Source organism: Laspinema sp. D2d (genome assembly GCF_025370755.1).
GTDB lineage: Bacteria > Cyanobacteriota > Cyanobacteriia > Cyanobacteriales > Laspinemataceae > Laspinema.
Map to the genome: position 1 here is coordinate 172,814 of NZ_JAMXFC010000007.1, position 48,326 is coordinate 221,139.

Below are 48,326 nucleotides of genomic sequence, written 5' to 3' on the forward strand. Positions count from 1 at the left end.
AATCACTCCAAAGGAGGCGATCGCACCCCGTCCACCCGACTGTTGACCCAGAGACTTTAAAATTTATCACCCCATGACATCGGCAAATACTAACCCCTCGACTGCTTCTGTGCCCGTGATCACAGACCCTGATGTACTCTTACAAGCGATGCTGACCAGTTTTAACCAAAGACTGGAAACCGTGGGCGAATTGATTATGCCCGGAGTTCCAGCAATGGCAGAGTATTACCGTCATCGAATTGGGTCCCTATTCGATAGTTTGGCGATCCCGTTCAAAGAAGCGGAACGAAATCAACTCTATCAAATCCTGGACAAAAAATTAGAAGAGGGATTTGCTTTATCCCCCCATGCGCGCCTTCGACTGAAGTACCATCCGGCAGAACCCCCAAAAACCGGATTAACCTTTGAATTTTCCGTCTCTGTCTTATCGGATATTGAGGAATATCAGGAGTGGATGAACCAGAACGAACAACCCTGGTTTGGCATGACTCCCGATGCGAAAGTTCTGGATATTGCCCAGGTCATAGAAGACCCCAAAACTGCCTCAATCTTGGATATCGGGGCCGCAACCGGACGGAATACGCTGGCCCTAGCGCAACGGGGTCATTCCGTGGATGCTTTGGAATTAATCCCTCCCTATTGCGATCGCCTCCAACAGATTGCCGAACAAACTGGATTACCGATCACGGTAACTCCCGGAGAGATATTTGACCCCCTCGTCCGAATGCCCTTGGGACAATATCAACTGGCGATCGCCACCGAAACCCTTCCCCTGTTTTGCTTTGATCGCGATCGCCTCCGTCTGTTTCTCGTCAAAATGTGCGATGTCCTCCAAACCGGCGGTTTGGTACTCTTTAGCCTCTTTCTCGCCGCCGAAGACTATGAACCGGATCTAGTCACCCGCCAGATGTCGCAAGTCCATTGGTCCTGCCTGTTCACGCGATCGGACCTCGCCCAGGCAATGGCCGGATTGCCCCTAGAACTGATCTCCGATGAGTCCTGGGTCAACTATGAACAAACCCATCGCCCTCAAGAAACATGGCCTCCCCATGAATCCTTTGTCAACTGGGCAACCGGACGGGAATTATTACTCACCCCCCCAGACCAAACCGCGATGGAATTGCGCTGGATACTCTGCAAACGCTTGTAACTCCCTATCCCATCCTCATATTCCGACCTCATAATAGTTTTTTCCCACTCAGATCCAGTGCGATTGATACTGTGCAAACCCTTGTAAATCCCCTTGCCATCATGTATTCCGAACCCGTAATAGATTCTCCCACCCCTAAAAACCAGCCCTTGACCGACCCCCCCACCCTGCAACCGGGACCCCTTGCCCAACTCCAGCATCGATTTCAAGGGCGGGGTCAAATCATCATGCCTTGTATCCCTGCCCTCTTGGAACATTACCTCAACTCCATTGCCCAACTCTTGAACGCCCTCGGGCAAACCCTGGATTATGACGGGGTAACTCACCTCTCCCAAAGTCTATGGCGAAAACTGCAAGAGGGATTTGAAACTTCCCCTCATGCCAAAATCATCCTCACCTACGAACCCCAACCCCATGACAGTTCGCAGTTAAAATTCCAAGTCTCTTTGTTGACTCCTTCCCTAGGGGAAGAATATCAAAAGTGGGTCAACACCAAAGAACCGCCGCTATTTGGGGCCTATCCTGATGCTAAGGTGACTGCCATTGCTGCCCAATTTGACAATCCCGCCCATGCCGCGATCGTAGATATTGGGGCCGGGACGGGTCGTAATAGCATTCCCCTCGCCCAACGGGGTCATCCTGTGGATGCCGTAGAACTCGCCCCCATCTTCATCCAGGACCTACAGGCAGCCGCCGATCGCCAAAACTTACCCCTGCGAGTCATCCCCGGGAACATCCTCGATCGCCCCCTCAAACTGCCTCCCGCCTATTACCAACTGGCGATCGTCTCCGAAGTCATCTCCCATTTTCGCGACCCCTCCGAACTGCGCCTCTTACTCGCCAAACTCAGTGACGCCGTACTTCCCGGCGGATTCATCTTATTCAACCTCTTCCTCCCCCTTCCAGACTACCAACCCGATCGCCTCGTCGTAGAACTCTCCCAATCCTCCTGGTGCACGCTGTTTACCCGGGCCGAACTTGCCACCGCAATGGAGAATCTCCCCCTAAAACTGGTATCCGACGAATCCGCCTTTGAATACGAACGGGACCACCTTCCCGCCTCCGCATGGCCCCCCACCAGTTGGTATCCCACCTGGTCCCAAGGCCGAAATATGTTCCATCTCCCCAACGCCTTCCCCCCCATCGAATTACGCTGGATTCTCTGCCGCCGTTTGTAACCCCTCCACCCCTCTAACCCAGATGTTCCCTAGCGAAATCCCCTCTTTTGCCGTTCCCTGCGAACCCATCCCCCACCCTGTACCCCAGATACAGCAGAAACACTTCAAACAACTGCAAAGCCAGTTTCAAGCCAGAGGCGAAATCCTGTTTCCCTGTGTTCCCGAGTTGTTACAACTGTATCTGGATCAGATCACCGCCTTGTTTAGCAGTCTCAACAGTGTCATCGAACCCACCACCCTCGCCAAACTGCCCAAAGAACTAGAAAATCAGTTAATCTCTGGATTTGCCACCTCTCCCCATTCCAAATTAATTCTCACTTACGAACCGAGTCCCCGGGGAGTGACCCTACAACTCAAGCCCTTTATTTCCTCCGTTGCCGATCAGTACCACGATTGGGTAAAACTGCGCGAACCCCCCTTATTTGGCACCCATCCCGATGCCAAAGTCATGGCAATCGCTGCCCAATTTGCCGATCGCACCAATTCCCCCCTCTTAGATATCGGGGCGGGAACGGGTAGAAATACCTTTCCCTTGGCCCAACAGGGTTATCCCGTCGATGCAGTGGAGTTAACCCCTGCTTTTGTCGAACAAATCCAAAAAGCCGCACAAGCACAGAAACTGCCCGTCCGAGGGATTTTGGGGGATATCCTCGATCGCCAACTCAAGCTACAACCCGCTTATTATCAAGGGGTGATACTCTGTGAAGTAATTGCCTCCCATTTTGGGTCCGTCGATCGCCTCCGCCTATTGTTCGCCCGAATTTGTGATACCTTACGTCCGGGGGGTTTATTATTATTTAGTCTGTTCTTAGCCGTAGATGACTATGAACCCGACAACCTCACCCGAGAACTCTCCCAAGTCACTTGGTCCTGTATTTTTACTCGATCCGAACTCGCCGCAGCGATGGAGAGATTGCCTCTAACCCTCTTATCCGATGAGTCCGTTGTAGAATACGAACGGGAACATCTCCCAACCGCTGCATGGCCCCCAACGGGATGGTTTATCAAATGGTGTCAGGGTGAAAATTTATTTCCCTTACAGAACCTAGGGAAACCCCCGATGGAGTTGCGGTGGATTCTCTGTCAACGGCGGTAATTGCCCTAAAATGCCCATAAACTGGGGGTCGGAAAGTATTTAAAAACCAAATTATCTCACAATGTATCTAACTTAGGGTTAGGCGAGAAACTCGGTTTTTGCATTGTTTCAGGGAATTAGAAGCCGGGTTTCTGGGTTTACCTGTATCACTTCACTCAAATTTAGGCCAGAAACCCGGTTTTTGAATAGTTTCCGGGGAGATTAACTCGCAACTAATCCGACTTTTAAAGCTTTGACGATCGCCTGAGTGCGACTGCTGACGCCCAGCTTTTCAAAAATAGCTGTTAAGTGAGCTTTAACTGTTGCAACCGTAACGTAAAGGTGACGGGCGATTTCTTCATTGGAAGCCCCTTGGACCAACCATTCTAACACTTCCCGTTCGCGATCGGTTAACCGGATAGTTTTACACCCTTGCAAAGAATGACCGGAGTAAAAATGAAAGATGCGGAAAAAGCTCGTTGCCACCTCGGGGGCTAAATAAACTTCATCCTTCAAGACTGTAGTTATGGCATCCCAGAGTTGTTTGGCTACATACTCTTTAAACACATACCCCCTTGCCCCCGCTTGCATCGCCCTAAATACCGCTTCATCTTCATGATGGGCTGATAAGACAATCGCCTTCCCTTGAAAAGACTGTTCCCGCAATCGTAGCAATGCTTCAATCCCATCCGTTTGAGCTAATTCTAAATCCATTAGAATTAAAGCCGGATGTTGTTGGGACGTCACCTTTAAGGCTTGATCTACAGAAGCTGCCTCCCCAACCACATCCATCCTAAACAAACCGTTATTATTATAAAAACTGAGCAGTGTTTTTAATCCCTGACGAAAGATGGGATCGTCATCAACCAGTAGAATTGAGACTAACTGAGGTGTTGTCATGGTTTTACATCTGCCTCTTAAAAACGATAGAATAAATGTTGACAAATCTAGGAAGTTAAAAAGTGATAAGCTTAAATTCCAATTCATTGAAAGAAGCCGCAATCAAAGGAGAAATTCTTCCACAACAAAGCCTATTTTTGAGGAAAATACCTGATCTAAAACTCTCACAATTTCCATCGAATTAAAATTCTTAATCCGATTGAGGATGACGGGGCAAGGTAAAAGAAAAGAGCGCCCCACCTTCCGGATGATTTTGCGCCCAAATGCTGCCCTGATGGTCAAGAATAATTTTTTTAGCGATGGGTAACCCCAATCCAGTTCCCCCAGGTCGGCGGGTATAAAACGGGGTAAATGCCTCTTGGAGGTCTTCTCGGGAAAGACCGGGACCGCGATCGCTTAGGGAGACCAGCACTTCATTATAAAAAACTCGCCACTCACAAATAATCCGGCTACCGAGGGGACTAAAGGCGATCGCATTATGCAAAAGATTCTCGAAAACTTGTTTAATTTGCCACCGATCTAGGGGTAGCATCACCGAAGTTTCAGAAGCCTCAACCTTGATCTCTTTTTCCTGCAATCGCGGTTGCATCAATTTGAGAGTTTCTTCGACAATCTGGCGTAAATCATGGTGTTGTTCCGGCAATTTCTGGGCGGGTTTTGCGCAATTGAGTAACTGGGTTAAGTTAGCACTCAATTCACTCACCGATTCCCGAATCACTGCTGCTTGTTCTTGAAAAGGTCCCGTTGGTAATCCCCGAAAAAGGGTTTCCGCATAAAGGTTAATTAAGGCTAGAGAATTCCGCAGTTGATGTTCTGCCTTATGGAGAGATTGCCGCAGTAATTGAAGTTCAGAAGATTGGTGGTGGGATGCAGCTGCACCCTGGAGATAATGGTGGAGCATTTGCATCTGTTGTTCGACAAATTCCACCTGCAAAGGAGACAGAGATTCAGCAGTCCATAACAGGAGATAGGAACAGGGTTGAGCTAGGTCAGAAGCGGGATGATTCTGAGAAGAGGTTATCCGATCAGCCGATCCAGAGCGATCGCCCGGGGAAACAATTCCGGTGGGGACGCGTTCTGAGAACCCCCCCACATCCGAATCTATCTCCTGCCGACACTTGCTGGAACCGGCATCAGCCAAGGAAGGGAGGGGGTAAACATAATAGGCATTGAGTTGACAGAGGTGAGCAACCGGCAACTCATGGGGTAACCAAACCTCAGACTTTAGGTAAGATAACTCACCCTCATTAAATTCAGGGCGATCGGCCCTCGCTTCACCCACCCAACGTCGAGGGTGTCCCGCCTCAAAATCCGGGTAAACAATCCAAGCACCGACCAAAGGCAGATAGCCGATCATCTGCTGAATCTGTTTGCGGCAGACTGACTCAATAGTTAGGGATTGCGATCGCCAAGGAGTGGGGTGAGTCAAGGGTCTGGTCTCTCCTAAGGAGAATTCCGCGATCGCGGAGTTAGAAAGCACTTCAGCGCGAGAGAAAAACATTCCAAGACGCAACGGTTCCATACCTACTCTTCTTTGTAGTCGGGTCTGTTTAGGGATAGTCTCAATCCCCGATAGGAGGATAATCAAACCTACCTTAACCTCAGATTCCGAGAAATCCTAAAATTCCACACAAATTTTAAAATTTCGACCAAAGTCTAATAACCAGAGTCCATCAACCTCATTAATCTATAAGCTGTAGCTGCCTAATCACCCAGGTTTATGATTCCTGCTGTTGCCCAGACCTTAGCAGAAATCCTGGCAGGCGGGACCTCAGCGATCAGTATGGAGCAAATTGATTTCAATTCTCCCAATCCCGAGCTGAATCATCACGCTCCGAGGCTCAACCTCTACTGCTACGACGTTCGGGAAAACCCCCAAATGCAAATCTCCCATAGACAGACCGACCCCTCAACCATTTGGTTTGATGTCTCGTTTCTGATCACAGCGTGGGATAAAACAGCCCTAGGGGAGCAGCATCTCTTGTCAGAAGCCCTGACAGTTCTCCTCCCGTACCATTGTTTACCGTCCGAACGTTTAGCTCCAGCCTTGCAAGGCAAGGGAACTGTACCGATGAGGATTTCTGCGGATGGGCTGAGTGAAATTGCAGCAATGTGGATCGCATTAGGAGTCCCCCTACGGCCCGGGTTGTATCTAACGGTAACCGTTCCGTTCACCAGCCAAACCGAACCCGCTATGAAGGAAATTGCTTTTACCTCGTCTCAATAAAAAGGCGTTAGCAAACTAACCGTGTTGTTGCGGAGGCTCGCACCAACCTAAAGCACTCATGTTTGCTAACCATTGTAGATCTAACTATCTATTAATTGGAGAACAACCACTCATGCCCTTGGATTATTTTGCTCCTGGCGTCTATGTTGAAGAAGTAGACCGAGGTAGTCGCCCGATCGAAGGCGTCAGTCTCAGCGTTCCTGGCTTTATCGGCTTTACTGAAGATGTCCGTGGTGATGCGGAAGTCTTTCAACCCATGATGGTCACCACCTGGGATCAATACCTAGAGTATTTTGGGAAACCGGGCTCTGATGGGTTTACCGACTTCGATGCGTACCTCCCCTTTGCCGTTTATGGATGGTTCTTAAATGGCGGGGGTCGCTGTTGGGTGAGCAGTATTGGGACCAAACTCCCCGGTTCCGAAGCGCCACCGCCGGAAAAAACCGCCACAAAATTGCTCACTTCCTCCGGTCGTCCCGCCTTATTGTTCAACCTCAAAGGAGCAGCAGGAGAAACCGAAGATGGCGAAGCGCCAGCACTTCCGGCAGCCACTGGACGGGTAACGGTCAAAGTCGAAAGCAGTACCCCGAAGCCGCCAGAAGATGAAGATGCCGAGCCACCCATTGATGATGGTCAATTCTTCAAAGTTACCGTCAAACGGGGGGATACGGTAGTTGAGACCTACGATAACCTGACCATGAAAGAAGACGTAGAGGCCGAGTTAGGCAGCTATGTCGTCACCGCCTTGCAGGAATCCGAGGCGATCGATATCAGTATCCCCGAAGGTCTAGGAGCCATCTCACCTCTCTCCAAGCGGCCCCTCAATGGGACCTACGAAGTTGCCCCGCCGCCCCCCTTCATTCAAGACCCCGATCGCCTGCCGCGAGAACTCCAAGGCAAGCGCGACGATCGCACCGGCGTCCAAGGGATCTTTGAAATTGACGACGTAGCCATGATCGCCTGTCCCGACCTGATGCGCGTCTATCAAGAAGGACTCATGGACATCGACCAGGTACATGGTGTCATGGAAATGATGGTGAGTATGTGTGAAAACTCTGCTCCCAGTCCCCCCTTCCGCATGGTCGTCCTTGATCCCCCCCCGATTAAACCGGGAAAAAATGAGAACCGCGCCGTTGCTCCCGAACAGCAAAAGCCCCAAGATGTAGCCAAATGGTTACGCGAAGGATTTAACCGCCGGTCCATGTTTGCCGCCCTTTACTATCCCTGGATCAAAGTCGCGAACCCCCGCAACGGCGGTCGTCCCATCGCCATTCCCCCCTGTGGGCACATGATGGGCGTCTGGTGTCGCACCGATGAAACCCGAGGTCTGTTCAAAGCCCCCGCCAACGATACACCCCGGGGCGTCATTGGTCTGGCTTACGAAACCAACTTCCGGGAACAAGAACTGTTAAACCCCTTGGGGATCAACTGTATCCGGAACTTCTCCAACTACAATCGTGGCATTAAAATCTGGGGCGCACGCACCCTAGCCGAACCTGATAATATCCAATGGCGGTATATTCCCGTGCGTCGGATGATGAGCTATATCGAGAAATCCATTGAAATTGGCACTCAGTGGGTCGTGTTTGAACCCAACGATTCCACCCTCTGGGGACGAGTCACCCGCACCGTTTCCAGCTTCCTAGAAGGGCTCTGGCGTCAGGGTGCATTGGTGGGCGGTACCGCCGGAGAATCTTTCTTTGTCAAGTGCGATGGCGAACTCAACACCGCCGACACCATGATGATGGGTCGTTTGTACATCGAAGTGGGAGTCGCCCCAGTGCGACCAGCGGAATTCGTGATCTTCCGCATCAGCCAATGGGCACCGGGCCAATAATTTCCAGTCCCCTGATGGTGAGTCAGTCATTATTAGTCATGATCTGTGTTGCTCGGAGTTAATCCCCAGCAACCTTATGGCTGATAATGACTGAAACCCAACTGTTTTCACTCAGTTTTAAGGTTCAAGGAGTAAACCCATGACAGATCTGTTTGTAATTTCTTCAAATAGGTTTTCTTTTACATACGGGGGAAAAGAATTCCCTCTCCTCAAAATTAGTGGCATTGATGTCCAAGCTAAAACCGCCGGACACAAATCCCCGATCGCCTCGGGAAAAAATGCCCAAATGTTCCGGCAAACTGTTTCAACTGGATACTATAATAACCAAAATATTACCATTGAAGCAGTCCTTCAAGATGGCAACAAAGACCTTTATGATATTTTCAAAAAAGGCTTACCAGCCACTTATGGAGGCGATGGAAAATGGAGCAGTAATTTTACCGATGCGGCAATTACTATCTTTGACCCAGACGCGAAAGAAGTCTTAACCTATAACCTCAAAAGCTGTCAAATGGTCAGCTATGAAGTCAGTGAATTTAATGTCAGTGGCGACCAATTTCTGACCGAAAAATTTGAACTGAATGTAGAAAGTGTCGAACGGAAGCAGGGTTAGGGGGATAAATTTTGGCCGCCTCAAGCCAGCGTTTTTTGGAAAAATAGTGCCTTGTTTTGGGAAAGTAATTAGGGAAAGAACAAAGGAGTAGTACAATGCCAGTCGATAAGGAACCACTTTCTCAGGCTAGATATGAATTTGCCGCCGATGGGTTGGGCAAAGATTTATTGGTGGAATCAGTTTCGGGAGTGAAAATGAGCATTCCTGTAACCAATGCTGATGGTGCATTTGGGGTAAAATCCGGCAGTAAAGTGAATCGTCAAGCTGCACCCTCTGCTGTAGAATCCAGCGATGTCACTGTCACCTTCGTTACCTCTAGTAAAGACCCTAAAGCGGTTTCCAAGTGGTTTTATGATTCCCACTCAACGCCAGACTTAGGCGGTGCGACGGGAACCAAAGGCAAAACCGATCAGGCAACCTTGACGGTGTTCAAGCAAGATGGATCACCCTCCGCAACCTGGACCTTTAAAGGGGTGATGCCGATGACTTATAAAATGTCGGAGTTAGATGCGGCGGGAAATCAGTCCCTTAAAGAAACCATCACATTTTGTTATGAATATGTGGAACGCACGAAATAAGCGCGTTTCCTAAAAGAGGGATGGACAGTCAACCGAGAGGGATTGCCCCTCCCTCGGGGAGTCTGACCTCTGTTTGCTGGTTCCATCAGCGATCGCCACCTGAAATGCACCCCTCCCATCAGCTAACCGCGATGCAACTCGTTTGCCGGAGATCGAACCGTGCTTGAAGTGCCTCAATTAATTGCTACCTCGCGATTTTACCTAGAACTGCACCTGAAAGATAGTGTCGAAACGATCGATGCTTACTTTATGGAATGTAAGGGGTTTAAAACCAGTCAGGAAATCATTGAAATCTGCGAAGTTACCCCCCAAATGTGGGGTAAAGACGGTAAATCCCGAGGGCGGATAATCCAGACTAAAATTCCGGGGAATATCACCTATACCAACTTAACTCTCCTTCGAGGTCTAACGGTTTCCATGACCGTTTGGAATTGGTTGGAGGCGATACAACAAGGATCTTGGGCCGCAGAACGGCGAGATGGGTCTTTAACTCTGTATGATCAAGGCGCACAGGCTCAAGTTAGATTTGAGTTTAAACGGGCATGGCCGGTGAGCTATTCTATTTCTGATGTCAGTGTCAGTAGCGGTGAGTTGGAAATAGAAGAACTAGAAGTGGTCGTAGAAGAGTTAAAACGGGTTAAGGTGGTGTAAAAGTAGGGCTAATTCAGCATGATTCAGACCGAGTTTGAATTTACATTACCCAAAGGGTATCTCGATAGTGAAGGCAACTTGCACCGTCAAGGGGTAATGCGTTTATCCCGGGCGATCGATGAAATTGCTCCCCTGCGAGACCCTCGGGTTAAATCGAATCCGGCATACGCTACGGTGATTATTTTATCGCGGGTGATTACCCGCTTGGGTGCTTTAGAACAAGTCACTCCCTTGGCGATCGAAAATTTATTTGCCGTAGACTTAAATTATCTTCAAACCTTTTATCGTCAAATTAACGAACTGGAAACTCAGGGGGATTTAGACACAGAACCCCTATCACCTCCAGCCCTCCCGGGACCCTCCTACTCATGAATCAGGTGATGCCATGAATCGGGAAACGATACCTCACAGCCAGTTTACATTTACCCTTCCTGTGGGAGTGGTGGATGGGGAGGGGAGTCTGCATCGAGAAGGGGTAATGCGCAGGGTGACGGGTCAGGATGAAATCTGGGTGAGCAAAGACCCTCAGACTCAAGAAAATCCCGCTTATCGAATCATTTCCCTGCTCTCTCGGGTGATTACCCATGTAGGCGGCTTTTCATCCGTGACGCCAGAGTTACTAGAACAACTGTTTTTAAGGGATTTTCTTTATTTACGAGAGTTTTATACCCAAATTAATCGGTCTGGCGTGGAGGGAATGACGTTGGGGGAGTTCAAAGCTACCCCTTGGAGCAATTGTACCAAGAGGTAGCGACGATCGCCTTTCACTTTCACTGGTCCTTAGATGAAATCCTATCTCTGGAACATGGGGAACGACGGCGTTGGATTGCCCTAATCGCTCAATTGAAGCAGATGCCCTAACCAGAGATGGAACCGTGGGGGAAATAACTTGTCAAGGGAGGACAGGAAGCAGCGTAAAACCGGATCAAACTAAGGGGGAACAAGAATCTAAAAATGACAGCGGTGCGATCGCGAATCCTTAAAGCGCGCCCCTACCCAGGCAGGGTTGAAAATAAGTCCCGGAACATCCGGCTACTTTTCAATTGATACTCAACTGCTTGCTTCAAATCACATCCGGTTTTTAAAATTCGGAAGTATGATAGCGGTAGAGCATAATTTGACCTTAACTGTCAATTTTTCCAGATTCTTTTCCACTTTTAGTATCTTGTTTTGAGTTGCTCATCGTTCAATTGTTGATGCGGAGGTTTTACTATCATGCGATCGCCGAAATTGATTCACTTAATGGGTATCCTGGCTATGGTCCTCTCTCCGGCTTGGGTCACCCTTTCCGGACTCTCCTCCGTCCGCGCCCAATCTCAGCCCGGAGAACTCCTTGCCCTGAATTTCCCTTCTGCACCCCGTAACCTGGGCGGTCCCCGCAGTACCGCTGGGGGAGGAGTCCGAGGCAATGGGAATGACAGTTGTATCGAGGGTGAATCTCCCTTAACTCCCTTAATGCCAACTCATGATATTGTCAAAACCGTCACGCCCAACCCAGAATTTTTCATGTATGTCCCGAAAAATAGCGCAGATTCGGGAGAATTTGTGATTGTTGATGGGAATGGCAATGACGTTTATCTATCTACCTTTGAGCTATCCGAGGCCCCGGGTGTGGTCAAGGTGAGCCTCCCTGCCAATACCGGCTTGGAAATGGGTAAAGTCTATGACTGGCAGTTTAGTCTAATCTGCGATCCCTCAGACCGCCAAGCTGATGTCTTCGTGCAGGGTCAAATCGAACCGACCGAACTCACCGAGGAAATGCAAACTCAACTGGACCAAGCCCAGCCCCTGGATCAGGTGCAACTGTATGTGGACCAAAGCTTATGGAACGAAGCGGTGAGCCTGCTGGCCCAATTCCGTAATTCTAATCCCACGGAGTGGCAAGGACTGTTAAAATATGTCGGCTTAGAAAACATTGCTTCGGAACCTCTGCCCATCCAAACCATTGGAACATCGCAGAATTAACACAACTTAAGGAATAAGCCGTGATGTGGAATCAATTAAAACGGCAAGTTTGGGAATGGCGCGGGGTCTGGATTGCTGCTCCGTCAGTAACGTTAGCCGTAATCCTCCTACGCTTTATGGGTGTACTACAGCCTTGGGAATGGGCCGTTTATGATCTCTATATGAGAGGGCGGCCCACGGAACCTCCAGACAGCCGAATTGCCATTGTCGGCATTAATGAAGCCGATGTACGGGAATTAGGTCAAGCGATCATTCCCGATCGCGTTTATGCGGCAGTCATCGAAAATCTTAAAGCCATGAATCCTCGGGCGATCGGCTTAGATGTCTATCGAGATCAGCCCGTTGAACCCGGTCATGCGGCCCTGCGTCAGGTCTTTGAATCAACACCGAATCTGGTGGGCATTCAAAAAGTGATTGGGGACCGCGATCGCGAGACCATTGCACCCCCTCCCGGCTTAGAATATGCCGGTTCCAATGACATGGTTTTGGATGAAGATCAGGTTTTGCGCCGGGGGCTGGTGATGGTGAGTGATGAAGATGAAAACATCATTCCCAGTTTTAGTTTATATCTAGCCGGTCTCTATCTCGAAGCCGAAGGAATCGCCCCGGAAGCGATTGAGAATAGCGAATCCTGGAAATTTGGGAACCAAGTTTTCTCGCGCTTTGAACCGAATGATGGGGGCTATGTGGGCGCAGATAATGGGGGCTATCAGGTCCTCTTAAATTATGCCGGTCCCAGTCGGCATTTTGAGACCGTTTCCCTGATGGATATCCTCAGAAATCGACTGCCTCAAGACTGGGGACGCGATCGCATTATCTTGATTGGAGCCGTTGGGGAAAGCTATCAAGACTTATTTTTCACCCCCTACACCAAAGAAGCGGGCAACCGCATGGCAGGGGTGGAAGTTCACGCCAATGTGATCAGCCAGATGGTTACTGCTGCCGTGGACGATCGCCCGTTAATTAAAACCATCCCTGAACCTTACGAATGGCTGTGGATTTTCTTCTGGGGGAGTCTGGGGGCATTTCTAATTTGGAAATGGCGCTATGTTGGGGGTGCAGGATGGCTCTCCTTTCAACGTACGGCAGCAGCGGTGTTGTCCGCAGCCGCCCTAGTGGGAATTACCTACGGCGCATTTGTGTTGGGGTGGTGGATTCCCGTGGTGCCTCCCGCTTTAGCCTTACTCGGTTCTGCTACGGCGATCGTGGCTTACGTTGCCCGCACTGCTGGAGATATCCGCAAAACCTTTGGTCGCTATCTCACCGATCAAGTCGTCGCCAATTTACTTGAAAATCCAGAAGGATTAAAAATGGGCGGCGAACGGCGGAAACTGACGATTTTCACCTCGGATTTACGCGGATTTACGGCGCTTTCGGAACGATTGCCCCCAGAAGAAGTGGTCAAAATTCTTAACTTTTATCTGGGTTATATGGCCGATGTAATTACCTCTTACCAGGGAACTATTGATGAGTTTATGGGAGATGGGATCTTAGTGCTATTTGGTGCCCCCACCTCCCGACCCGATGATGCCAAAAGGGCGATCGCCTGCGGAATTTCCATGCAATTAGCCATGCGTCATGTCAATGCTAAAGTGGTGGAATGGGGATTACCCGAACTGGAAATGGGAATTGGCATCAATACCGGAGAAGTCGTCGTCGGCAATATCGGCTCAGAAAAACGCACTAAATACGGAGTCGTCGGCAGTCAGGTTAACTTAACCTACCGGATTGAATCTTATACAACGGGAGGGCAAATTCTGATTTCTGAGCAAACTCTCCTTGATGCCGGAGGCGAGGAAGTCGTCCAAATTGAGAGTAAACGTGAGGTGATGCCTAAAGGGGTCAAAGAGCCGCTCATGATTTACGATGTGAGCGGGATTAAAGAACCTTATCATATCTCCCTCATCAGGGAAGAAGAGGTCTTTTTACCCCTGAGCGAAAAAATCCCGATTCAATATACCATTTTGGAAGGCAAGCATATCAGCGAAACCCGCTTACTGGGTCATTTAGTCCAACTTTCGGCCAAAGGCGCTCAAGTGAGAACCGAACCGGGAGCCGGGGATATTATCCCCGTGGGATTGAGCAATCTCAAGCTCAATTTATTGGAGACTAATTCAGAGGAAAGTCGGGAAGATATTTATGCCAAGGTCCTGGAAAAACCAGCAACTGAACCCCATTGCTTTTACATTCAGTTTACAGCAAAACCCCCAGCAGTGGCGGCTCACTTGGAACAAGTGTATAAGTCACTTCAGGCAGTCGCTCCGTCTTAAGTGAGAGTTTTATATTCTCCACCGTTGAGAGCGATCGCCTTTGTTTAAATGACATTAGAGGACTCTTATGAAATTAACCTTTTTAGGTTCTGGATCGGCTTTCACCGTAGGAGCCAATAATTATCAATCGAACGTTCTGTTAGAGAGCGATCGCGGAACTAAACTCCTGATTGATTGTGGTTCTGACATTCGCTTTTCTCTCCATGAAGCGGGATATTCTCATCTGGATATCACCGATATTTACATCAGCCATTTGCATTCGGATCATGCCGGAGGATTGGAATATATTTCCTTTACTACCAAATTTGACCCCCGATGCCAAAGACCCCGCCTTTATATCAGTAAAGAAATAGCCAATGACCTTTGGGCAAATACCCTCTCCGGAGGTCTCCGTTCCATCCAAGGCGATGTCACAGAATTAGAGACGTTTTTTGAGGTAGAAAAGGTTCCCCGCAAGGGACATTTTATCTGGGAAAATATCCAATTTAATTTGGTTAAAGTCATCCATATTAACAATGGATACTTTATCATGCCCAGCTATGGATTGTTCTTTGAACTGGAAGGAAAGCAAATCTTTTTCAGCACTGATACCCAATTATGTCGGGAAGAAATTTGGGAATATTATGAGCAAGCTGACCTAATTTTTCAGGATTGCGAAACCTCTCAATTCCCCACCACGGTTCATGCTCATTACAATGAATTAGTCGCGTTACCCGACACCATCAAAAATAAAATGTGGTTGTATGGGTATCAACCCGGACCCCTTCCAGATGCGGCACAAGATGGATTCCTGGGGTTTGTTCAACGGGGACAGCAATTTGAATTTGCACTCTCTCCCGTACCCGTCGAGACAATCGTTACCGTCTGATTCCCTAGAGCAACATTAGACGAACTGCATCCTTGCAGGGCGATCGCCCTTAACCCTCCTTGCTACAAGGGGGGCTTTTTTAGTTGATGGCCCTTCGTCGATTGTCCCCTGGATCAACCCCCTGTAACCCGCCCTGAGAATTTGTGGAACCTAGAACGATGGACAGCAGACTAAGGAAAGGACTTTGAACAACCTCCGGAATTCTGACCTAATTCCTGATCACAGTAGAAGAATCGGAGCAAAATGGGAGAACCCGACTCGCTTCCCGATAGAGATAACACCAACAGCTCACCCCTCCCTGAAACCGAACCCTAGGGCGATCGCGGACTGATAGTTCAGATCAGGACGAAGCGCTCAATCCATGAGAGGACATTCAAGTGAGCTAATCCCTTGTCTAGCCTCTTTCTCCTAACCTATAGTAACCTAGCGATTGTTCGCTCGATCCAGGATCAATGAACGAAGCGTTAAAAAGAATAGTAGCACAATCCCTTTCCTGGTTTACCGCTCCAATTCCCATCGGCAACTATTCAGTTTCAATCAGTGCAATCTTGCAACTGATTATCTGGGTCTTTATTGTTTTGTTCCTCTCCCGTGCCCTCAAGAAATTCCTAAAATATCGGCTGCTTGTTAAGCTAGGAATTGATGAAGGAAACCGCGAAGCAATGGCAACCATTATCAGCTATAGCAGTTCCCTGCTAGGGCTGATTATTGTCTTACAAAGTACCGGGTTTAACCTGGGTTCCTTAATTGTTATTGCCGGAGGTTTAGGGGTTGGGATTGGGTTTGGACTTCAGGAAGTAACCCGCAACTTTATCAGTGGTCTGACCTTACTGATAGAACGAAAACTCAAGGTGGGGGATTTTATAGAATTTGACGGAATGTCGGGATATGTCAAAGAAGTTTCCCTGAGATCGACTCTCATTCGGACCCGTGACGGGGGGGATGTCGTCGTTCCCAACAGTAAACTCGTTGAAAATAAAGTTCTTAACTGGAGCTACGACTCTTTTCACGCTCGGATTCAAATTCCCGTGGGAGTTGCCTATAATAGCGACACGGTTTTAGTCACCGAAACCCTGTTAAATGCGGCTTATATGGAACCGGCAGTATTGCACGACCCTCCCCCTAAAGTTCTGTTTAAAAATTTTGGGGATAATTCGCTCAACTTTGAACTCTGGGTTTGGGTAAACCGGATTGATCGCGAACCGTTTATTAGGAGTTCTTTAAATTTTATCATTGAGCATAACCTGCGCCAAAACCAAATTACCGTCCCGTTTCCTCAACGGGATTTATGGATTAGAAATGGAGAAGATTTCAACCTGTTGGGCCGAAAAAAAATCTATCAAAATGGGCATCGTCCTGAAAAAATACCGGATACCCTATCCGTTGCCACCGCTTCTCAGACTTTAACCCTCAAAGATTTGCTGCGGCAGGTGACTTATTTCCAAAACTTTACGGACCTCGAATTAAGACAACTCATCGAAATTGGGCATCGGAAACGCTTGTATCCCTCACAGATGTTATTTCAGGAAGGAGACCCAGGAGATGCGTTTTATATTGTGTTATCGGGTTCGGTGGAGGTGTTTGTTGAAAAAATTAATAAGCATCTCACCAATCTAGGGGCCGGAAAATTTTTTGGGGAATTATCTTTAATGTTAGGAATTCCCCGAACGGCATCGGTACGAGCGTTAGAAGAAACGATTCTGTTTACGATTCATCATAATGCCTTTCAAAGCATCTTGCAGGAGCATCCCGAGTTAGCCGAGGAAATCGTTCAAGAATTATGTAAACATCAAGAAGAATTAGCACAGCGGCAACAGCAATTAAGAACAATGGGGTTGTTAGATGCCACGGAAGATGATAAAAATCCAGTGGTTTGGGTGAGAAAGCGGCTGCAAAATTTGTTTGGCCTGTAGTTGGGGGGCCACAGGGGTGCGATCGCCTCCTTGAAGATCCCGATCGCGATCGCACTCATAACCTTGGGATCCCGGCCACCACAGCAGACTCCAGGATGAATTCACCCGCCCTGAGTGGGTCGCCCTCAAGGGTGACTCTATCAACAGGAAGAATTTGACCCGAGCGAGACTCTTCCCAGAGTGGGAGTTCAAATCTTTACAATAGCTTTATTAAAATAAGGGTATAGGGGGGAGACACCCGTACAGAAATTGCCTATAATTAGGATGGAGTTTACCCGGTTATGGAAGAAAAAATGACTTGGCCCACCTGCTTAAATTCAATGGCTAAAAAACAGGAATCCAAGCCGAACGGAACGACGGTGCAATTGGCGGAATTCGTCCTGGAGCTCTATGCTGCGGGATGGACGCAACAGCAAGTCTTCGGCCAATATCCTCAAATTACCCCAGACCTTGTAACCAGAGTCTTTTCCTTAGCCGCACTCTTGTGTGTTAGAGAAGAGGTGCTCTCTCAAGTGTCCGGAACACCTGAATCCAGATTATTAAACGTATAAGCAATCCTTAACAGAACAGCTTTAATATTTTTCCCCTACCCTTTTTAATGAAGGGTTTCTGCTGAACCCTTTACTCGAAAACCAAAACAGTAGCGGGTGTTCTAGCTCAAGTCCGACCCGGACCGATTCTTGAGAACCAAAACTATAGCGATCGCCCAATAAAAAAATAGTAAAAAAATAGGCGGGGCCTCAACTCCCCGCCATCAATGCTAACTGCGAGAGACCGTAGCAAGAGGCGGGGATTGCTGCGGCATGGGAGCCGATAACGCCGATTCCAGTTCCGCACAGCCTAAGCGTTCTTCTAAAATTCGCATCACTTCCCGCCCGAAATCATTGGGATTGCGCTGCCATGCCTCCAGACAAACCTCCCCGAAGAACGACCCTAGGGGTTCGGGATTCCAAAGTAACTTCCGGGCAGTCCAAGGCATCAAGCTCATGGGGTCGTAACCAGGTTTCAAAATATTTTCCTGAAACGCATACTCTTCTAAATGCGTATGGGGTTGTAACCCGATAAAAAAGATCGCCGGTTCTACCTTATCTGCTCCAAAAATTCGTTCTAGTTCGCGATGATAAGCCAGGGTTTGGCGAATTGTTTCGTAGGTTTCATCAATGACATTAAATGAATAATTAACTGACACCAAATCATTAAAACCTGCCGCCTTCAAGTCGCGACAATTTTCCAGAACCACGCGGAGGTTGTAACCCATTCGCATCTTCCGGACCAGTTCTTGGGAACCGCTGGTAATCCCAATTTCAAAATAATTCATCCCGGTTTTGACCATTAAATCGCATAATTCCGGGTTCAAATTGTCAGCGCGGATATAGGCAGCCCAGTGAATATCTTCCATTCCGGCCTCAGAAATTTTCTGGAGTAAAGCGATCGCATCGTTAATATATCGCCGCGCCGGAATAAATTGAGCATCAGTAAACCAAAAATTGCGGATGCCGCGATCGTACAGTTGCCGCATTTCCGCCACCACTTCATCGGCTGGATTAATCCGGACTTGCTTCCCTTCAATAACCGTATAAATGCAATAACAACAGTTATGAGGACAACCGCGCTTGGTTTGGACACCAATATAAAAATCTTGGTCTTGCAAATAATATTGAAACTCCGGCCATAACCGTTCTATATAGTCATAGTCACAAGCCGTTTTTTCAATTTCTGTGGGTTTTTCATGGATCAGGCGATCGCGCGGAGTCGTTTCCCCCGCCACATAACAGCGCTCATCCCGAAAATCCTGACCCCGCAGATATTTTTCCAGGAGTGCTTCCCCTTCCCCCACCGAAATAATCGTCCCCGGAGGTAAACTGCGCCCGAGTTGTTCATAAAACACGCTCACTGCACCACCCCCCACAATCGCCCTCGCTTCCGGGTGATAGATTTGAGCGCGCTTCACTCCCCGCTTGACTAATCCCAGATTGCGCCAGAGTTCACCATAATAGGCCGTCGTAATTCGCAGCCCTCCCAAGGCCCCCCGGAGTTTAATCAAGGGATTACGAGCATAGTAAAACTCAAACGCATTTTGCAGGGGATTCCCCCCGCGCCCACCAACGGGGGCGTAAATCTGAATATCCCGCCAGGAGAAGACCAGTAAAGTGGGTTGAAAGCGATCGACACAGGCATCAAGAGACTTGGCAAAGTCCAGAGGGGGGACCGTTCCCATATCAAAAATCTGCTGTTCAACCTCGGGAAACAGCTTGTGCACAAAATCGGCTAGGTAAACGACACCGATCGGGAAGATGGGATTGCACGGGAGGCGAACGTAGAGGATGCGATTTTCCATCTCGGTAGCGGGGAATAGTTTTTACAAAAAGAGGTTCATATAACTTAACCATACCATCCGCCCTCTGAATCTGCATGAGCAAGGGGGCAATTCCTTCACCCAAGGAGTCCAGGGCGGCAGGTCCCTGATCTAGCCTGACCCGAACCCTGGGCAATTCAGAAAAAACTCCCATGATAAGGGGGATCGATAGGTTTCATCAGCATACCTTAACCCTGCTATTTTCTATTTTTAATGAAAAACTTGACTATATTCTCTTCAGTTGGTAGTCGCGTTTACAGCTTGCGGGGATCGGCTGGTGTTAGGGTTAGAGGGTATAAAGCTTTTTTTGGAAAAAACTCCTCATAAAGGTTATGGCTCAAATCCTCGATCCCATTCCGGCTGACCGCCCCGGTCAAATTCTGTGCTGCTATGTTAATGCGACGAGTAAAATCCAGATTGCTCGGGTCAGTAACGTTTCCAACTGGTATTTTGAGCGCGTTGTCTTTCCGGGTCAACGTCTGGTTTTTGAAGCATTTCCAGAAGCCCTGTTAGAAATTCATACCGGGATGATGGCAAGTGCTATTTTATCCGATAAGATCCCCTGTGGACGCCTCCGAGTCATGGATGAGAGTGATCCCAATCCCTCTGCTCGTGGACCAGCGCCGGAAGAAATGCCCCAGCGTCCCCATAGAAATCCGACTATTGATAATAAAGGGATAGTCTTGAGTGATCCATTCTTGATGACGGCTTTAACGTCGGTTTAATAAGATGAAGATAGGTAGGATTTGAGGGTGGGTAGTGTTAATAATGCTACCACCCTCTATCATTTAATAAGTTAGATCCTTGACTGAAACACAAGGAATCAAAAATAAAGGATCAAAAATAATGGGGCTTGCACCTATCCGAGTGAACGGGTGTTAGGGTTAAACTGGACTGGGACGAGTATTGTGAAGTGTATTCACGATAAACGGACCAGTTAGGCCACTGTTTAGGATAAAAGTTTGTGGATCTGCCTTCTTTCCTCTGGTTGTGGAAAATCGCAGCCTGGTCAATGGGTTTTTCAATACTGGCCTACAGCCTACTCGCGGTGAGTGGGCTGTGGATGTATGGCGCTCGCCTCGGGCGTAAACAACAAGGACGAATTTTGGTGCGATCGCTCCACTATGGGTTCGGGATAACCCTCGTGGCCCTAGTCTTGCTGCTCTTAGCCGTGGGGATTGTGGGGACCCTGGGACATTATGGCTCCCTCGGTCACTCTGTCCATTTATGGGCAGGATTAGGGGTGGTGGGACTGGTCCTGCTGTCAGCTTGGAGTGCAAATCAGATTGCTCCCGGGCGTCAATGGGCGCGATCGCTGCACATCACCACGAATGCTATTTTATTTGTGGCACTGGCTTGGGTCTCCTGGACAGGTTGGACCGTGGTGCAAAAATATTTACCTTAAATCTCCTTAATCCAGTAGATGCAGTCGGGTGTTGGGGAAAACTTTCATGAAATTCCCTTAAACTCTCGATGAGTCAATTTTTTTTAAGAACAAAAAGAGTTGTGTCAATAGAACAAATCGGCGATCGCGCTGAACCTCAAACTGAACTCCAAGATAGAGAAGTCCGGGAATTTCGGATTTCTCCCCTGATTCGAGTCACCCTGTTGAGCTTATATATTGCCCTGACGGTGCCGTTACCCTTTTTGTCTAAAGCAACCGGCGCACCGATTTCTCCGGGTGTGCTGTGGGTAGGATTGGCAATAGGGGCGGTGGCGGTGTATGGGGCACTCAGTGAACGGGCGATCGCCAATGCCGAAGGCATTCAAGTCACCTATCCCCAGTGGATTCCCCGGGGCGTCCGTAAGGGCTGGATGTTGCCCTGGGATCAGGTGGCGGCGCTCAAACCGCGCACTACCGGACAGGGGGGGCTAGTGTACTATTTTGTCAGTAAATCCGGCCAAGGGTATCTACTGCCCATGCGGGTGGTGGGGTTTTCCGAGTTGGTGAAAATTGTGGAAGCAAAAACCGGGATTGATACCCGAGATGTGCGTCCGTTAGCCCAACCTTGGATGTATTTTATTTTGCTGGGATTTACCCTACTGTTGTTGCTGATCGATGCTTGGACGATCGCCACCGCAGTGACCCTAGGCAGTTAGGGAGACAACACCGCAAGTCTGGGTGATTTTTAGGCCGGACAAGCTGTATGAGGATAGACTGAAAAAGACTGAAAAAGATAGCGTGTAAAGATTAAAAAACCCTTGCCAATAGAACGAATGGCTCAACTGCGGCTGGATCGGGTCAGCCTGAACGCAGCGATCGCAGGGGCGAGGATGGAAAAACCCATCCTGAATGAGATTTCTTTTGATGTTTACCCAGGCGATCGCCTTGCCATTGTGGGTCCTTCTGGCGGGGGAAAAACCTCCTTGTTACGACTGATTGCTCGACTCATCGACCCCACCAGTGGCACGATCTATCTGGATGGACAAGATTATCGCAAAATTCCGGTCTTGGAACTGCGTCAGCAAGTGACCCTCGTCCTGCAAGACTCCAAACTCTTAGGCATGACCGTCAAAGCGGCGATCGCCTATCCCCTGAATCTGCGCGGAATGAAATCCCCCGAGATTCAGGAGAGAGTCTCGACTTGGATGGATCGCCTACACCTACCTACCGAATGGCTGGAGCGAACAGAATTGCAGCTATCGGCAGGACAGCGGCAGCTTGTGGCCCTATGCCGCGCCTTAGTCATTGAACCCAAGATTTTGTTACTCGATGAACCGACCTCCGCCTTAGACGTGGGTCGCGCTGAGCACCTCCTACAAGTTTTAGCTGAAGTGGCCCTGAATACGGAGACGACTCTGATTATGGTCAATCATCAACTCGACCTCGCCCAGCAGTTTTGCAACCGCTTATTATATTTGCACCAAGGTATTCTCCTGGAGGACCTGCCCGAGGAGCAGATTGACTCGAATCGGTTGCGATCGGCGATCGTCCAAGCAGAAGCAGAGGCTGCCTCGGAATGGGAATGAGTTGAGACAATTGACAACGGACCTTCTAGGCGTCCAGGGAATCTAGCCGCGAGAGAGTGGAACCGCGCCGACTGGAGTCAATTGACGCATCAGGGTTTTTTTCCCCATCGTTTGTTCGGGTTGTTGGGAGGGAGTTGCGTTGAGTATTTCCGTATTTAGCCGATAGCCCACATTACGGACCGTTTGAATCAAGCTAGGTTGTCGGGGGTCAGTTTCGATTTTTTTCCGCAGGGAGAGCACATGAGTGTCAATCGTGCGGGGATTATCAATGGCATCCGGCCAAGCTCGGCGCAGCAGTTCCGGACGGCTCATGGGCAGGCCCCCAGCTTGAGCGAGGACGTACAGCAGACTAAATTCTTGGGGCGTGAGTTCGATCGCGTCCTCTTGATATCGAACCCGGCGCTGGACTAAATCAATTTGCAGGTCGCCATAGTCTAAGCTGGCTGGTGGCGTCATTCGGCGATGACGTCGGACCAGGGATTCGACTCGGGCGAGAAATTCCTGCATCCCAAAAGGTTTTTTCAGGTAGTCATCGGCTCCTGATTTCAAGCCTTCTACAATATCGGATTCGGTATTGCGCGCGGATAAAATTAAAATCAACGTTTCTTGCTGCTGGTAGAGCCAGCGGCAAAATTCCAGACCATCGCCATCGGGTAGTTCGTTGTCAAGGATGACTAGAGTTGGATGGCGATTATAGAAAATTTCTCGGGCATGACGGATGTCCGCTGATTGATAAACCCCATATCCTACTTGCTGTAGGTGCCACCCTAACAGCGATCGCAGATGAGGATTGCCTTCCACAATTAAAATGCAAACAGATCCCACAACTGAGTTGTTTCCTTCACGTCGGTGGAATTTAGGTTACCAAACCTTTTGTCAGGGTTTTGTAACTTCCGCTACCCTGAGTCCCCCGCAAATGTTAAGGAATTCCAAATAAAATGGTGCTTTAGGTAAAAATTCCGTCAAGGAGGCGATCGCAATGCCACAATCGCCAGACCCTTAGAAGAAATGGCAGTAAAATAAGAGTAGGGCAATAGTTCGATAGCACCTAACGCCAGTTTACCTGGGCGATCCCCAGAATCATCCCATTGTTCCCTAACCCAGCGCAAAGGCTCTGAGCGGGTCTGAGCAGCGGGCTTCAGACCTAGTGAACCTCGGGTTCATTCCTCTGGATCCCGGAGGGGTCACCCCCTAGATGGCACCAATGGGACCGAGCCGGTTTAAGGGAAAACGGACTGGAGTCACCGGATAATTGCTGACTTTTACACCATTCGAGGTTTTAATTATGCTTCAAGATACTGCAACCATTCGCCATTATCAAAAACTCACCGATTCCTTGGTGGATATGTGGAATCGGGGATATCGCATTGATGATTTGCGCCTTTATTTAGAGGGGTATATTGCCGCCATGCGACAAACGAATACCATCGAAGCGTTCCACATCCACAGGTTTGAGGAAGAGGCTATTCGATTTCTCCACGATCCGTCTAATTTCGAGATGGTCCCCCAGCCCCAGGCTGAAACCGGCTACTATTGACCAGGCCCGTGGGAAGTTGACATCTTATCGGCAAAGAGTAACCAGCATCATAGCGCGATCGCTATTGATGCTTGGGTTTCTTGAGCCCTGTATTCATAATTTTTATTTTATTTGAATCTTTCATCCATAAGAAAGGGCTTGATTATTCAAGCCCTTTCTTTTCAAGATGAAATTCACCCGTTTAACCCGACAGTTAACCGGAGAGTAGCTCAGATTAGGAAGCCAGAGCTACTTCTACCATTTGTTGCAAATCACCACTTTGATAGAGTTCGATGAGAATATCAGAACCCCCAACAAATTCACCATTAATATAGACTTGGGGAATCGTGGGCCAATTGGAATACTCTTTGATCCCCTGACGAATCTCATAATCGTCCAGAACGTTAACGGTTTCGTAAGGAACGCCCAAAGTGTTGAGAATCTGAACCACATTGTTGGAAAAACCACATTGGGGCATGAGCTTAGTCCCCTTCATGAAAACAGTAATTTTGTTCCGGTTTACGAGAGTGTCAAGCCGCTCTTTGAGTTCTGGAGTGATAGTCATGATGGGTGTTCGTTAAGGTAAGGGATGGGTTGTTACTGTGCAAAGAGGGGGTACTAGCGTACCCCGGGCGATCGCCCTATTGATAGCAGGTTGGACGACCCAGCCGAGTTATGAGACGGACCCAGAGACTTGACTCCAAGCCTCCGGGGTATAAGTCTTCATGGTTAGCGCATGGATCGCCTCTGTGGACATAGCCTCTTGTAGGGAACCATACACCAACTGATGTTGCCGCACTCGGGGTAGTCCTTCAAAGTGGGACGAAACGACGATGACCTGATAGTGATCTCGGGTGCCTGTCAAATCTTCAACCGTCACCTGAGCATCCGGCAATTGTGCCTCGATCATTGCCTTTACCTGATCCGGGCTAACCATTCTTACTCCTGTCCATAATTTAATAGTAGTAGTCTAATTTAATTTTAGAAGGGCGATCGCCACTACTCAAGGGAAAAACCGGGGGGTAAACTACCCAGAATTTCCTAGACCCTTGATACCTAATTAGATCCAACGGACAAAAACCCAGCTTTTTGTCCCAACTCGGGGGCTGTTTTAGAGGTAATCTCGCTGATTACTGAACCCCTGAAGAGCTTTGGCGTCCTCCCGGATAGGGCGAATCTACAAAACCCAACTCCCACAATTGCTCATAGGCTTTTTTCCCCAACTCTCGCGTGGGTTGCTGGGACCGGATAATCTGCACCAACAAAGGCACAGCCAAGGCGGGTTGATTCTGGACCCGATGCACCAGGGCCAGTTCGTAGGTTGCCAAATCTCGCATTTCCGCAGTTTCCGCAGCAAGGTTCCGATGGGTTTCGGCGGTTGCATTATCAATGCCCGAAAAACTGGTAAAAAGCTGCTGATAGAAATTAGACAGCTGATTGAAAATCTCCCGGGAACGTTGCAGCTTATCTACCGCTTGTTCATACTGTTCCGCACTGGCAGATTGCCGAGCCTCTTCCATCAACCCATTTGCCGCCGCCATGCTTAACAAGCCCGTCTGTTGTGCAGTGGGGCGGGGTTCTTCCGGAGTGACTTCCGGGGCGACTTCCGGGGTGACTTCCGAGGTGGCATCCGGGTCGGAAGGGGTCGGTTCCGCGACAATTTCTACAAAGCCGATGTCCCCTAATAACTGATAAGCTTGACGACCCAGTTCTCGGGTTGGCTGTTGAGACCCCACAATCTGAATCAGTAAGGGGACCGCGAGATCGGCTTGATTTTGGGCGCTATGAACCAATGCCAGTTCATAACTCGCCTCATCCCGCATCTGGGCTGTTTCAGCGGCGAGGGTGCGATGACTGTTGGCAATCCGGTTATCAATGCCGGTAAAGCTGGTGTAAAGCTGTTGGTGAAAATTAGAGAGTTGATTAAAAATCTCTCGGGACTGTTGCAGTTTGCTCACCGCTGGTTCGTACTGTTGAGCCGCCGCAGATTCTTTGGCTTCTTGGACTAACCGTTGCCCAGCCTCCATACTCAGTAAGGTGCTATCAGCAGCGAGTCGGCGCAAATCCTCCGGGTCTGACCCTGGGTCCACCGCTTCCGGCTGGGGACTGGATTGCGACGTTGGCTGGGATGGGGATGTGGCCCCCCGCTCCATCGGCGTTGGCAGGGTTAGGGTTTCGTTTGACTGACCGGAGGGCTGTAATCCATCTAGTCCATCGGGTTGGGACTGTTCTTGGGCCCGAATGGGTAGGGGAGACAACAGGGTAAATCCTGCGATCAGGGTTATGGACAATAAACCCGCAAAACCAAGCGGGGGAACTTTTACAGCAGATCCCATAAAGTACCTTTGTGTGTGGGGAGAACACCAGAGCGATAAAAACTTTAGGTATCTTAACATTGCAATGTCCCGGGTTGTGGAGGAAACTGGAAATGGGGATAATCTCAGGGGGGATTGACCCCAGTAAAGTTTGGAAACTGCGTTTCTGCAACAAATGGGTTGCGGATTGCTACAAATTGGGTAAAGAAACCCGATTTCTGGTCCCTGTGGAGCCATTTACCCTAGGATTGAAGACTGTGCCGACGTCCTAGGCCCACTCAGATTAAGGCTCCCACAGGGGCTGGGGGAAATCTAAGGCGCTGGGGGATCGCTGGAACCTATTTTACTCATTCAGCCTTTGGTTTGGCGATCGGTACACATTTCCTGGCAGTTAGACCGATCGCCCCCACCTTGGTTATCAAAATATTCAAATTACGGACAGCGCTGTACACAACCGATCGCCTAACGCCCCCCACCGGCAATCTTACTGATTTATCCGTTAGCTAAATGAATAAAACCCATTAGCGAATAGATCAATCAGCGAAGGAATACATCCAATGACTGGTCAAGTTTATCGGTCAGATGCCTCTCAATCTCATCCCGTCGGAATTGGCGTATCGGATCAAAGTCTCGGTATTCTCCTGCAACGAGGCGGTGAAGAATTACTCCTCTTAAAACTTAGCGATCGCTTTACCGTCCGCCCCCTCGAACCCAATGCCCCAAAAGATTGGTTCAGCCAAATTCCCGCCACCCATAAACAACAACTACAAAACACCCAGTTAGAAGAATTTATCGTCAACGAGGCAGACCTAGAACAGGTCATGACAACGGTGCGAAGCTTGCCGGAAGTTGCCTTTGTTAGTCATGTCTATACCGTCGATAATAATCCGCAAATGCGGGTGTACCTCACCGATGAGGTCACCCTTCAATTTGCTGAAACCGTAGACGAAACCCAACGGCAGGCGATCTCCGATGCCGTAGAACTGGACCTCCATAAACCCGTTTACGGCATCCCCAACACTTTTATCAGTTACGTTCGGCGGACTGCTACAGAAAATCCCATCAAAATTGCCAACCGGCTGATGCGAAAATCCGAGGTTCTCACCGCCGAACCCAACATCGTCATTACCACCCAAAACCACTACCTGCCTCGCAGCAGCTTTTATCATAAACAGTGGTATTTACAAAACAAAGGGGGCCGCGACCTCGCCCCAGGTTCCCATATTGAAGCGGAAAAAGCCTGGGATATTACCCGAGGCATCCGGTCCGTCGTAGTCGCCATCACCGATGATGCGATCGACCTCAATCACCCGGATTTCCAAGGCCCCGGTAAAATCGTCGCCCCCCGAGACTTTAAACGCAAAAACTTTTTACCCCTCCCGGAAGCAGAGTCAGACAACCACGGAACTGCCTGTGCCGGAGTCGCCGTTGCCGAAGAAAATGGCGCTGGTATAGTGGGCGTTGCTCCCGGTTGCGCCCTGATGCCGATCCGGACCACCGGCTATCTGGATGACGAATCCATCGAACAAGTCTTTGACTGGGCAATGACCAAAGGAGCCTCGGTCATTTCCTGTAGTTGGGGGGCTTCTGCGGTCTATTTTCCCCTCTCCCTGCGCCAACGGGCCGCGATTACCCGGGCCGCCACGGAAGGACGCAATGGCAAGGGTTGTGTGATTGTCTTTGCCGCAGGCAATGCCAACCGTCCCACCAGTGGAACTGTAAACGAGAGTGGTTGGCCGAATAATCTGCTCAAAGGGCCCGTCAAGTGGCTGAGTGGGTTTGCGGTCCATCCCGATGTAATTACCGTCTCTGCTTGCACCAGTCTGGCTAAAAAGGCGGCCTATAGTAACTGGGGTCCATCTATCTCCGTCTGTGCTCCGAGTAATAATGCACCCCCGGGAATGTGGATTCAAGAAATGGGTGCGGTGAACACTCCCCCAGAGATTAAGGGGTATTTAACGGGGTTAGGTGTCTTCACCACCGATCGCACCGGGTCTCAGGGTTACGATTCTGGGGATTATACTGGCTTTTTCGGTGGGACTTCCAGTGCTTGTCCGGTGGTGGCGGGGGTAGCTGCCTTGGTCCTCTCGGTTAATCCTCACTTGACGGCTGCTCAGGTGAAGCAGATTTTGGAGCAAAGTGCGGATAAGATTATCGATCCGGATATCGATAGTCAACTGGGCAATCACTTTGGCACTTACGATAGTAAGGGTCACTCCCAATGGTTTGGGTATGGAAAGGTGAATGCTTATAATGCGGTTCGACGGGCGCAGCGTCTGTTGGCGATGCCGATGCAGGCCACTCGTAAGGTTCAGGCTCAAAACAGCCGTCAGCAAAGCATTCCGGATTTTCAAAAGAATCAATCGGGTTTATTTTCCTTGAATCTTTTCGGCAGCAGCGATCGCCCGGGATTAGTGAGCGAAATTTCGATCTCTGACCCAAGTGCGGTTGCGGATATCCGGGTCACGGTGGATATCCAGCACAGCTATCTTGGAGATTTAGAACTTTATTTAATTGCGCCAAACGGTCAAACTGTGCAATTACAAAGCCGGACTTTAGGCTGTCAAACTCGGTTGAATACCACTTACTCGCTACAAACCACTCCCACTCTCCGCCAGCTTTGCAATAAGTCGGCTCAAGGGTCTTGGAAGTTATGGGTGAGAGATTGTGTTCCTGGAGATACGGGGATGCTAAATAGCTGGGATTTGACTTTGGCAGTTTAGTCCCGTTTGAATCAGGCATGAAGGGAGAGAAGTTCAGGTTTTGGCTGCTTCTCTCCCTTTTTAATGGGTTGGTGAAGGTATAGGGTCTGAAGTAGCGGTACTACATGAAAGACACTGATATCCTCTCTCTCCCGGTCCGACTCTTTTTGCAATGACGCCGTTGTTTAAGTGCGATGGGGTTAAACTTTACTCACAATTGGCAAACATCTACTAGGTGTCTCCATTGCTTGTCTAGGCATAGAGTAGAGAATGGGTAGTAGTTGATCACTTGTCTGTGATCACGATCGCGAATTGACTCGATCCTGATCAATTTCATTTTGCAAATCGCTCATGAATATAAGCGGGTTTTTCTTGTTCCCAGCTTTAACAAAGCTTTATATATTTACTATTGACACGCCTTATTTATTCACTTAAATTAGAAACAAGAGCTACAAAGCCGCTCAAAAACACAGGATTTTAGGGAGATGTTTACAGGAATTATTATTCTCACCCCTCCAGCGTAAACCTAGCGCACAATGGTCGCAACAGTTCCAGCCAACCCGGTGAAAATTAACCTGTAAACCCCGTTGCCATAGAATTTTGGGTTGACATTCCGCACAAATTCCACTAACTCACTTGTTCCCCCATGTCACTGGAGGAACGGGAGCGTTTAGCTTGACCATTTTTTTCCGCACCGACCGGGGTTGAGTTGGCAAATTCATGGCAACTCAATCGAGTCAGGGGGCGGAGAGTGTACACCAGGAGCAGATCAATGACTTCAGCATTTCTCAATCGTGTTGTCGAACTCACCAACGTAGAGCGATCGCAACAGGGTTTAGCCCCTCTCACGTTCAATCCGCAGTTAGCGGCGGCAGCACAAGTCCATAGCGCCAATATGGGAATGCGCGATTTTATGGACCATATTGATCCGGTGGATCGAACCAAACCAGCCGATCGCGTTACGATGCAAGGGTACAACTACCAGACGGTTGCTGAAAACGTAGCGGGGGGTCAACCCACACCGGAACAAGTAGTCCGGGACTGGATGAATAGTCCCTCACACCGGGTCAATATCCTCAATCCTGCGGTGACAGAAATTGGTGTGGGCTATCATGTTCAGGAGAATGATACAGGTAATGTCAACTTTGTCCACTATTGGGCCCAGGTTTTTGCGACTCCCCTGGATGAACCGCCACCACAACCCCGGCTTGGTTCCCATAGTCCAACCCCACCTCCAACCGACGGAATTACGGTCATTTCTCAACCCTTAACGCCCAACAATCAAGGATTTTTTGACCTGACTGCTAATGTCGAGCGAGTTCAATTGGCTGCTGGAGCGCTGAATGGCTACCAATTGGGGTTAAGGGCCTTAGATGGAGATGATCTCATCATTGGTTCCACGGAAGGGGAATCCATTAATGGCAACGGCGGTCGCGATCGCATTTATGGAACCGGCGGAAATAACTTCCTACGGGGTGGCAAAGGCACTGATACCCTTGTGGGTGGCACTAACAATGACATCCTCAACGGTAACAATGATAATGATATTGTTTTTGGCGGGAATGGCAATGATGTGGTGCGAGGCGGTAAAAGCCATGACAATTTATATGGTGAAGGCGGCGATGACGTTTTAACCGGCGATTTTGGGGCAGATGTTCTCACAGGAGGAGCAGGGGCTGATTTGTTTGTCCTGCGTCGTGATACCGTGGTTGGGGTGGTTGAGCCACAGTTGGCTGACTATATTACAGATTTTAACCGGGCGGAGGGCGATCGCATTGGATTAACCGATGGGTTAACACAAAACGATATTAGCTATCAGCGATTCGTAGATGTGGATAACAATGGCATTCCGGATGCACTGCTTCAAATCAACAGCACGAATGAAATTTTAGGGGTAGTTTTAAATGTCAATCCCCTAGAGTTAAACGGAATGTTTCAAGCGGTTTCTTCAGATATTTTAACGACGGGTTAGGGGATACTGACTCCGTTGAAAGGATGATTTTAAGCCGGTAGAGTTAACAGCAGATTGAAGTGAAGGGGTGGTTGATTAACCCCCCTTTTTTTAGGCAATCAAAACGGGAGATGAAATAACCAAAGGGTTACCCCTAATTTTGGCTGATCGCCCGTAGTGCTGTTTCTAAATCCGTGGTCAATTGGTTCCCGCTTTCTTTAGGAGTATTTAGAGAGTAATGAGACACTTCTAAGGGAGGAGCAATGGTAATTTTAACCTGGCATCGCCACTTGGGAACTGTTGGCTGATATTCCACATTTATCGGAACAATTTTCACCCCTAAATTAGGGTGGAGGGATTCAGCTTGGATTGCCAGTCGTGCTAATCCGGGTTTTAGGGGATGAAGGTCACCATCGTGAAAAATAGCACCTTCGGGGAAAATTGCTAACATTTGACCCGCTTCCAGGAGTTCGACGCCATGCCGCAAACTGCCAATTCCTGGACGTTTTCTATCAATGGGAAATCCCCCGAGACGAGGAATTAACCAACCAGCAATTCCTTTAAATTCATCAATAGAGACCATATACCGTAAGTCCCGTCCGGTGATATGTCGGCCTGTGGCATAGGCGACCAAAATCCCATCCCACCGCGATCGATGAGTCGGCGCAAGAATAGTAGGTCCGGTGGTGGGAAGATGTTCTTGTCCGATGACTTCAATGTTTTTAAAGTAGGCAGGGAGAACGATAAAACGACCTATTGGATACAGTGCGCTTGCTAACCAAGGGGATATTTTGGAATTCACCGATGGATTTTTTTCGGAGGTAAGGTTAGATTTCAGGATAGGAATTTGCATGATTTTGGGGGATTATTCAAGATAAAGTAGAAAAAATATAAACATGAATCGCGGGTTTAATTCAATGAAAATCGGGAATTTTCAAGAATAGTTTTAAACCGTTATAAGCCTAATTTTTCTATTGTACTTGGAGTGTTTCCGGCACAGGGGAAGAGATGGACAGTTTATAGATTGTCCTAGTCTGGGGATACAGTAGCGATGAGAAGTTGGGGTTTTTAACCCACTATTCTGCTTCTTGTGCTGGGGAGTTTAAAGTATAGTCATTCTGAAACTCATGAATTGAGAAATTGATATACGTTAGGGCTATATATATATTTATGATTTGGGGCCTGGAGACTGTCGGCGTTGAGAGAACCAGGATTGTAATTGCTCTCGACAGGGGGATTCCAAGATGCCGCCCAGGACGGATAAGCGGTGAAAGGAAGCGGGACTATCCGGGAGGTTGAGAACGGTGCGGATTGCGCCACTTTTAGGGTCGTCGGCACCATAAACGAGGAGACTGAGACGGGATTGGGCGATCGCCCCGGCACACATGGGACAGGGTTCTAAGGTAACATAGAGGGTACAGCCATTCAAATGCCAATTTTGTAGCACTTGCCCCGCTGCACGCAGGGCGAGTATTTCGGCATGGGCGGTGGGGTCATGGTCTCGTTCTCGGCGATTTTCGGTTCGGGCGATCGCCTTACCGGACGGATCTACAACGATCGCCCCGACGGGAACTTCTCCGGCATCTCCGGCAGCTTGGGCAAGGGCGATCGCCTGACTCATCCAGTCCCGATGTAGAAGATACTGCGGGTCTTGTATCACTCTAATTACGTTGGATAATTACAAGTTGCACAGTCTCCGGGATAGGTGGAGTGATAGATTTCCGTGCGTTGTCCAAAGAGTTGATAACGGTTATCGCGGATTTGTTCATAGACGCGATCGCCGGTCCATTTCATCCCCGGAAGTGCGCGATAGGCGCTCACAAATAGACTGCCTCCGGGTAATAAGTTCCCCAGTTCTTCTGCGGCATCGCTACCCTGCCACCGTCTCTCTGGGCGATCGGCATCGATTAAAATCATGCCTTGTTCACAGTCTTTTGGGGTTATGTTTAAGCGAGACAGACTCTCTTCATCCTGCATAGGAATGTAGCGAAAGATATCGCCTTTGTCAAAGTTTTCCAACAGTTGGACGACGCTGACACAGAGATTGCATTTGCCATCATAAATGAAAAAATAAGTCATGGTTTTTTTGGGTTTGCGTTAAGGGTTCAAACTGATTTTAAAGGGAATTCATCTCGGGATGAATCGGAACTGTTACCTTAATTGGGGGCCAGAATTAATAGAGGATCTAACTGCGCTTTGGCATCGAGTTCATACAAGTCATCACATCCCCCAATATGGCGATCGTTAATAAATATCTGGGGAACAGTACGCCGTCCATTGGCGCGTTCTGCCATTTTCACTCGGGCGGCACCATCCCCATCAATTTTATATTCGATGAATTTGACCCCCTTCCACTTCAGGAGAACTTTAGCCCGAATGCAGTAGGGACAGGTTTGCCACGTGTAGATTTCTACATGGGCTTTGATGTTTTCCGGGTGACGCCCTAAGAGGCGATTCAGGAAGTTTAGCATTGTTCTAAGGGTTTACAGAGGGGCGTGGAACAGTTATAGTTTTAAGAGGTATTGAAGATTATATCATGATTTTTACCTGAGAGCCTGCTGAATCTGAAAGTCCTGTAGGGTTTTCAGATTTTAGGGTGTGGGGACTATTCCTGAAGGGCAGATTTTCTGAGCATTTTCTGAAAATCCAAGAAAAGTTGTTGCTAATGAATTGGGGGTTAAAGTTAGTATATTTTGGTGATAATTTTTACTTCAGAATCTTGAATGACACAAATTGTATTGGTGAATAAATAAGAATTAGGAATTAAAATAGTTTTACCTTCTCCTTGCAGAGTCGTGTAACGTAAATCGATATCAATGACCGTTCCTTCAAAGTTGCCGACGCTGATGCGATCGCGACGGCGGAAGGGACGATAAATTAAAATCAAAGCCCCGGAAACTAGATTAGAAAGAATATCTTTTAAAGCTAATCCTACGGCAAATCCAGTCAGACCCAACCCGGCAATTAAGGCGGAAATATCAATTCCGAGGGTTCCTAGAGAGGTGACGATGCCGACAATCCAAACCGTACTAATGAAAGTTTGTTCGAGTAATTTTAGAGCATCCAGACTCAAATTACTGGTCGTACTGAGGCGGCGAATCAGCTTTTTTAACAAGGCAGTAGCAATCCAAAAACTGATCAGAATCAGCAAACTGCCAGCGACTCGGGGTACGCCGATAATCAGGAGGGTTAATAATTGATTTAGCATTCTTCTGAGTTCCCATCTGGAGAGTCTCGGAATTGGGAGAGGGGTGACCTCTCATATCGCGCCTTTTCCTAACATCTTGATCCGGTGAACCGAGTCAAGTATTCTCTAGTTTACAACCAATTGCCGACTAAAACATAAGCTGCCCAATAAATTGGATGTTGATAATCGGGATTCTTCAAAAGGTTGAGTTGGGCTTGGCGCAACGCTTCGGACTTCGTGAGATTATCTTGGTTTAAAAATTTGTAAAAGTCAACCATCAGGGGAACGGTTGCGGCATCATCAATGTACCAGAGGGTTGCCAGGGTACTGCGCGCACCGGCGCGAACGGCCATTCCTGCCAATCCCAAGGCAGCGCGATCGTCTCCCGTTGCGGTTTGACAGGCACTCAAAACCAGTAATTCTAAGGCTTCGTTACTATTACTGCGATTTCTCACACGGAGTAAACTATCGAGTTCATTGACATTAATGCGATCGTCCCAAGCGAGAATAAAGGTATCTTCTGCACTAGAACTAAACTGACCATGCGTCGCTATATGGACTACGGGAAAAGGAGTTTTTAAAAGCTGTTCTTGCAAGGTATTACGGGTAAATCCGTTATCCATGAGGACGATTCCAGAGAGTGCAGCATTGATTTCTTGGATTTCGATCGCTACATTTGGAAGTTGTGCGAAGCCCAGCCGTTCTTCTGTTAACCCAGCCGTTAAAGCTTTCAAAGTTTGTCGTTTTAAGGGTTGAGGTGCTGTGAGTTTGAGTCCCGGACTAATGGCAACACTGTATTTTTCTAACAAAAATTGCTCTCCGTCATACAACGCAGCCATTGGAATATTTCTAAACAGTCCATCGGGAACAAAGACTAAGGTTTTAATGCCGCTGTTGGCTAAAGTATCTTGAATCGGGGCAATTAACCAGTTGTAAACGGTGTTGGCATGAACCCGATATTGCCGAGAAGTGCGAGTTACTAAGCTTCTTCTAAGACTGATCAGAGTTTGTTCAATTTCGTCTTTGGGTAAGGGGGTCGAATAATGCTGTAAGGGTTGATTGGGAATAGAAACAATGACTTCTAAGCGATCGCCCAAAACAATGGGATAGACGATCGCCGCTGTGAGATCAACCTGTTGTTTATCCAGTTCCACCGCATTGCTATCTACACAAGCATCCCGAAAAAAGTTATCCAGTTCGGCTAATTTCAAAGATTCGATCGCCTGTAATGCTTTTTGAAGGTTTTCCTGGGAAACGCCCTGACTCGATGTGCGATTACCAGCAGGTGAGGGGGCGTCTAACAGTAACGCCACTAACTCTCGATAAACAGGTTCGACACTATCCCGAAAAGAAAACTGCACTTCCCGATTGGTGGTGACTAAATCGAGGCGCAAAGACTCCAGAGAGGTGACGGCTTCAGAATAGGCAATTACAGCCCCTGGGCGATCGCCTTGGGCTAGGAGTAATCGTCCCAGTTGCCATTCCCAGCGATACGCAATATCTACCGCATTGATATATTCCGCCAACTCTAACGCCTGCTGTGTGAGACTTTGGGCTTGCTGCCACTGCCCATCGCGTTCGTATAATTCCCCCAGATTCCCTAAAGCATAGGATTCAGCGCGGCGATCGCCTATACTTTTGGCCTGTTGGACGGCTGTTCCTAAGAGTTTAGCCGCTTCCGGCAGGACCGAACTGAGGGATGATTTCCCCTGATGCCACTGTAACCAAGTTTGTGCGAATTTAATTCGCGCATATACCGCCATCCGACTGGGAGGTAAGGCTGCGATTTGGTCCTGGATTTGCGGAATCCAACTTTGAATCAGCGGTTCAGAGGCAGAATCACTCAGAGTTAGGGGAGTTTCAACTAACAAAGAGAGGGCATTGAGACGGGCTTGTACCTGGGTATCTACTGATTCTGCTGTTGCTGCGGCTTGTTGATACAAAGCCAAAGCCGCCTCCCCATCTTGGCGGGCGCGCACTGTGTTCCCTAATGCGATCGCACTCTCACTAATAGCCCCTAGAGACTGTAACCGTTGGGCTGTTGCCAAACTATCCCGTAACACCGTTTCTGATTGTTCTAAATTCCCCACCAGGCGTAAGGCATTCCCCAAGGCGAGTAAAGCCGTGACTTTAGTATCAGAATCGCTTTCCTGGGCTAACCGGGTTTGGAGTTGTTCCAGGCGAGTTACCGATCGCCTATACAATCCTAATGCCTGTAACGCCCGGGCTTGATTAATCATCGCCCGATATTCCCCGGACTTTTCCCCCGCTTGGCGGTAAGCATCTGCCGCCTGTTCCCAGGTGGTAACTGCCGCTTCCGTTTGTCCCAGGGTAAATTCCAATCCCCCTCGGGTATTGAGAATTTGGGCAAGAACCCGAACCCCCGAGGGAGAGTCCGTCTCACGTTCAATCAAAACTAGACTTTCGGCGATCGCCGCTTTTGCCCCCTCCCAGTCTCCCAATTCCTGCAACGCTGCCGAAAGATTACTCAAAGCAACCGCTTGTTCTAATTGATTGCCCTCCTGACTACTGCGACTGGCAGCAGTTTCCCAAATCGCTGCCGCTGCGGAAAACTCCCCTGATTGATAAAGTTGACGCCCTTGTTCAACTAATTCCTCAGCAGTTTGGGGGATCGCGCCCAAGGGTAAAGCCAACCAAAACAGACCAACGGATAACAACAATCCCTGTTTAACGTGAGATAGAGACATGGGTTGAGGGTTGAGCATTTTCATAAACAACTTGGGAGAACCAAAACAGGGGAAACCCCTTCATCCAATCCGGGCCAAACCGTCAGTCTGCAAAAGCTTTACCCTGCATAGCTGTGGGCTTTTCGGATTAAAAGGGGGTAGAGACAATGGAAAAATAAAAACCATTCTCTTGCCAGGTTCGATCGCGAGAGGGACTATCTATCAAAGGATACCCCCAATCCAAGCGGGCGCGTATGCGATCGCCAAAATCTAGCTGTAACCCCAGTCCTGCCGAAGCTAGGGTATTAGGGTCTGGATTGTCTGCATCACCACTATTCCAAGCGGTTCCCACATCCACAAAGGGGACAACTTGTACCCCAAACCAATTTTGGCGATACACGGGGATGCGCAGTTCAGCAGAAGCAATCACCCCATTATCGGTTAACAGCGCATCTTGGCGATAGCCTCGCACACTTTCTAAACCCCCTAAACCAAATTGTTCCAGCGGTAGCAACGAACCCGATGACAATTGGATATCCCCTCGCACTAACAGGGTTGGGGACCGTTGGGGGTCGCTGGTTTCCGAACCCAAAACCCGCAACCACTGTCCCTGTCCCCGCCAACTCAAAAAGCGACTATCGGGGGCGGAAGAATTGACTGTGGCATCAAACCAGCCTACCCCAAGATTAAACTGCGATCGGGCCGCTAACACTTCCCGAGAACTGCGTTCAGTCCATTCTTGAAAGAACCGGAAGGCAGAAATCCGGGTTTCCCCATCGTCATTTGCCCCAGGAGAGAGGGGAAAATTTACCCCTAGAATGGAAGTTTCGCTAGAACGACGGGCAAAGGTCAATCCCATCGCAAATTCTCGGGTAGGACTTTGGATCAAGGGTTGCCGTAAGGTGAATTCAGTATTGCGAGATTTTGCCTCAATATCCACCCGATCAAACGGGGGTTCGATAATTTCGCTTTGAGTGCGACCGTGAGAGATACTGAATGTACCATTGCGGGCATTAATTGGCAGGGTATAACCCACATCCCACTGATTACTCCCTTCGGTATTGGTGTAGGAGAGATTCAGGGTATCCCCGAACCCGAATAAGTTGCGATGGTAAAGACTCGCTTTCTGGCGGAAGCTGCCCACACTGGGCGATCGCCCGTTATCTAAAACGAACTCGCTACCAAATGCCGATGCTTCCGTAATCCGCACATCCAGGACATTTTGACCCGGACGAGACCCTGCTGCAAGTTCTGCGGAGATATTTTCAATCCGAGGGTCTAGTTGTAACAGGCGCAAAGCATCGAGGAGTTTGTCAATATTGACGGGTTTTTCTGTGGCGATCGCCAATCGAGAACTAATATAATTGGGACTCAACCGCTGATTCCCTGTCACATTAATTTCTTCTAATCCGCCTTCCACCACCTGAATCCTCACGACCCCATCTTCTAGGGTTTGGGGGGGAATTAATGCCCCCGATGTAATATATCCCTCCTCGGTGTACCGTTGAGTCACCGCTGTTCGCGCTTGCAACAATTCCGCAAAGGACAGCGGGCGGTCCGTAAACGGGGCTAAAATTTCCGCCCAGCTTTCATTACTGAAGACGGTACTATCAAACACCTCAAACCGTTGCACCTCAATTGCCCCCGGAATTTCTCCCGTGGGGTCTACTTGCAACGGGGGCGCAGCGGGATCCGTCGTCGGGGGTTGCAGGAGTTCTTCCGGAGGGGGTAGCAAGGGCGGACGTTCCGGTAATTGGGGGCTATTGGGTGGCAGGGGATTAGGAATGCGAGACGGATCTGGGAGGGTTCCTGGATTGGTCGTTTGTGCCAAAAGTGCGCCCCCATTTCCACCCAGGAGTAATAACCAGGTTAAGGTTAACCGAATTAAACGGGTGGTTTTGCGGGACTCATAGGTGCTTTCTCCGGGTGGCAAGGCAAACCCAGATCCGGGGAAAGACGAGGAATTGTGCTGACTTTGGTCGGATCGGGGATGTTGAGGCAGGTTAATGGTTGGCATCGCTAATGAGCTGATGTAAATCCAGATGGATCAAGTTGAGCTTAATGTATCGCAAGATCCGCGTTTCTACCTGATGACCCATGCACACGGATCGAAAAGAGGGGTTTTCAGTCATGACCACTCCGACACATTCCCCATCAGTTTTGGGAAGAGGGTGACAATCGGGGTCATGGCTAATCAGGAGAACCGGCCCAGCTATGATAGAACCTGTTTCGGTTTTAGCATGGCCTTTGTTATTAGGAGATTCTCCGTTTTCAGATGCACCCGCCTTTTACTCTAACCGCTCTGAGGTCTTCTGCCAAGGGATTGACGGGGCCATCCAGGCTAATTACTTAAGACTTGATTCTTATTTGGCATCTTTCTATTGAATTTAAGCGGACTTGCTGCCTGCTATTTCTACCCTGAACTGGGATAATTTTCTAAATGCCCCTTGTTCTCAATTTCTCCTAACAATTCACTCCTAAAAACAGTAAGGGCCTAGTCACAAGACTAGACCCTATTTACGGAATGACTGATTCTTCAAAATATATAGCAAAAAAGACGAAAGGTTTTAGACGATTGACAATTGCTTACTAAGGTTTACAATTTCCGCAGCTTCACCCTTTTGGGCCTCGCCGCACATCGGTTCTCAAGACAGGAGACACGCAGTCATTGGAACCCACGAATCTTTAAATCTTTCTTCTCCTTACTCTCTTCTTTTCCGTGTCTAGTATTAAATTAGCATACCCTTTTTAAATCTACAACTAGATTTTACAAAAGTTTACAAAAAAGTCTTGAATCGTGGATCAAAATCCTGACAACTGAGTAAAAATCGCTGGGGAATCTGCCATTGTCCTCCCCAATGAAGATGCAGATAAGAGGCATGAACCCCAGGGGTGGCAATTTGGGGAGAAGATCCCCATCCCTCGGGAGTTACAGGCGAGTTCCGCTGGAATCCCCGAAGTTGAAACAAGGGGGAAGGGGGTGAGGTGGTGAGATGCGATCGGTGGAACTCATGACCCCAGACTGTTTCCCCAGTCCGGAATAAGGGGGTATTTTGGAGGGTGGTGGCGAGGCGATATCCCAAACTGAGGCGGGAACCCATGACGGCATTCGGGGGTAAAATGCCTACCATCGGCCAGGATTTCCCCGCAAAATCCACTAAATTTTGACATAAATACATCAAACCGCCACATTCGGCATAGGTTGGCATTCCCGAGGCGACTGCCTGATACACCGATCGCAATGCGGAGGTATTTGCTGCCAAGGTTTCGGCAAAGATTTCTGGGAATCCTCCGCCAAGATATAATCCTTGGACTCCCTCCGGCAAGACGGCATCTTTGAGAGGACTCCAGGGGACTAATTCTGCACCGAGAGATTCCAGGGAGTCTATATTATCTTGATAATAGAAATTAAATGCGGCATCACGGGCGATCGCTACTAGAATTTTTGAGTTCAACCCGTCACAATTTTGGATTTCTAGGGGTTTTACCACAGTTGCCGGAGGGGATTTCAGCAGCGGGAATAGCTGTTCCCAATCAAAGCAAGTTTCAGCCAGATGTGCAAGGCGATCGATTAACGCATCCAGGTGAGGAAGTTCCCCAGTGGGAATCAGTCCGAGATGGCGATCGGGAATAGTGATGTTATCCTGTCGCTGCCACACCCCTAAAATCGGAAATTGAATGGTTGATAAGGCATCTTGTAGTAGTTCTAAATGGCGATCGCTTCCCACCCGATTGAGGATGAGACCCGCAACGTTTACCCGGGGATCTAGCGTGCGATATCCTTGGGCGATCGCTGCCACGGAACTCGACAACCGACTGCAATCTAAAACTAATATAACCGGCAATTGTAACAATCGAGCAATATGGGCGGTACTAGCAAAATCCCCCAACGAAAATAAAGGCGATGACTCCATCAAAAGGGGGGCCGGTTGAACCCCATCAAATAATCCCATCACTCCTTCAATGAGGGAAAATTCCGTCAATTGCGAATGGCGATTAAAACAGTTTTGAACATAGTCTGGAGAAGTCAAAACTGGATCTAAATTCCGACAAGGGCGACCCGTGACATAGTGATGAAACATCGGGTCAATATAATCCGGTCCAACCTTAAAAGATTGCACCTTTAAACCTTGTCGTTGCAAATAGGCTAAAATTGCTAAAGTTATTGTAGTTTTGCCGACGCCGCTTCTTTCACCAGCAATTATTATAGTCATTGCTCTTTGGTCATTGGTCGTTTTTTAATTGTCCTTAGTCATTGAATAAAATTTACTATACCCTACTTTGCACTTAACACTGAATTGATTGATCTCCAAACCCAGGATCACCTACCTTGAGGAGGGAAGGGGTGAGTTCTTATCGCATTAAGTTACAATAAATCCAGCAATTCAATGGAGTAAAGTGCCATGTCTGCCGAGGCGATCGCAGAAACCATGAATCCCGTCCCGGAGGCAGTCGAGTGGGAACCTCCCATGCCTCCTACGGACCTAATTTTTGATGACGGAGAACCCTTGGAAAGTAATCGACACCGCATTGCAATGAATGCCCTGATTGACTCAGTACCTGCCCTATTGGCGGACCGCCATGATTATTTTATGGGCGGGAATATGTTTATCTATTACAGCAGTAAACAAGCCAAAAATCGAGATTTCAGAGGGCCGGATTTCTTTGCCGTTTTGGATGTAGAACCAGGCGATCGCCTGGGATGGGTTGTTTGGGAGGAAGAGGGGCGTTATCCTGATGTGATTGTAGAACTGACCTCCCCCAGTACCCGAAAAATTGACCTTGGACCGAAAAAAGACCTGTATGAACGGGTATTCCGAACTCGGGATTATTTCGTTTATGACCCTTTTAATCCCAATTCTTTGCAAGGTTGGCACTTGGATGGCAATCAAAAATATCAACCCCTTGAACCCGATGAACGGGGATGGTTGTGGTGCGAAACTCTAGGGGCATGGCTAGGAAATTGGGAGGGAACTCTCACACAAATTTCTATCACTTGGTTACGCTTTTATCATCCTGATGGAACTCTAGCTTTGTTACCCCACGAAGCAGCGCAACAAGAAGCTGAATCTGCAAAACAAGAAGCAGAATTGGCTCAATCTAAGGCCGATCGCCTTGCTGCCAAATTACGAGAAATGGGAGTTGATCCTGAGCAGTTGTAGGGGAAAAAAGAGGGGCGATCGCCTCGTTAAAACGTTACAAACTAGCGATCGCCCAACTCAATTCAATTACTGACGTAACTTGAGAATCTCAGTGGTTACCGACAGACTTTCTTCATACAACATATCGCGACCCCAGCGCTGTAACTGCTGACCCAGGAGGTATTCAGCCTTTTGGTCCGTTAACGGCGTCACCTGTTCGGTGCGGCAGTTTTGAGCGCTACCGCCGGATTCCATCCGCATACAGCCGGTGGTTTCAGAACAGAGAATCGTGCAGCAGTTCGCCTCACTATTGGTAGAAGTGAGACGCAATCCGACCATATCCCCGTTAATTTCACCCCAATCTGCCGTCGGAATAGCCGCTAACTCAGCCTCTACCGTGCGATCGCCTGGACCTTTGAAGGAGACCCTGCGAATATCATAATCCCCGCCCTCATCCTGGTAAGACAACGGTTTCCAATTGAGGCGGGAAGCGAGCCAACCCAGGAACATCAAAGCTTGAGAGGCATTTCCCTTTTCATAATCAATCGTGACGCGATCGAGTTCCACCAGGGAAGCGCGACGTTCCGGGGGATCAAAAGCTGCCGCCGCCAACTCTTGCCAGGAGGTGAGGCGGTGCCAGTTCAAATCCGCCATATAGGTTTCGGCATCGATAAGCTTTTGCATCTTCAGAAATTCGGACTCAGGGTCACTAAAATATGACGAGTCCATAATCATGCAATTGCAGGATTCCGAGAGCTTTTGGAACAACTCCTGTTCCGGATTCGGGGTTGCTTTCCACCAGACAAACTTCGGTAGGGAGGGAATCATCAGAGACACTACTAAATCCCCAACTCGTTGCAGTGCTTGCTTCGTACCGCGTAAGGTGATGTACTCACAGCAAATTAACCGGCTGGAGTTGCCTTTTTGGATGGGACAATAAGCGGAAACTTGAGCTGTGACCCCCTCATCTTCACCTAGAACGGGACACAGGGTGATAATGCGGCAGGGATTTTGGGCAGCGATCGCCTCGCTGATGCTGAACCCTCGGGCATTGGGATTGGTGACTTTTTGGCGATCGGGCGGCATTTTATCATACTCTTCCCGCAGCCGGATCAGAGTTTCTGGGTCAATTCGCCCAGTTACTCTAATTCCGTAAGTGATTTGAGCTTCCTGAACCGCTTCCTTAGTCAGTGCACCGTAAATCCCATCAATTGGCCCTTCATAAAAGCCTAAAGCCCCGAGCAACTGCTGGAATTCTTCAGGTTCATAAACCACCATACTAAAAGTTGCGGCGCGGGTGGCAATACTAGAAGCCCTGCCGCCATTTTCTGAGAGCCAGATTCGACCCAATTCTGACTCAATTTCATCGAGGGAAATATCTTTCGGTTGTTGGAGCGCAACAATTGGAGTAGCCATATTCATTTAATTGTTGAGTGTTGAGTAGTGAGGGTGGATTCAGAAGGATGAAGGATGAAGGTGTTGAGTCCTCTATTTTGCGACCTGTTCCCGGTTCCCTGTTGCTAATTACCCCGTCATCCTTCATCCGTCTTGTTATAACCTGCGCCAGCGGTGATCGTTACGATTGAGCAGCATCTCGGCTTCTACAGGACCCCAGGTCCCGGCTTCATAGAGGGCGATCGCCTTGGGATCGGAAGGAGCATCCCAAACTTGCAGCAAGGGCGTTAGGACTCGCCAAGACTCCTCCACCTCATCCCCCCGGGTAAACAGGGTTTGGTCCCCTAACATACAGTCTATCAATAACCGACTGTAGGCATCGGTGTTCGCCTGACCGAAGGTGGTATCGTAGCGAAAATCCATATCCACCGATCGCGTTCGCAACGAGTTCCCCGGCGTTTTCACCTCAAAGCGCATGGAAATCCCCTCATTCGGCTGAATCCGCATCGCCAACACATTGGGATTCGCTTGTTTTGCCGCAGACTGGAACATCAAAAAGGGGACTTCCCGGAACTGAATGGCAATTTCGGTGACCTTTTTCGGCATTCGTTTGGCGGTTCTCATGTAAAAGGGAACCCCCTTCCAGCGCCAGTTATCGATATATAGCTTCAGTGCAGCATAAGTCGGCGTCGTTGAGTTTTCGTCAACTCCTTCCTCCTCGCGATAGCCTGGAACCTGCTTCCCTTTCATCCATCCCGAGGTGTACTGACCCCGAGTGGCGGAAAGGGCAAGATTTTCAATATCCGCTAGGTGAGTCGCTTCTAAAACTTTCACCTTTTCATTGCGGATGCTGTCGGCATCCAAAGAGTTTGGCGCTTCCATTGCCGTCAGGGTAAACAGTTGCATCAGATGGTTTTGCACCATGTCTCGCAGTGCGCCTGATGACTCATAATACCCAGCGCGTCCTTCTAAACCCACGGTTTCGGCAACGGTGATTTGAACACACTCAACAAACTGACGATTCCACAGGGGTTCAAAAATCGCATTGGCAAAGCGAAACACCAGCAAATTCTGGACGGTTTCCTTGCCTAAGTAATGGTCGATGCGATAAACCTGCTTTTCTGAGCAGACTTTTTGGACAACTTGGTTGAGGATCTGTGCCGTACCCAGATCGTGACCAAAGGGTTTTTCAATGACTAGGCGTTGTTTGTCGCGATCGCCTAGCATTCCCGCCTCACCCAGTTGCTCGATCGCTTCCGCAAAAAAGCGCGGTGCCACACTCAGGTAAAACACGCGGTTCCCCCGAGTGCCGCGTTGTTCATCCAGTTCACTCAGAAAAGCTTTGAGTTTCTGGTAGCTTTCTGATTTATCTATATCGCCTGGACAATAGAACAGTCCGTTCGCAAAGTCTTCCCAGAGCGCTTCTGAACCAATCCCATTGCCAAATTCTTCGACGCCTTGGCGGCAATGATCTCGGAAAAACTCATGACTCCATTTACTGCGGGAGACCCCAACAATCGTCAGTTCCGGAGGCAATTTGCGCTCCAATTTCATCTGATAGATTGCCGGAACGAGTTTTCTCTGGGTGAGGTCACCGGAGGCCCCGAAGATAATCAAAATCTGGGGTTCGGGAATCCGATCTTGTTGGAGTCCCACGCGCAGGGGGTTTTCTATTAGCGTTACCATCTGGTTTGATGCATAGGTTAGAGGTTAGGACACAGACCTTTAGAACCGAGATTGAGATGGGAACCTCAATCTGTTCTCTATTGCTCTAGGTCGGGAAATCGGTGGGGGCGGCAGAAAATGGGGATTTGGGCAGGGGTATAAGGGTGAGAAACCGGGTTTTTTTTGCAGGATCTCTGCCTGAAGAACAACCCATCCGGGCCGAAAACCCGGTTTCTGATCCCCTGGATGTTTGAGAACTACCCCGATTCGTTAGAAAACTTCCTTAGCCCTTTTTCCATCCCCACTAGGCGGGAGCCAGTTGTTTAACTTTGGTTTCCAAAGAACTCATCAGGGACTCAAAGGGTTGAATGAATTTATCAATCCCTTCCTCTAAGAGTTCGGCCATCACTTGATCTAAGTCGATGCCAAATTCGGGCAAGTTCTCGATGAGTTGGTAGGCTTGATCGACATCGGTTTCAATGCGGCTGGCAACATCGCAATGATCAGCACAAGCTTCGATGGTGGCTGGAGGTAAGGTGTTGACCGTATCGGGTCCAATCAGTTCATCGACATAGATAACGTCACTGTAGTTGGGATTTTTGCTGCTCGTGGAGGCCCAGAGTAAGCGTTGGGGGTTGGCTCCTTTGGCGGCGAGGGCTTGCCAGCGATCGCTGTTGATGATTTCTTTGTATTTTTGGTAAGCAATCTTGGCATTAGCGATCGCAACCTTGCCCTTAATTTGCTCTAATTGGGCTTTTTTCTGCAGCTCCGTCACGTGCTTGAGTTGCTCATCGATCGCCTCATCAATTTTGACATCAATTCGACTGATAAAGAAACTGGCAACGGACGAAATCTTACTCACATCGTGGCCTGCCTTAACCCGCGCTTCTAAGCCACGAATATAAGCCCAAGCGGTTTCAACATAACTATCTACAGAAAATAACAACGTAATATTAACGTTGATCCCCTCCGCAATCACTTTTTCAACCGCCTGTAAACCCTGAGAAGTACCGGGAATCTTCACCATCACATTTTCCCGAGCAATTTCCCCGTAGTAGCGCTTGGCTTCTGCCAGAGTTTTTTCAGCATCCAGAGCGATGTTCGGCGGCACTTCAATACTGACATACCCATCTAACCCCTCAGTTTCATCATAAATTGCCCGAAAATGATCGCAGGCATTGCGAATATCTTCAAACACTAAAGATTCATAAATTTTCTCAACGGATTGGTTGGCTTTGATGCCTGCTTCGATATCTGAATCGTAAATGGCATTTCCGACAATGGCTTTTTCAAAAATTGACGGATTAGAAGTCAGTCCCCGCAGTCCTCGGGTTTCAATCAGGGTTTTCAGTTCACCGGACTTGATCAGATCCCGGTTCAAATTATCCATCCAGATACTTTGACCATATTCCTGTTCAATTTTTTGGAGTAAGGGATTAATTGCCATAAGTTTTATTTCGTTTGGTTTCTAGGTAACTACAGGGTATCATTGTGAAGGGTTTCAAAGCGGATGATGACTGTCTGTGGTATGAGAGTCACTGATTTCACGCTTAGGTTTTAGCTTATCTTTGAATCGGCCTAAAATGTAAGGGGAGATTGCCCTACTGTGTCATCAAATCATCATCAATGAGTCGCGATCGCCGGGTTCTTCTCATGCTTGCGATCGCTAATGAAGGATTTCACCAGGGCCACATCATCTTTACTGCCAATAATCACCGGGGTACGAGTATGAAGTTGATCCGGCACCACATCTAAAATATCCTCGGTTCCGGTACTGGCTTGTCCCCCCGCTTGCTCGATTAAAAATGCCAGGGGTGCGGTTTCGTACAGCAGGCGCAATTTACCTTCCGGTTTTTTAATGGTTCCAGGATACATGAAGACCCCCCCTTCATGCAGGATCCGGTGAAAGTCCCCGACTAGAGCCCCACTGTAACGAGCGGTATAGCCTTCGTGCCGATGAACGTAACGGATATAGTCGCGGATGGGTTCATCCCATTGCCAGAAGTTGCCTTCGTTCACGCTATAAACCGCACCATGCTCAGGAACCTGAATATTTTGATTCGAGAGGATAAACTCTCCCAAACTGGGATCCAGAGTGAAGGAATGAACCCCCTTGCCAATGGAATAAACCAGCATCGTACTGGGTCCATAAAGGATATACCCAGCCGCCAGTTGTTTGCGCCCACTTTGCAGCAAATCTAGGGCTTCCTCATTTTCATCAGCCCCCTCTTGTTGGCGAATCGAGAAAATTGAGCCAATATTCAGGTTGCTATCGATATTAGAAGAGCCATCAATCGGGTCATAAAGCAGGGTATAACGCCCAATGGGGCAGTTTTCAGGGATGTAGTAGGGTTTCTCCATTTCCTCCGATGCCAAGCGACAAACTAAGCCACTTTGCTTGAAAACGGAGATAAACACCTCATTGGCATAGACATCCATGCGTTTGACGCTTTCTCCCTGAACATTAATGTCGCCACTAAACCCCAGGACCCCTTCCACTAACCCAGCCCGACTCAACCGCCGCGAAATCAGCTTTGCCGCTAAAGCAATCCGGTTCATTAAGGCGCTGAGGTCCTGAGCATCCGCAGAAAAGCTCTGGAGTTGCTGCAAAACGTGACGGGATAGGGTTGTACAGTCGCGATCGAGGGATTGACTCTGCTCAATCGTATTTTTGGTGATTTCATCCTTCATCGTTCTTGTCTTCCTTTGGAGTGGTTCTCTTGAGACAACTGGAGAGGTTAGCCGGTGGTTTTTGTCCAGTCGCCCTTTCCTTTCCATCTTAAAGAAGCATTTTCAGCAACGCGGGTTAACTGTAGAGGAACTATAGAAAACGCAACATTTTCTTAAGTATTTCTACGGTTTTGCCGGGAAAAGTTGCCCTTACAGCATAAAATTGTCTGAAAGTCAGTTAACTCCGATACAAACTAGATTAAAATTGCAGATTTTGGCAGGATGGGGTGATTACCTCTCCCAAATCTAATCCTTGAAATAGTCATTCCCGCCTCAGTATTTAAGTCAAAAAATATAGAATTTCTTACTGACAAAAGAGCGGTAAATTTTAATAAAAATTCTAAATTTAAAAATTTCTGTAGTTTAGTTTTTTATAAATTCCGGTCTTTTTAAAATGTTAAAAATTTTTACTGGAGTTTAGACTAAGCCAGTGACACGAAAGCAATAAAGAGGGGAGCCCGACTTGCATCTAGGCTCCCCTTGGCA

44 protein-coding genes are annotated in these 48,326 nt (G+C 48.6%); 24 read left to right on the plus strand and 20 right to left on the minus strand.

The features are described 5' to 3' along the window. The first annotated feature begins 73 nt into the window (after positions 1 to 73). The 3 genes from NG796_RS07450 to NG796_RS07460 all read left to right on the plus strand — a co-directional run bounded on the left by NG796_RS07450 (position 74) and on the right by NG796_RS07460 (position 3,424). Entirely contained in the window at positions 74 to 1,150 is a 1,077-nt protein-coding gene (locus NG796_RS07450; RefSeq protein ID WP_261205271.1) for a class I SAM-dependent methyltransferase, read from the plus strand. Positions 1,151 to 1,221: 71 nt separating this feature from the next. After that, positions 1,222 to 2,328 carry a class I SAM-dependent methyltransferase gene (locus NG796_RS07455; protein ID WP_261205272.1) on the plus strand — a complete coding sequence of 369 codons (1,107 nt, stop codon included), beginning with the start codon at positions 1,222 to 1,224 and terminating at the stop codon, positions 2,326 to 2,328. 22 nt (positions 2,329 to 2,350) lie between these two features. Further along, the gene (locus NG796_RS07460; RefSeq protein WP_261205273.1) at positions 2,351 to 3,424 is read left to right on the plus strand and encodes a class I SAM-dependent methyltransferase; all 1,074 of its coding nucleotides are present in this window, start codon (positions 2,351 to 2,353) and stop codon (positions 3,422 to 3,424) included. Positions 3,425 to 3,625: 201 nt separating this feature from the next. Here the strand turns inward: NG796_RS07460 and NG796_RS07465 are convergent, their stop codons facing one another. After that, the gene (locus NG796_RS07465) at positions 3,626 to 4,303 is read right to left on the minus strand and encodes a response regulator (protein WP_261205275.1); all 678 of its coding nucleotides are present in this window, start codon (positions 4,301 to 4,303) and stop codon (positions 3,626 to 3,628) included. A 190-nt stretch (positions 4,304 to 4,493) separates the two neighbouring features. Further along, the gene (locus NG796_RS07470) at positions 4,494 to 5,825 is read right to left on the minus strand and encodes a sensor histidine kinase (protein ID WP_261205276.1); all 1,332 of its coding nucleotides are present in this window, start codon (positions 5,823 to 5,825) and stop codon (positions 4,494 to 4,496) included. Positions 5,826 to 6,023: 198 nt separating this feature from the next. On the opposite strand from NG796_RS07470, the gene NG796_RS07475 reads away from it, so the two are divergent. From NG796_RS07475 to NG796_RS07535, 13 genes are all read left to right on the plus strand, one after another. After that, positions 6,024 to 6,530, plus strand: coding sequence for a DUF4255 domain-containing protein (locus tag NG796_RS07475; protein WP_261205277.1), 507 nt, complete (start codon positions 6,024 to 6,026; stop codon positions 6,528 to 6,530). Positions 6,531 to 6,642: 112 nt separating this feature from the next. Beyond that, positions 6,643 to 8,367, plus strand: coding sequence for a phage tail sheath family protein (locus NG796_RS07480; RefSeq protein WP_261205278.1), 1,725 nt, complete (start codon positions 6,643 to 6,645; stop codon positions 8,365 to 8,367). Positions 8,368 to 8,506: 139 nt separating this feature from the next. Beyond that, on the plus strand, positions 8,507 to 8,980 hold the full coding sequence (locus NG796_RS07485) for a phage tail protein (RefSeq protein WP_261205279.1): 474 nt from the start codon (positions 8,507 to 8,509) through the stop codon (positions 8,978 to 8,980). Between the two features lie 95 nt (positions 8,981 to 9,075). Continuing rightward, the gene (locus NG796_RS07490) at positions 9,076 to 9,558 is read left to right on the plus strand and encodes a phage tail protein (protein ID WP_261205280.1); all 483 of its coding nucleotides are present in this window, start codon (positions 9,076 to 9,078) and stop codon (positions 9,556 to 9,558) included. Between the two features lie 159 nt (positions 9,559 to 9,717). Beyond that, on the plus strand, positions 9,718 to 10,209 hold the full coding sequence (locus tag NG796_RS07495; RefSeq protein WP_261205281.1) for a phage tail protein: 492 nt from the start codon (positions 9,718 to 9,720) through the stop codon (positions 10,207 to 10,209). Positions 10,210 to 10,230: 21 nt separating this feature from the next. Then, complete coding sequence (locus NG796_RS07500; protein WP_411268791.1) at positions 10,231 to 10,581, plus strand: hypothetical protein; 351 nt, start codon at positions 10,231 to 10,233, stop codon at positions 10,579 to 10,581. Between the two features lie 13 nt (positions 10,582 to 10,594). After that, positions 10,595 to 10,960, plus strand: a complete 366-nt coding sequence (locus NG796_RS07505; RefSeq protein WP_261205283.1) for a hypothetical protein — start codon at positions 10,595 to 10,597, stop codon at positions 10,958 to 10,960. Further along, the gene (locus NG796_RS07510; RefSeq protein WP_261205284.1) at positions 10,945 to 11,070 is read left to right on the plus strand and encodes a DUF6760 family protein; all 126 of its coding nucleotides are present in this window, start codon (positions 10,945 to 10,947) and stop codon (positions 11,068 to 11,070) included. Before NG796_RS07505 ends, NG796_RS07510 begins: the two co-directional genes overlap by 16 nt. 354 nt (positions 11,071 to 11,424) lie before the next feature. After that, positions 11,425 to 12,174 (plus strand): DUF928 domain-containing protein, encoded by a 750-nt coding sequence (locus NG796_RS07515; protein ID WP_261205285.1) that lies wholly within the window; start codon positions 11,425 to 11,427, stop codon positions 12,172 to 12,174. 23 nt (positions 12,175 to 12,197) lie between these two features. Then, on the plus strand, positions 12,198 to 14,444 hold the full coding sequence (locus NG796_RS07520) for an adenylate/guanylate cyclase domain-containing protein (protein ID WP_261205286.1): 2,247 nt from the start codon (positions 12,198 to 12,200) through the stop codon (positions 14,442 to 14,444). A 67-nt stretch (positions 14,445 to 14,511) separates the two neighbouring features. Then, the gene (locus tag NG796_RS07525) at positions 14,512 to 15,312 is read left to right on the plus strand and encodes an MBL fold metallo-hydrolase (protein ID WP_261205287.1); all 801 of its coding nucleotides are present in this window, start codon (positions 14,512 to 14,514) and stop codon (positions 15,310 to 15,312) included. Positions 15,313 to 15,764: 452 nt separating this feature from the next. Continuing rightward, on the plus strand, positions 15,765 to 17,225 hold the full coding sequence (locus NG796_RS07530; protein WP_261205288.1) for a mechanosensitive ion channel domain-containing protein: 1,461 nt from the start codon (positions 15,765 to 15,767) through the stop codon (positions 17,223 to 17,225). 293 nt (positions 17,226 to 17,518) lie between these two features. Beyond that, positions 17,519 to 17,776 (plus strand): DUF433 domain-containing protein, encoded by a 258-nt coding sequence (locus NG796_RS07535; protein ID WP_261205289.1) that lies wholly within the window; start codon positions 17,519 to 17,521, stop codon positions 17,774 to 17,776. A gap of 209 nt (positions 17,777 to 17,985) precedes the next feature. Here NG796_RS07535 and NG796_RS07540 read toward each other — a convergent pair whose 3' ends face one another. Next, the gene (locus tag NG796_RS07540; RefSeq protein ID WP_261205290.1) at positions 17,986 to 19,563 is read right to left on the minus strand and encodes a photosystem II high light acclimation radical SAM protein; all 1,578 of its coding nucleotides are present in this window, start codon (positions 19,561 to 19,563) and stop codon (positions 17,986 to 17,988) included. Positions 19,564 to 19,913: 350 nt separating this feature from the next. Between NG796_RS07540 and NG796_RS07545 the strand changes: the two genes are divergently transcribed. The 4 genes from NG796_RS07545 to NG796_RS07560 all read left to right on the plus strand — a co-directional run bounded on the left by NG796_RS07545 (position 19,914) and on the right by NG796_RS07560 (position 22,551). After that, complete coding sequence (locus NG796_RS07545) at positions 19,914 to 20,306, plus strand: DUF1830 domain-containing protein (protein WP_261205291.1); 393 nt, start codon at positions 19,914 to 19,916, stop codon at positions 20,304 to 20,306. A 239-nt stretch (positions 20,307 to 20,545) separates the two neighbouring features. Further along, positions 20,546 to 20,986 (plus strand): DUF4079 domain-containing protein, encoded by a 441-nt coding sequence (locus NG796_RS07550; RefSeq protein ID WP_261205292.1) that lies wholly within the window; start codon positions 20,546 to 20,548, stop codon positions 20,984 to 20,986. A gap of 101 nt (positions 20,987 to 21,087) precedes the next feature. Further along, the gene (locus NG796_RS07555; RefSeq protein ID WP_261205293.1) at positions 21,088 to 21,681 is read left to right on the plus strand and encodes a hypothetical protein; all 594 of its coding nucleotides are present in this window, start codon (positions 21,088 to 21,090) and stop codon (positions 21,679 to 21,681) included. Between the two features lie 102 nt (positions 21,682 to 21,783). Further along, positions 21,784 to 22,551, plus strand: coding sequence for an ATP-binding cassette domain-containing protein (locus NG796_RS07560; RefSeq protein WP_261205294.1), 768 nt, complete (start codon positions 21,784 to 21,786; stop codon positions 22,549 to 22,551). Positions 22,552 to 22,593: 42 nt separating this feature from the next. Here NG796_RS07560 and NG796_RS07565 read toward each other — a convergent pair whose 3' ends face one another. Together NG796_RS07565 and NG796_RS07570 are read right to left on the minus strand one after the other, a co-directional pair. Continuing rightward, positions 22,594 to 23,376 (minus strand): response regulator transcription factor, encoded by a 783-nt coding sequence (locus NG796_RS07565; RefSeq protein WP_261205295.1) that lies wholly within the window; start codon positions 23,374 to 23,376, stop codon positions 22,594 to 22,596. A gap of 137 nt (positions 23,377 to 23,513) precedes the next feature. Then, entirely contained in the window at positions 23,514 to 23,660 is a 147-nt protein-coding gene (locus tag NG796_RS07570; protein ID WP_261205296.1) for a hypothetical protein, read from the minus strand. A 176-nt stretch (positions 23,661 to 23,836) separates the two neighbouring features. On the opposite strand from NG796_RS07570, the gene NG796_RS07575 reads away from it, so the two are divergent. Further along, a complete protein-coding gene (locus tag NG796_RS07575) occupies positions 23,837 to 24,088 on the plus strand; it encodes a DUF6761 family protein (RefSeq protein ID WP_261205297.1) in 252 nt (83 codons plus the stop codon). A gap of 214 nt (positions 24,089 to 24,302) precedes the next feature. Here the strand turns inward: NG796_RS07575 and grxD are convergent, their stop codons facing one another. The 3 genes from grxD to NG796_RS07590 form a co-directional block, all read right to left on the minus strand. After that, positions 24,303 to 24,632: a Grx4 family monothiol glutaredoxin gene (gene grxD / locus NG796_RS07580; RefSeq protein ID WP_263012125.1), complete on the minus strand. Its 330-nt coding sequence runs from the start codon at positions 24,630 to 24,632 to the stop codon at positions 24,303 to 24,305. A 108-nt stretch (positions 24,633 to 24,740) separates the two neighbouring features. Further along, positions 24,741 to 25,004: a BolA family protein gene (locus NG796_RS07585; RefSeq protein WP_261205298.1), complete on the minus strand. Its 264-nt coding sequence runs from the start codon at positions 25,002 to 25,004 to the stop codon at positions 24,741 to 24,743. A gap of 193 nt (positions 25,005 to 25,197) precedes the next feature. Then, a complete protein-coding gene (locus NG796_RS07590) occupies positions 25,198 to 26,403 on the minus strand; it encodes a hypothetical protein (RefSeq protein ID WP_261205299.1) in 1,206 nt (401 codons plus the stop codon). Positions 26,404 to 26,939: 536 nt separating this feature from the next. Here NG796_RS07590 and NG796_RS07595 point away from each other — a divergent pair. Together NG796_RS07595 and NG796_RS07600 are read left to right on the plus strand one after the other, a co-directional pair. Further along, positions 26,940 to 29,105, plus strand: a complete 2,166-nt coding sequence (locus NG796_RS07595; RefSeq protein ID WP_261205300.1) for a S8 family serine peptidase — start codon at positions 26,940 to 26,942, stop codon at positions 29,103 to 29,105. 751 nt (positions 29,106 to 29,856) lie between these two features. Continuing rightward, positions 29,857 to 31,056: a CAP domain-containing protein gene (locus tag NG796_RS07600; protein WP_261205301.1), complete on the plus strand. Its 1,200-nt coding sequence runs from the start codon at positions 29,857 to 29,859 to the stop codon at positions 31,054 to 31,056. A 133-nt stretch (positions 31,057 to 31,189) separates the two neighbouring features. On the opposite strand, the gene NG796_RS07605 is transcribed toward NG796_RS07600, so the two are convergent. From NG796_RS07605 to NG796_RS07640, 8 genes are all read right to left on the minus strand, one after another. Continuing rightward, entirely contained in the window at positions 31,190 to 31,888 is a 699-nt protein-coding gene (locus NG796_RS07605; RefSeq protein WP_263012126.1) for a lysophospholipid acyltransferase family protein, read from the minus strand. A 315-nt stretch (positions 31,889 to 32,203) separates the two neighbouring features. Next, entirely contained in the window at positions 32,204 to 32,656 is a 453-nt protein-coding gene (gene tadA / locus NG796_RS07610) for a tRNA adenosine(34) deaminase TadA (protein ID WP_261205318.1), read from the minus strand. 44 nt (positions 32,657 to 32,700) lie between these two features. Then, entirely contained in the window at positions 32,701 to 33,114 is a 414-nt protein-coding gene (locus NG796_RS07615) for a thiol-disulfide oxidoreductase DCC family protein (RefSeq protein ID WP_261205303.1), read from the minus strand. Between the two features lie 77 nt (positions 33,115 to 33,191). Continuing rightward, positions 33,192 to 33,506, minus strand: coding sequence for a glutaredoxin 3 (gene grxC / locus NG796_RS07620; RefSeq protein WP_261205304.1), 315 nt, complete (start codon positions 33,504 to 33,506; stop codon positions 33,192 to 33,194). A 212-nt stretch (positions 33,507 to 33,718) separates the two neighbouring features. After that, on the minus strand, positions 33,719 to 34,243 hold the full coding sequence (locus tag NG796_RS07625) for a mechanosensitive ion channel family protein (protein ID WP_261205305.1): 525 nt from the start codon (positions 34,241 to 34,243) through the stop codon (positions 33,719 to 33,721). 110 nt (positions 34,244 to 34,353) lie between these two features. Then, on the minus strand, positions 34,354 to 36,954 hold the full coding sequence (locus tag NG796_RS07630) for a CHAT domain-containing protein (RefSeq protein WP_261205306.1): 2,601 nt from the start codon (positions 36,952 to 36,954) through the stop codon (positions 34,354 to 34,356). Between the two features lie 103 nt (positions 36,955 to 37,057). Then, positions 37,058 to 38,926, minus strand: a complete 1,869-nt coding sequence (locus NG796_RS07635; RefSeq protein WP_261205307.1) for a ShlB/FhaC/HecB family hemolysin secretion/activation protein — start codon at positions 38,924 to 38,926, stop codon at positions 37,058 to 37,060. Positions 38,927 to 39,686: 760 nt separating this feature from the next. Continuing rightward, the gene (locus NG796_RS07640) at positions 39,687 to 41,123 is read right to left on the minus strand and encodes a cobyrinate a,c-diamide synthase (RefSeq protein ID WP_261205308.1); all 1,437 of its coding nucleotides are present in this window, start codon (positions 41,121 to 41,123) and stop codon (positions 39,687 to 39,689) included. Positions 41,124 to 41,312: 189 nt separating this feature from the next. Here NG796_RS07640 and NG796_RS07645 point away from each other — a divergent pair, with 189 nt between their 5' ends. After that, positions 41,313 to 42,071, plus strand: coding sequence for a Uma2 family endonuclease (locus NG796_RS07645; protein WP_261205309.1), 759 nt, complete (start codon positions 41,313 to 41,315; stop codon positions 42,069 to 42,071). A gap of 66 nt (positions 42,072 to 42,137) precedes the next feature. Here the strand turns inward: NG796_RS07645 and opcA are convergent, their stop codons facing one another. From opcA to fbp, 4 genes are all read right to left on the minus strand, one after another. Then, positions 42,138 to 43,466, minus strand: coding sequence for a glucose-6-phosphate dehydrogenase assembly protein OpcA (gene opcA / locus NG796_RS07650; protein ID WP_261205310.1), 1,329 nt, complete (start codon positions 43,464 to 43,466; stop codon positions 42,138 to 42,140). A 135-nt stretch (positions 43,467 to 43,601) separates the two neighbouring features. Continuing rightward, positions 43,602 to 45,131, minus strand: coding sequence for a glucose-6-phosphate dehydrogenase (zwf, locus tag NG796_RS07655; RefSeq protein WP_261205311.1), 1,530 nt, complete (start codon positions 45,129 to 45,131; stop codon positions 43,602 to 43,604). Between the two features lie 283 nt (positions 45,132 to 45,414). Then, complete coding sequence (tal, locus tag NG796_RS07660; RefSeq protein WP_261205312.1) at positions 45,415 to 46,557, minus strand: transaldolase; 1,143 nt, start codon at positions 46,555 to 46,557, stop codon at positions 45,415 to 45,417. A 176-nt stretch (positions 46,558 to 46,733) separates the two neighbouring features. Further along, a complete protein-coding gene (fbp, locus tag NG796_RS07665) occupies positions 46,734 to 47,801 on the minus strand; it encodes a class 1 fructose-bisphosphatase (protein ID WP_261205313.1) in 1,068 nt (355 codons plus the stop codon). Positions 47,802 to 48,326 lie beyond the last annotated feature (525 nt).

Coding starts and splice junctions, on each gene's coding strand:
- NG796_RS07470 (WP_261205276.1), bottom strand. CDS start 5,825: ATGGAACCGTTGCGTCTTGGAATGTTTTTCTCTCGCGCTGAAGTGCTT.
- NG796_RS07505 (WP_261205283.1), top strand. CDS start 10,595: ATGAATCGGGAAACGATACCTCACAGCCAGTTTACATTTACCCTTCCT.
- NG796_RS07615 (WP_261205303.1), bottom strand. CDS start 33,114: ATGACTTATTTTTTCATTTATGATGGCAAATGCAATCTCTGTGTCAGC.
- NG796_RS07625 (WP_261205305.1), bottom strand. CDS start 34,243: ATGCTAAATCAATTATTAACCCTCCTGATTATCGGCGTACCCCGAGTC.
- NG796_RS07585 (WP_261205298.1), bottom strand. CDS start 25,004: ATGGTTAGCCCGGATCAGGTAAAGGCAATGATCGAGGCACAATTGCCG.
- NG796_RS07450 (WP_261205271.1), top strand. CDS start 74: ATGACATCGGCAAATACTAACCCCTCGACTGCTTCTGTGCCCGTGATC.
- NG796_RS07480 (WP_261205278.1), top strand. CDS start 6,643: ATGCCCTTGGATTATTTTGCTCCTGGCGTCTATGTTGAAGAAGTAGAC.
- NG796_RS07475 (WP_261205277.1), top strand. CDS start 6,024: ATGATTCCTGCTGTTGCCCAGACCTTAGCAGAAATCCTGGCAGGCGGG.
- NG796_RS07575 (WP_261205297.1), top strand. CDS start 23,837: ATGCTTCAAGATACTGCAACCATTCGCCATTATCAAAAACTCACCGAT.
- NG796_RS07545 (WP_261205291.1), top strand. CDS start 19,914: ATGGCTCAAATCCTCGATCCCATTCCGGCTGACCGCCCCGGTCAAATT.
- NG796_RS07485 (WP_261205279.1), top strand. CDS start 8,507: ATGACAGATCTGTTTGTAATTTCTTCAAATAGGTTTTCTTTTACATAC.
- grxD (WP_263012125.1), bottom strand. CDS start 24,632: ATGACTATCACTCCAGAACTCAAAGAGCGGCTTGACACTCTCGTAAAC.
- NG796_RS07535 (WP_261205289.1), top strand. CDS start 17,519: ATGACTTGGCCCACCTGCTTAAATTCAATGGCTAAAAAACAGGAATCC.
- NG796_RS07600 (WP_261205301.1), top strand. CDS start 29,857: ATGACTTCAGCATTTCTCAATCGTGTTGTCGAACTCACCAACGTAGAG.
- NG796_RS07635 (WP_261205307.1), bottom strand. CDS start 38,926: ATGCCAACCATTAACCTGCCTCAACATCCCCGATCCGACCAAAGTCAG.
- NG796_RS07540 (WP_261205290.1), bottom strand. CDS start 19,563: ATGGAAAATCGCATCCTCTACGTTCGCCTCCCGTGCAATCCCATCTTC.
- NG796_RS07630 (WP_261205306.1), bottom strand. CDS start 36,954: ATGAAAATGCTCAACCCTCAACCCATGTCTCTATCTCACGTTAAACAG.
- NG796_RS07595 (WP_261205300.1), top strand. CDS start 26,940: ATGACTGGTCAAGTTTATCGGTCAGATGCCTCTCAATCTCATCCCGTC.
- grxC (WP_261205304.1), bottom strand. CDS start 33,506: ATGCTAAACTTCCTGAATCGCCTCTTAGGGCGTCACCCGGAAAACATC.
- tal (WP_261205312.1), bottom strand. CDS start 46,557: ATGGCAATTAATCCCTTACTCCAAAAAATTGAACAGGAATATGGTCAA.
- NG796_RS07605 (WP_263012126.1), bottom strand. CDS start 31,888: ATGCAAATTCCTATCCTGAAATCTAACCTTACCTCCGAAAAAAATCCA.
- NG796_RS07525 (WP_261205287.1), top strand. CDS start 14,512: ATGAAATTAACCTTTTTAGGTTCTGGATCGGCTTTCACCGTAGGAGCC.
- NG796_RS07465 (WP_261205275.1), bottom strand. CDS start 4,303: ATGACAACACCTCAGTTAGTCTCAATTCTACTGGTTGATGACGATCCC.
- NG796_RS07530 (WP_261205288.1), top strand. CDS start 15,765: ATGAACGAAGCGTTAAAAAGAATAGTAGCACAATCCCTTTCCTGGTTT.
- tadA (WP_261205318.1), bottom strand. CDS start 32,656: ATGAGTCAGGCGATCGCCCTTGCCCAAGCTGCCGGAGATGCCGGAGAA.
- zwf (WP_261205311.1), bottom strand. CDS start 45,131: ATGGTAACGCTAATAGAAAACCCCCTGCGCGTGGGACTCCAACAAGAT.
- NG796_RS07645 (WP_261205309.1), top strand. CDS start 41,313: ATGTCTGCCGAGGCGATCGCAGAAACCATGAATCCCGTCCCGGAGGCA.
- NG796_RS07520 (WP_261205286.1), top strand. CDS start 12,198: ATGTGGAATCAATTAAAACGGCAAGTTTGGGAATGGCGCGGGGTCTGG.
- opcA (WP_261205310.1), bottom strand. CDS start 43,466: ATGGCTACTCCAATTGTTGCGCTCCAACAACCGAAAGATATTTCCCTC.
- NG796_RS07590 (WP_261205299.1), bottom strand. CDS start 26,403: ATGGGATCTGCTGTAAAAGTTCCCCCGCTTGGTTTTGCGGGTTTATTG.
- NG796_RS07640 (WP_261205308.1), bottom strand. CDS start 41,123: ATGACTATAATAATTGCTGGTGAAAGAAGCGGCGTCGGCAAAACTACA.
- NG796_RS07515 (WP_261205285.1), top strand. CDS start 11,425: ATGCGATCGCCGAAATTGATTCACTTAATGGGTATCCTGGCTATGGTC.
- fbp (WP_261205313.1), bottom strand. CDS start 47,801: ATGAAGGATGAAATCACCAAAAATACGATTGAGCAGAGTCAATCCCTC.
- NG796_RS07490 (WP_261205280.1), top strand. CDS start 9,076: ATGCCAGTCGATAAGGAACCACTTTCTCAGGCTAGATATGAATTTGCC.
- NG796_RS07460 (WP_261205273.1), top strand. CDS start 2,351: ATGTTCCCTAGCGAAATCCCCTCTTTTGCCGTTCCCTGCGAACCCATC.